This is a genomic window from Parafrankia sp. Ea1.12, from assembly GCF_900465275.1.
GTDB lineage: Bacteria > Actinomycetota > Actinomycetes > Frankiales > Frankiaceae > Parafrankia > Parafrankia soli.
The window spans coordinates 1-45431 of sequence record NZ_UBIZ01000236.1; the positions used below are offsets into that span (position 1 = coordinate 1).

The following is a 45431-nucleotide window of genomic DNA, read 5'->3' on the forward strand; positions in this document are numbered from 1 at the left end:
GGGTGGCGGTGTTCCGTGGCCGCCGCGGGAGATCAGGGTGTCGTCCGCCGAGTCGCCATGGTGGCCGATCGCCGTGGCGTCGGGGTCGGCGGCGGGCGGCTGTCCCGTCCGGTCGGGCCATGAGGTGTAGCCCAGGCTGGAGGCGCTGACGCCGGCGGCCGCTCCCCCGAACACCGCCCCGCCGGGGGGAACCGGCCCGCTGGACGTGTCGCCGTCACCGGCGGCCGGCCCGCCGGTCGACGCCACGGCGCCGGGCGGCACTGACCCGACCGGCGGCACTGACCCGACCGGCGGGACCGGGCGCAGGGGCGGGACAGAGCTCAGCGGCGGCGTGGAGAGGATCGGCGGGCTGCTGTCCGGCGGCCGGATGACCGAGGTGACCTCCTCGCGGGAGGACTGGGCAGCCAGCCGCGCGGCGATCAGCGCCGCGCCCGTCGCGATGTCGTCGTCCGAGCCGTACTCCCACCGGCCGACGCTCGGGAACGCCGCCCGCATCTGGGCGGCGACGATCGGCATCCGCGCCGCACCGCCGTAGAGGAGCACGGAGGAGAGATCCTCGGGGGTCGCCTCACCCGTTCGGAGGGTCCGCCGGAACGCCCGGACCGTGTCGTCGACGACCGGCGCGACGAGGGTCTCAAGATCCGCGCGGCGCAGCACCACCGATGTCGAGGGCAGGCCGGGAAGCGCGAGGGCGACCTCGATCTCGTCCTCCTCCGCGAGGTACTCCTTCGCCTGGGCGCACTCCTCACGCAGCCGGGCGAGTGCCGCGGTGACCACGGGATCGGAGCGGTCGAGCCGCTCCCGGCCGGCGCCGGCCTCGGCCAGCACCCGCTCGACCAGCAGCTCGTCGAAGTCGGCCCCGCCGGCGTGGTTCACCCCGACCGATGTGCCCAGCTGCTGGAACCCGAACGGGCTGAACGACAGCACCGCCGCGTCGAAGTGCCCGGCGCCGAAGTCGTAGACGCCGACGAGGTCGACCGTGCGGGTCCCCGAGCGGCGGGCGAGCAGGGTGCCGATCGCGTCGGCGGCCGCGCAGGTCGCGACGGGTGCAGAGACGTCCGAGAGCTGGCTGACGGCGGAGGCGAACACCTCGCGGCGGTGCGCGGGCCAGAAGGCGGGATGCGCGACGACGATCTGCTCGGGCTCCTCCCCCCGGGCCGCGACGATCTGCCCGACCAGGTGGCCGACCAGCCGGGCGAGCAGCCCGTCCGGGCTGTACGCAGCGCCGCCGACCAGCAGGTGGCCGGGCTCGCCGAGCCGGCGCAGGAACCCCCGGGCAGCCCGGTCGGGATCGGTGCGGGCCCGCCTCTCAGCCGAGCGCCCGAACAGCACACCGCCCGTCTGGGGCATGTACAGGACGGACGGCACGGCTCGGGCGCCGCCCAGGGTCAGCACGGCGGGCCAGCCCCCGTCCGTGGCGGCGACGACTGTGGTAGCCGATCCGACGTCGATGCCAAGCTGGTAACCCACTGGTCCTCCGGGTGTGCTCGTTCGCCGCCCGCCACGGCAGGCGATGCACGCCGTGCGGTCCCCCGACCCGCCCCGATGCCACCCGACACCGTCAGAGCTCAAAACGGGTCGTTTAACTGTCAACGAAACAGGCCGACCGGCACATCGTAGGCGTACAGACCGACTTTTCCCTATCCGGTACCGGACATCGGCGCGGAGCCCCGCGCCGATGCCGGAAACGCCTTCCACCGCAGCTCAGAACCGCTCGTGTCGACCGGTCGGGCGCTGCCTCGGCGGCCGCTCGGGCTAACCGGACTCGAATGCCCTGAGGATCGCGTCGGCGGCGAGCGTCGGCGTCAGCTCGCCGTCCTCGACCTGGCGTTCCAGGCCGCCGGTCAGGTTCGCGACCCGCGGGTCGTCGTGCAGGCGGGACAGCAGGCGATCGTGCACCATCGCCCACATCCAGTCGACCTGCTGGCGGCGGCGGCGGGCGGCGAGCTCGCCGGAGGCGTCGAGGGTGTCCTGGTGTTTGAGGACCTGCCCCCAGACCGTGTCCAGGCCGGTGCGTTCCGCGGCGCTGCAGGTCAGCACCGGGGTCTGCCACTCCCGCGCGCCGCCCTGTAACAGCCGGATCGCCCCGGCCAGCTCACGCGCGGCGCGGCGCGCGTCGAGCTCGTGCGGCCCGTCCGCCTTGTTGACCGCGATGACGTCCGCCAGCTCCAGGACGCCCTTCTTGATGCCCTGAAGCTGGTCGCCCGTCCGGGCCAGGGTCAGGAACAGGAAGGTGTCGACCATGTCGGCGACCGTGGTCTCGGACTGGCCGACCCCGACCGTCTCGACAAGCACCACGTCGTACCCGGCGGCCTCCATGATGACCATGGCCTCGCGGGTGGCCTTGGCGACGCCGCCGAGGGTCCCCGCGGTCGGTGAGGGCCGGATGAACGCGGCCGGGTCGGCGGACAGGGCCTCCATCCGGGTCTTGTCGCCGAGGATGCTCCCGCCCGTGCGGGTGGACGACGGGTCGACCGCGAGCACCGCCACCTGGTGCCCGGCCGCGGTGAGCGTCGTGCCGAGCGCGTCGATGAACGTCGACTTGCCGACCCCGGGGACGCCGGTGATCCCGACCCTGCGGGCCTTCCCCGCGTGCGGGAGCAGGGTCACCAGCAGCTGCTGGGCCGCCTCCCGGTGGTCGGCCCGGGTCGACTCGACCAGTGTGATGGCGCGCGCGACCCACATCCGCGACGACGCGAGGACACCGTCGACGTACGCGGCGACGTCGACGGGCCGGCGGGCCAGTGCGGTCAAGGCGCCGTGGTGTGGCCGAGCTGGTCGGACAGCGTGGCCAGCAGCTCGATCGCCGCGTCCGCGATGACCGTGCCAGGCGGGAAGATCGCGGCGGCACCGGCGGCGCGCAGGGCGTCGAAGTCCTGCGGCGGGATGACCCCACCGACGACGACGAGGATGTCGTCGCGCTCGAGCGCCGCCAGCTCCTCCTTCAGCGCCGGGACCAGCGTGAGGTGCCCGGCGGCGAGCGAGGACACGCCGATGATCTGGACGTCCGCCTCGACGGCCTGGCGGGCCACCTCGGTGGGCGTCTGGAACAGCGGGCCGACGTCCACGTCGAAGCCGATGTCGGCGAAGGCCGTGGCGATCACCTTCTGGCCACGGTCGTGCCCGTCCTGGCCCATCTTCGCGACGAGGATCCGTGGGCGCCGGCCCTCGGCCCGCTCGAAGGCCGCCGCGGCCTCGCGGGCGGCGACGATGTTGCCGGCCGGCCCGGCCTCATCCCGGTACACACCCGAGATCGTACGGATCTGACCGGAGTGCCTCCCGTACACCTTCTCCAGGGCGTCGGAGATCTCACCCACGGTCGCCTTGGCGCGGGCGGCGTCGACTGCCAGTGCGAGCAGGTTGTGCCCCAGGTCGGACGGCCGGCTGCCGTCGCGGGCCGCGTCGGCCGCGGCGGTCAGCGCGTGCAGCGCCGACTCGACGGCGGCGGTGTCACGCTCCTCGCGCAGCCGGCGCAGCTTCTCGATCTGACCGACCCGGACCGCCGAGTTGTCGACCTTCAGGACGTCGATGGCCTCGTCCGCGTCCACCCGGTACTTGTTGACCCCGACGAGCGGCTGGCGTCCGGCGTCGATGCGGGCCTGGGTGCGTGCCGCCGCCTCCTCGATGCGCATCTTTGGGATGCCGGCGTCGATCGCCTGCGCCATCCCGCCGGTCGACTCGACCTCGGTGATGTGCGCCCAGGCCTTGCGGGCCAGGTCGTAGGTGAGCCGCTCGACATAGTGGCTGCCGCCCCACGGGTCGACGACCCGGGTGGTACCGGACTCCTGCTGGAGCAGCAGCTGGGTGTTGCGCGCGATGCGGGCGGAGAAGTCGGTGGGCAGCGCCAGCGCCTCGTCGAGGGCGTTGGTGTGCAGCGACTGGGTGTGCCCCTGGGTGGCGGCCATCGCCTCGACGCAGGTGCGCACGACGTTGTTGAAGACGTCCTGGGCGGTCAGCGACCATCCGGAGGTCTGCGAGTGCGTCCGCAGCGACGTCGAACGGGCGCTGGTCGGGCCGAACTGGTTCACCAGCCGCGCCCACAGCAGGCGCGCCGCGCGCATCTTGGCGACTTCCATGAAGAAGTTCATGCCGATCGCCCAGAAGAACGACAGCCGGGGGGCGAATGCGTCGATCTCCAGGCCGGCGCCCAGACCCGCCCGGATGTACTCGACGCCGTCCGCCAGCGTGTAGGCGAGCTCCAGGTCGGCGGTCGCGCCCGCCTCCTGCATGTGGTAGCCGGAGATGGAGATCGAGTTGAATCGCGGCATCCGCTTCGAGGTGTACGCGAAGATGTCCGAGATGATCTGCATCGACGGCTGCGGCGGGTAGATGTAGGTGTTGCGGACCATGAACTCTTTGAGGATGTCGTTCTGGATGGTGCCGGCGAGCTGCTCCGGTGCCACCCCCTGTTCCTCGGCGGCGACGATGTACAGCGCCAGGACCGGCAGCACCGCGCCGTTCATGGTCATCGACACGCTCATCCGGTCCAGCGGGATGCCGTCGAAGAGCTGGCGCATGTCGTAGATCGAGTCGATGGCCACACCGGCCATACCCACGTCGCCGGTGACCCGCGGGTGGTCGCTGTCGTACCCGCGGTGGGTCGGCAGGTCGAAGGCCACCGAGAGGCCCTTCTGGCCGGCGGCCAGGTTGCGCCGGTAGAAGGCGTTCGACTCGGCCGCGGTGGAGAACCCCGCGTACTGGCGGATCGTCCACGGCTGGGTCACGTACATCGCCGGGTACGGGCCGCGCAGGTAGGGGGCGATGCCCGGGTAGGTGCCGAGGAAGTCCAGGCCGGCCGTGTCGGCCGCGGTGTACAGCGGCTTCACCGCGATGCCCTCGGGGGTGTCCCAGGTCAGCGCGTCGGCGTCCTTGCCGGTGGCCTGCTCGAGCGCGACCCGCCACTGGGCCTCGTCGGCGTCCGCGCCGCTGGGTGCTCCGAGCGCGATCTCGGCGAAGTCGGGGATCGATGACATCAGGCCACTCCCGCCTCTGCGAGGGTCGTCCGCAGCACCTCGACGGCGTTGCAGCCGGTGAAGACGTACCCGCTCACGCCCGCCGCGGCGTCGGTCTCCGCGCGCGAGCCGGCCTTGCCGGCCAGCCAGATCCGCGTGGCCCCCGCCGCGTGCAGCGCCTCGGCCACCGGGGCCGCCCACTCGGCGTACACCTTGTCCCCCGAGCACAGGCAGGCGACCTTCGCGCCGGACGCGGTGAACGCGGCCGCGATCGCGGCCGGATCCGTGCCCGGGCCCGAGTCGGGCGTGGCCAGGCCGCCGGCCTGGAACAGGTTCGCGGCGAAGGTCGCGCGGGCGGTGAACGCCGAGGCCCCGCCGATCGTGGCCAGGAAGACCGCGGGCCGGGCGCCGGTGGCGGCGGCGTGCGCGTCCGACCGGGCGCGCAGCGCCTCGTAATCCTGGTCGTAGGTGACGGTCGGCAGCCCGTGGCCGCCACCGGCCTCGGTCGTGCCGGTCGCGGCCGTGGCGCCGGACGGGCCGGCCTCCGCCGGGGCGGGCGGCCGATCGGGGAGCTTCTCACCCAGGTTGGGGAACTCGCTGACACCGGTCAGCGGATCACGCCGGTGCGCGATCGCGTCCGCACGGGCCGCCCAGGTCACGGCGAGGCGGGCCCGCAGCGAGCCGTCCGCCAGCGTGGCCGAGATCCCTCCGGCACGCTCGATCTCAGTGAAGACCGCCCACGCCGCCTCGGCAAGGGAGTCGGTGAGCGACTCGACGTACCAGGAGCCCCCGGCCGGGTCGATCACCCGGATCAGGCTCGCCTCCTCCTGCAGCAGCGTCTGCGTGTTCCGCGCGATCCGACGGGCGAAGTCGTCGGCGAGCCCGAGCCTGATGTCGAAGGGCAGCACGGTGACCGCGTCCGCGCCGCCGATCCCCGCCGCGAAGCAGGCCACGGTGGTGCGGAGCATGTTCACCCAGGGGTCACGGCGGGACATCATCGCGGACGAGGTGACCGCGTGCTGGCGCTGCACCCGCTCCGCGGGCGCGGCACCGCACACCTCCGCCACCCGGGCCCACAGCCGCCGCGCCGCCCGCAGCTTGGCGATCGACAGGAACTGGTCGGCGCTCACCGCGTAGCGGAACTCGAGCTGGCCGAGGGCCTCGGCCACGCCCAGCCCGGCGTCGGTCAGCTCGCGCAGGTAGGCCACACCTGTCGCCAACGAGGCGCCGAGCTCCTCGGCGTCGCTCCCGCCGGCGTCGTGGTACGGCCGGGCGTCGACGACCAGCGTCCGCAGGCGTGGGTACTCGGCGGCGACGCGCGGGGCGAGCACGCGGGCCACGCTGAAGTCCGGCGCTGCCCCGGTGCGCGCCGCGAGCCCCAGCGGGTCCGCGCCGAGCACCCCGGTGAGCTGGGACGCCGGAACACCCCGCTCGTCGGCCAGCGCCAGGAACGCGGCGGCCGCCTCCCCGGTGAGCGCGCCCGCGTCCAGGACGACCGGAGCGAGGTCGAGGTAGACATCCCGCAGGACCTCGGCGAGCCCGTCGAGAGGCAGGCCCGCCGGACCGAGCCGCAGCCACAGCGAGGTGACGCCGTTCTCCAGGTCGGCGAGCACCACCTGACCGCCGGCCTTCGGGTCGGGGTGTACGTGCAGCGCACGGACGTCCCAGCCGTCGGTGTTGGCGCCCTGTGGCCGGCCGCCGCGGACGAACGGCGCCAGCCCCGGCAGGCCCGCACCGGCCGCGCCGGCGGCGTCCGCCGCGTCGTAGAGCGGACGGATGCGGATGCCCTCGTAGGTCGAGGTCGCGATCAGCTCCTCGGCCTCACCCGGAGCGGTGTCCTCGCCCGCAACCCCCGACTTTCGCAGCACCCCGAGGACCAGCCGCCGCCAGTCGTCCCTCGTCGAGTCCGGAAAATCGGCGGCGAGCGCCAGCTCCACCGGTGGAACGGTCATGGGACGGATCGTAGGGGCCCACGGCCCCACGAGCCCGGATTGTTCCTCCCGTCACAGCTTCCCGGGCCGGTCACGGGCCTGCCGCCAGCCATCCGGTGACCGTGGCGACGACCTTCGTCGGTGTACGAAGCACGTCGGCCCAGGTGACCCGCCGGACCCGCCATCCCAGGTCCAGCAGCTGGTTCTGCCGCTCGCGGTCCCGGTGAAGAGCCGATGGAAGCTCGTGGACGGCACCGCCGTCCGCCTCGACATCGAGCATCGCGCCGGGCCAGGCGAGGTCGAGCCGGGCCAGGACCCGCCCGGTACCGTCCGTGACGGGCCACTGGATGCACGGCGGAGGCACACCGGCGTCGTGGAGCAGGAGCCGCAGGTGTGTCTCGAGCACGGACTCCGCCCGCCCGTCCGCGAGCGCCCAGTAGGAGGCCACCCGGCGGGCACCGGGGCGCTTCACGCAGGCCGCGATCACCCTGTCCAGCCCTGTCACCAGCCGGCGGCGCAACGCGGCGTCGATCATCGCGACCGCGTCCTCTCGTGAACCGGCCAGGACGAGGTCCGCGAGGGTCCGGTCCGGACCGGTGACGGGGATTCCGTCGAGCTCGACCAGATCGCCGACCGCGACCGACCCGAAGTGGCTGACCGTCCCCTCCATCTGCCTCCGGGAACCGTACACCGGCAGCCGGAGGTGCACCGGCTCGTCGTCGGCGAGCCGCGGAAGCCCTTCGAAGCCCAGCAGCCGCCCAGCCGTCACGCCGCACGCCACCGCGCCGGGACGCGCCAGCAGCACGGCGCGAACACGCAGCCGAAACGGCAACCGGGCCTTCGCGGTCGGGTCGGTGAAATCGGCGGCCGGCCAGGATGTCGCTCCGGCGGTAGCCGCCCCGGGGGTAGCCGCCCCGGGGGTAGCCGCCCCGGGGGTAGCCGCTCCGGCTCGGTACGGAGTCAGGCGGCGGCCCGTGATCAGACAGGCGACCGCCGACCTCGCCATCCGCGCTCAGCGTGGCGCCGGGGAGGACGTAGATGCCCTGCCGGGCGCGCAGCCAGATCCCCGAGCGCACCAGGTGTCTCAGGAGATCTGGCGTGAGGCCCACGCCGAGGGCCTGTCGGGTGGTGATCAACCCGTGCTGGCGGCGAGCGAGGCGCACAGCGCTTCCCAGGCCCTCATGGCTCCATGCACCTGACGCACCTTTCGACACACGGGCACTTTCGCCCGAAGTACCGATGCCGTCCAGCGGGTAGAAAATTCTAATTCGTGAGCCTTCCGAGTTTTCCGGAGGGGAACTTCCTCGCCCTTCGGTAACCGCCTCACCCCTTCGGGGCTGAATCCTGGCTGATTTCGCCCCGAAAGGGCAAGAAAGCCGATAAATGGCGAGCAGTCGTGGCGACTACCACACGCCTCCGAGCGATACTCAGAACACGCCTGGTTCACGGGGCTACCGGCTACCCGGCGCGACCTCGATCGGCGATTACCCGCCACCGGACGCGATTTCGATCAGCGTCACCAGCCACCGGGCACGACCCCGTCAGCCGCGGATCAACAGGACCACAGCCACCACCAGACCGAGCACGATCACAGCAGCGCGCAGGGCTGACGCGGGAAGCCGTCGGGCGACCCGCGCGCCGAGGACCCCACCGGCCGCCGACGTCACGACAAGGATTCCGGCGTAGGCCCAGGACACCTGAGCGGTGACGAGGAAGACCACGACGCCGATCGCGTTCACACCGAACGAGAGCAGGGTCTTGAGGGCGTTCGTCCGCTGGAGCTCGTCGACCAGCAGAATTCCGAGAACACCGAGCAGAACCACACCGAGCCCGGCCCCGAAGTAGGAGCCGTACGCCCCCGCGATGAACACCCCGATCCGGGTCGGCCAGGTGACGGCTCCGACGGAGGGTTCGACACCGACCAGCCCACCGAGCGCCCGCTGGTCCTCCGGCACGCCGAGTGGCGGGCCGAGTGGCGGGCCGGAGGTGGCCAGCTCGCGCCGGGCTCTCGGCCGCGCAGGTTCCGCGCCACCCGCCAGGGAGCTGCCCGCCACGCCCACCGGCGAGGTTTCGCCCGCCGCGGGCCGGGTGGTCCCCAGCGCGGCTGCCCGGCGGCGGGCGACGAGCGCGGCCAGCCTCGACTGCGCGGCCAGGAGGAGGCAGGCCACGATCACCAGGAACGGCACGGCGGACCGGAAGCCGTCCGACGGGGTCAGCAGCAGGACGACCGCGCCGACCAGGCCGCCGAGCATCGCCGGTGGGCCGAGCGCCTTCAACCTGGACGTCTGTCCGGCCAGTTCTCGCCGGTAGCCCAGGGCCCCGCCCGCGTACCCGGTGACGAGCCCGACCGAGGAGGTGATGTTGGCGGTGAGGGCGGGCAGGCCGGTGGCGAGCAGCGCCGGGAACGCGATCAGGGTGCCGCCGCCCGCCACGGCGTTCACGGCCCCCGCGAGCAGGCCGGCCCCGGCGACGAGAACAGCGTCGGCTGGTCCCACCTGTCCTCCGTCTGGTCGTGACGAGCCGCTGGTCCGCCGGAACGCCACCGGGCGCGCCGGGCTGGAAACGACAAAATCACGTTCGTCCGGACGGGTGGCCGCTGCCAGGAATTGCGGCCCAGGTCACGGTGGCCGAACATGGCCGAGGAAGCCGGCCCGGGCAGTCACCGATCACCGCGTTCCCGGCGACCGGCTATCGACTCCTGGCTCCCCCGACCAGCGACCGCGGGCCCGCGACGGTCAGAGGTCGAACTCCTCCGGGTTGATCCCCACCGCGAAGCACGCCTCGCGGACGATCGCCTGCTCGGTCTTGTCGAAGTTGCCGTCGGCGCCGCCGATGACGATGCCGATCTGGATCACGGCGCGGGCCTCGGTCGGCTTCTTCTTGACCTTCCCGATCTCCTGGAGGATCGAGACCTTGCCGAAGTCGAAGTCGGCCTGCAGCTTGCCCAGGTAGTCGTTGAACCGCCGTTGGAGGTCGTCGGCCGCGAAGTTCGACAGCACGTCGTTGCCGACGATCAGCGACGCGACCCGCTGCCGCTCGGCGGGGTCGACGCTGCCGTCCGACGCGGCCACGAGCGCGCACATCGCCATGCTCGCGTCGCGGAACGCGCCGCTCTTGAGATCGTTCTTCTTCGCGTTGAGCTGTCCCTGCATGCTCTGCGCGGACTGTCGTAGCTGGTTCCAGATCGGCACCTGTGCTCCTTTGCCGGTGGCGTGTCCGGTGTCACAAGGATCCCGGCGTCTTTCGCTCACGAAGGTCGCGGGGCCGTACGCACCCGACCGGAGTCGGGCGTGCCGGGTCGGTCCAGGCCCGGGACCGGGCCTGAACCAGACAAGACTCCCACGAGTGAACGCGCGGACCGCGGACGACGCTCCCCACCCGACCCGTCCGCACGATTCGGCCGCGTTCGGCCCCGGCGGGGGCACCCGGCCGGGGCCGTCAGCGGACCAGCACCGTCGTCCCGATCGCACCGATACCCGCCGCCCACAGCCAGTCCATCGCCTCGTTGGTGACCCGAACGCAGCCGTGGGACGCCGCGCGGCCCGGCACGGACACGTAGCCGTGCACCGCGATCCCGTCGGTGTGGAAGTACTTCGGCCGGTACAGGCCGCCGAGCGGGCCCGGGTCCACGCCGTCGACCTGCCGGTACACATGCCAGGTACCCCGCGGGGTGTCGGCGAGGAGGCGCTGGCCGCGCACCTCGTACCAGCGCTCCGTCCCGGTCGAGGTGTTGAGGATCTGGCGGACCGATCCGTCCTGGACGACGAGCAGCAGCTGGCGCGTGACATCGACCTCCAGCGCCAGGCCCGAACCGGTGACGGCCAGCGGTCGGGGGCCCTGCCGGAGCGACGCCCAGGTGGCCGGGCCCACCAGGCCGTCCCGCTCCAGTCCGGCGACCTTCTGGGCGGCGAGGACGGCCTGCACCGTCAGGACTCCGTAGATCCCGTTGGGCTCGCCGAGCCAGTAGCCCAGCTCGACCAGCCGCCGCTGGAGAGCGAGCACGGGCGCCCCCTGGTCACCCGGGCCGAGCAGGCCCGGAAGGTCCGTCCCGGCCGCGAGAACCGGCTCCGGCGGAGCCGGCGGTGCGGGCAGGACAGGTGAACCGGGCAGGACAGGTGAACCGGGCAGGGCGGGTGGGCCGGTTGACGGGGGTGCCGGTGCGGCCGCGCCGGTCGTCGCCCAGGCCGCCGCCAGGCCGTGGCCACCGAGGCCGGGACCGGCGGGTACTCCCACCAGCACGGCGGACATCACCAGTGTGCCGGTCGCTGATCTGGCGTGTTCGAAACGGCGAGATCTGCACCGAGGATCCATACCACCCATAGCCGTATATTGCCTTGCGCGCAGTAAACATCCCCCGGCGGGGACGTCTCATCTCCGCACCGACAATGCGCAACCTGTCATTCAGAATTATGAATCAGCCAGATAGCCTCCGACATTAGCCGCAAAGCGGTCAGTTGACGGCGTTCAACCGGTCGACCGCGACGGCGGCGTCACCGATGTTGACGAAATCGACCGCGACGAAGGTGGGGCGCCGGCCCTGTTCGGTCTCGCACTGCCTGGACCGCGCGAGGATCCGGTCGGCACGGTTCGCGACCACGGCGGCCTGCCGGCTGGGTGCCGCGTCCGTCACCCAGTTGTTGAGCAGGAGCAGCGGCGATCCCGCGGCTCCCCGCAGGCGGGCGCAGCCGGTCAGTTTCTCCGGGGAGTCCACCGAGAACGGGGTGTCCGACGCGTAGCGGTAGAAACTACGCAGGAATGTCCCGGGCATGTCCTGGCTCTCGGCGAAGACGACGAGGCGCCGGCCGGACTCGACCATCTCCCGCAACGTGGGCCACTCGCCGTCCTCATCGGCCGGCGGGGTGGCGACGATGCGGGACAGGCCGGCCTGCGCGACGGCGCCGGCGATCTCCGGCGCGGGCACCTGATCCTGAATGATCAACGTCACCACCTCGGTGGGGTTTCGGTCCATCCAGTCCCGGACCTGGCCGAGTTCCGCGGTCAGGTCGAGCGCCCCGAGCTGGCACAGGTTGTGGCACAGCCACAGCCCCGGCCGGGCCGACCGGGCGTTGCGGGTCAGCGGCTCGATGGCCGTGCGGGTCGAGGGCGGCAACGTCTCGAGGACGGCGTCCACCTGCTCGGGCGTCGTCCAGTGGTGGACGTCGAGCAGCAGGGCGCGCACCCCGAGGTCGAGCTGGTGCACCAGCGACGGGTCCTGGGTCGGGCCGAGGAAGCGGTCCTCGCTGGTCGCCATCGCGTTGTGGGTGGCCAGGTAGGTCACCTCGTCGTACCGGCTGTCACACAGGCGGATCTGGCTGTTACACAGCTCCCGCGCGTTCGCCGCGGCACCGGGGAAGGCGACCCAGGTCAGCGCGATCATCATCGGGGCGGCCACGGTGAAGCCGGCGGCGAGGCGGCGGCGCCGGCCGGCCCGGCCCCAGCGCGCGGAGAGTGCCACGAGCAGCGCGCCGCCGAGGATCGTCAGCCCCACCGCGAGCGTCCAGGCGACGATGCGCAGGTAGTCGGACTCGATGTCGCCGTACGCGTGCCGGGAGAAGTCGGCGAGCACCGCGCCGGCGCCGGGCGGCAGCGGCCCACCGGGCTTCTCCAGGGCGAGCAGCGGGTTCGGCAGCAGCATCCGCAGCACCACGCCCAGGACGCCCGCCGCGACCCCGGCGACGACGACCGCCCCCGCCAGCGCCCGCATCCGGGACCGGCCGCGGGCGACTGCCAGTGCGACGATCGCCACGCAGATCAGCCCGGCGAGGCCCAGCAGCGCCAGGCTGAGCCCGTCGAGCGCCGCCGAGACGTCGTGCAGCTTGGACACGGCGCTGATCGCGGGCTCGTCGCGCAGGTCGGAGAGGCGGACGCCCAGGTTGAGTACGGCGCCGTCGGTGAGGTGGGCGCGCATCTCGCCGACCGCCCGCTCGTCGCCCTCGAACAGCAGCGGACCGACCCGGGCCAGCGCTCCGGCCACGTCACCGGAGCGCAGGTCCGCGCGCAGGGGGGCGGCCACCGCGTCGCGGTCCGCCGGCTTCAGCCGGCCGAGCACCGCCTCCACCACCCGGTCGGTGTCCTGCGCCGAGAGCTCCATGGTGGGCAGCGCGGTGGGCGGTCGACCGGCGACGATGTCGTCGAGCGCGTCGAGGACGGAGCGGGTGAACTGGGTGACCGACTCGACCTGGTAGCTCGTGCCGGTGCCGATCTCGCCCGCGATGTAGCGGTTGGCCAGGCCGGAGATGTTGCCGAAGATCGGGGTCAGGTCGACGCTGAACTCGATGTCGTCCTGGCGCGCGCGCAGGTAGTCGACGATGCGCCCGATCTGCTCGTCGGTCATCGCCTCCACCGTCGACGGAGGCAGCACCGTGCGCAGGTTCGCGGTGACCAGGGTGGGGTCGACGGGCAGGCCGGAGAGCAGGGATTCGACGGCGGGGTCGGGCAGCACCTCGGTGTAGAGGCGGTCGTAGGCGTTCGCCTCGGTGAGCGCCTGGGAGTAGAAGTCCGCACTCAGAACGGTCGTGCGCGAGGTGGCGAGCACGACGAAGGGCAGCCAGAGGAGCGCCAGCAACACGGCCAGCCCCCACTGGCCCGCCCGACGCCGGGGGCTGTCCCGCACGACCCGCCCGCCCGAGGCCCGGGACCGCCCGGCATCCGGGAGGCGGCCGGAACGCCACCCGCGCCTGGAGCGACCGGAGCCACCAGCACCAGCGAAGCCGGCGGGGCTCGCCGAATCCGGCGCGGCCGCGGACTCCGCTCCGGTCGCGCCGGCCGGGCCAGCCGTGGAGGAGGGACCGCCGTCCCTGGGGGCGGGCAGGCCGTGCCTTACATCCGGGGCGGAACCCGCAGGACCCGCAGCTCCCGAGCCGGACATGGCCACCCACCGGCGAGCGCGCGCCCGGATCCCAGAACGCGCCGGCATCCCAGAACCCATCCGGCCATCCCCGACCTGTCACCGCATGCCGTCACTGACAGGTCCAATTTATCCCGCCACGGGATCTCTCGACCCGCCCGGACACCCGAAGGTCACGTCAGGGACGGGCCGCCCGCAACTCGGGATGGGCCGCCGCCGCGAGGATCTCCTCGATACGGGCGGCGACCTCGTCCGGCGTGCCGGTGCCGTCCACGGTGCGCAGGAGACCCTGCTCGGCATAGTGGCTGCGCAGCGGGGCCGTCTCCTCGGCGAACACCTTCAGCCGCCGCCGCGCCGTCTCCTGGTTGTCGTCGAGGCGGCCCTCGGACAGCGAGCGCCGGCCGATCCGGGCGAGTACCTCGGTCTCGTCGACGTCGAGGTCGAGGACCAGGTGGAGTGGCCCGCAGGTGGCGGTCAGCATGCGGTCGAGCGCCTCGGCCTGCGGCAGCGTCCGGGGGAAGCCGTCGAGCAGGAACCCCACCCCGCAGTCGATGCCGGTGGCGAGGCGCTCGGCGACCATGTCCAGGACGATCTCGTCCGGGACGAGCTCACCGGCCCGGACATAGTGCTCGGCCCGCCGGCCCAGCGGCGACCCGGCGGAGATCTGCTGGTCGAAGAGCTGACCGGTCGAGATCGCCGGCACGCCGTGGCGCGCGCTGATCCGCGCGGCCTGGGTCCCCTTGCCGGCGCCGGGCGGGCCGAGCAGCACGAGCCTCATGGCCTGCACGGTACCGGCTGGTTGGCTTCCAGTAGAGCCGCCGCGACGGTGAACCGGGGCAGACCGGACGCGACGCGAGCGATTTCACCCAACGGTCGACCTCCCCAACAGGTGAAATCCGTCCCGATCCGCAACCAGGGACCCACGGACGGGTGGAGCCGGGTGGACGGGTCCAATGACCCCACCCGGACCGGGCCGACGACGATCGAGCCCCGGCCGGGCGTTCGCCCGGCCGGGGCTCGGGGTCAGGGCCGGCGGGTCGGCAGGATCGGAGCCGGCAGGTCGGTCGTCCCCATCAGGTGCCGGTCGACGGCGGCGGCCGCCGAGCGCCCCTCCGCGATGGCCCAGACGATCAGGGACTGGCCACGGCCCATGTCACCGGCCACGAACACGCCGGGCACCGACGTCGACCAACCAAGATCGCGGGCGACGTTGCCGCGGGCGTCCAGCTCGACGCCGAGCTGCTCGAGCAGGCCGGGGCGCTCCGGGCCGACGAAGCCCATCGCCAGCAGCACCAGGTCGCACGGCAGCTCGGTCTCGCTGCCCTCGATCTTCTGGAAGCGCCCGTCGACCATCTGGACCTCGTGCATGAGCAGGGCCCGCACGTTGCCCTCGTCATCGCCGACGAAGCGCTCGGTGGAGACGGCGAAGACCCGCTCGCCGCCCTCCTCGTGCGCACTGGACACCCGGTAGACGATCGGGAAGGACGGCCACGGGTTCGCCGGCGGCCGGGAGGCGGGCGGCCGCGGCATGATCTCGAGCTGGTGGACGGACAGGGCGCCCTGCCGGTGCGAGGTGCCCAGGCAGTCCGCCCCGGTGTCGCCACCGCCGATGATCACGACCCGCTTGCCGGCAGCGGAGATCGTCGTCTCGGCCAGGTCCCCCTGCTGCACCCGGTTCGCCGGGACCAGGAACTCCATGGCCAGGTGGATGCCCCGCAGCTCCCGCCCGGGGACGGGAAGGTCACGCCCCACCGTCGACCCGCCGGCCAGGACGACCGCGTCGTAGGACGAGCGCAGCTCGTCGGCGGTGATGTCGACGCCCACGTTGCACGAGGTGACGAACGACGTCCCCTCGGCCTCCATCTGGGCCAGACGGTTGTCGAGGACCCGCTTCTCCATCTTGAACTCGGGGATGCCGTAGCGGAGCAGGCCGCCGGCGCGGTCGGCCCGCTCGTAGACGACCACCTCGTGGCCGGCCCGGGTGAGCTGCTGGGCGGCGGCGAGGCCGGCCGGGCCCGAGCCGACGACCGCGACGCGGCGGCCCGTGCGCACCGACGGCGGCACCGGCACGACCGACCCGTCCGAGATGGCACGGTCGATGATGGTGACCTCGATCTGCTTGATGGTCACCGGGTCGTCCCCGATGCCCAGCACGCAGGCCGCCTCGCACGGCGCGGGGCACAGCCGCCCGGTGAACTCCGGGAAGTTGTTCGTCGCGTGCAGCCGTTCGATCGCCTCGGACCAGTCCGAGCGGCGGGCGAGGTCGTTCCACTCGGGAATGATGTTCCCGAGCGGGCAGCCCTCGTGGCAGAACGGGATGCCGCAGTCCATGCACCGGCCCGCCTGGTCACGCAGCGCCGGCTCCGGGAACGACTCGTACACCTCGCGCCAGTCGGTGATGCGCACGTCCACCGGTCGGCGCGTGGGCAGCTCCCGGCGGTGCTTGAGAAAGCCGGTCGGGTCAGCCATGCCGCTCCTGTCGGTTCCATGAGGCCGCTGTGACGTGTCCGCCCCGCGTGCCCCGCTGATGGTTCGGGGACGCCGGCATCGCGTTCCCGGCCGTGATGTCGGTCGACGTTCGTTCGGTCGGTCGTTGGGTCAGTCGACGCCCGCTCGGTCGACGTCCGGTCGGGCTGGCGCGTCATTCGGTCTGGCGTGTCATTCGGTCTGGCGCGTCGTACGGTCTGGCGGTCGATCTGCAGCGGTGCGGAGAATCGTCCTCCGAAAACCGCGCTCGCGCGAAGGATCGCCGCGAGGTGGGCTGCCGCGCCGGTCAGACGCGCGCGGCGGCCATGATCGCATCCTCCACCGACAGGCCCTGCTCCTCGGCGCTCCGCATCGCCGCCAGTACCCGCTTGTAGTCCTTCGGCATGACCTTGACGAAGTCCTCCTGGGCGCCGGCCCAGTTGGCGATCAACCGGGACGCGATGGCCGAACCGGTTTCCCGGTAGTGCTTCTCGACGATGCCACGCAGCGCGGACCGGTCGTCGTCGTCGAGCGGATCGACGTCCACCATCTCGGTGTTGATGCGCTGGATGACCGGCTTGTACAGGTAGGCCACGCCGCCGCTCATGCCGGCCGCGAAGTTGCGCCCGATCGGCCCGAGAACCACCACCGTACCGCCGGTCATGTACTCGCAGCCGTGGTCGCCGACCCCCTCGACGACCGCGGTGGCTCCGGAGTTGCGCACGCAGAACCGCTCGCCGACGATGCCGCGGAAGAACGCCTCGCCGGCGGTCGCGCCGTAGAGCAGCACGTTGCCCGCGACGGTGTTCTCCTCGGCGCGCAGCGGCGACTCCTTCGGCGGGAAGACGATGATCCGCCCGCCGGACAGCCCCTTGCCGGTGTAGTCGTTGACGTCGCCCTCGAGGGTGAGGGTCATCCCGCGCGGCACGAACGCCCCGAAGCTCTGCCCCGCGGAGCCGGTGAACCGCAGCGAGATCGTGTCGTCGGGCAGGCCGGCGGCCCCGTACCGCTTCGTCACCTCGTAGCCGAGCATGGTCCCGACCGTCCGGTTGACGTTGCGGATCGGCATCTCCAGCCAGACCGGACGGCCATCCTCGATCGCGCCCTCGCAGAGCTGGATCAGGGAGTTGTCCAGGGCCTTGTCGAGCCCGTGGTCCTGGCTGGCGGTGCAGTGCAGCGAGCCGCCGAACGGCCGCTCCGGGGTGTGCAGCAGCGGGGTGATGTCGAGCCCGGAGGCCTTCCAGTGGTCGATGGCGGCGCGGGCGTCGAGCAGGTCGACCCGCCCCACCGCCTCGGCGATGCTGCGCAGCCCGAGGGCGGCCAGGTGCTCCCGGACCTCCTCTGCGATGAAGGTGAAGAACGCCTCGACGAACTCCGGCCGGCCGGTGAAACGCGCGCGCAGCTCCGGGTTCTGGGTCGCCACGCCGACGGGGCAGGTGTCGAGGTGGCAGACGCGCATCATCACGCAACCCGCGACGACGAGCGGCGCCGTGGCGAAACCGAACTCCTCGGCGCCGAGGAGCGCGCCGACGACGACGTCCCGCCCGGTCTTCATCTGGCCGTCGACCTGGACGACGATCCGGTCCCGCAGGCCGTTGAGCAGCAGCGTCTGCTGGGTCTCTGCGAGCCCGAGCTCCCAGGGGGCGCCGGCATGCTTGAGCGAGGTCAGCGGGGAGGCGCCGGTGCCGCCGTCGTGGCCGGAGATGAGCACGACGTCGGCGTGCGCCTTGGAGACTCCCGCGGCCACCGTCCCGACGCCGACCTCGGCGACGAGCTTGACGTGCACCCGGGCCTTCGGATTGGCGTTCTTCAGGTCGTGGATGAGCTGGGCGAGATCCTCGATCGAGTAGATGTCGTGGTGCGGCGGCGGCGAGATCAGACCCACGCCCGGCGTGGAGTGCCGGGTCTTCGCGATCCACGGGTACACCTTGTGCCCGGGCAGCTGGCCGCCCTCCCCCGGCTTCGCGCCCTGCGCCATCTTGATCTGGATGTCGTCCGCGTTCGCCAGGTACTCGCTGGTCACGCCGAACCGGCCGCTCGCGACCTGCTTGACCGCCGAGCGACGCAGGTCGCCGTTCTCGTCGGGAAGGAACCGGCGCGCGTCCTCGCCGCCCTCACCGGTGTTCGACTTCCCACCCAGGCGGTTCATCGCGATCGCCAGCGTCTCGTGCGCCTCGGCGCTGATCGAGCCGTACGACATGGCGCCGGTCGCGAACCGCTTCACGATCTCCGACACCGGCTCGACCTGGTCGATCGGGATCGGCGCCCGCCCGCGGGTACGCAGCTCGAACAGCCCGCGCAGCGTCGCGTTCTCCCGGGAGAGGCCGTCGACCTTCGCGGTGTACTGACGGAACAGGTCGTACTGACGGCTGCGGGTGGAGTGCTGGAGCAGGAAGACCGTCTCCGGGTTGAACAGGTGCAGCTCGCCCTCGCGCCGCCACTGGTACTCGCCGCCGACCTCGAGGGTGCGGTGCGCCAGCTCGGACGGGACGGTCGGGTAGGCGCGCCGGTGGCGGGCCGCGACCTCCTCTGCGATGACGTCGATGCCGACGCCGTCCAGCCGGCTCGGGGTGCCGACGAAGTACTGGTCGACGAGCTCCTGGGCGAGCCCGATCGCCTCGAAGACCTGGGCGCCGGTGTAGCTCGCCACCGTCGAGATGCCCATCTTGGACATCACCTTGAGCAGACCCTTGCCGAGGCCCTTGATCAGGTTCTTCTCGGCCTGCTCGCGCTCGATGCCGGTGAGCTCGCCGCGGGCGAGGAGGTCGTCGATCGACTCGAACGCCAGGTACGGGTTGACCGCCGCCGCGCCGTACCCGGTGAGCAGGGCGATGTGGTGGACCTCCCGGGCGTCGCCGCACTCGACGATCAGGCCGACCTTCGTCCGGGTCTTCTCCCGGATCAGGTGGTGGTGGACGGCGGCCGTCAGCAGCAGCGACGGGATCGGCGCCTTGCGCTCATCGGAGTCGCGGTCCGAGAGGACCACAATGCGGGCACCGTCGGCGATCGCCTCGCTGACGCCGGAACAGATCTCCGCCAGCCGCGCGGCCAGCGCCACCCCGCCGCCGGCGACGTCGTAGAGACCACGCACGGTCACCGAGGCGAACCCGGGCATGTCACCGTCGTCGTTGATGCCGATGATCCGCGCCAGCTGGGTGTTGCTGATCACCGGGAACGGCAGATGCACCATGCGCGCCGACGCAGGGGACGGCGCGAGCAGGTTCCCCTCCGGGCCCAGCGTGCGCCCGAGGCTGGTGACCAGCTCCTCCCGGATGGCGTCCAGCGGCGGGTTCGTGACCTGCGCGAACAGCTGGGTGAAGTAGTCGAACAGCAGCCGCGGCCGGCTGGAGAGCACCGCGACCGGGGTGTCGGTGCCCATCGACCCGATCGGCTCGGCCCCGGTACGGGCCATCGGGCCGATGATGATCCGCAGCTCCTCCTGGGAGTAGCCGAACACCTGCTGGCGGCGCATGACGGACGAGTGCCCGTACAGGACGTGCTCGCGCTCGGGCAGGTCGTCGAGGGAGATCAGCCCGGCGTGCAGCCACTCCTCGTACGGGGCGGCGGAGGCCAGCTCGGACTTGATCTCGTCGTCGCTGACGATCCGGCCCTGCGCGGTGTCGACGAGGAACATCCGGCCCGGCTGCAGGCGCCCCTTGCGCACCACCCGGTGCGGCGGGATGTCGAGCACGCCGACCTCGGAGGCCATCACGACCAGGCCGTCGTCGGTCACCCAGTACCGGGACGGACGCAGGCCGTTGCGGTCGAGCACCGCGCCGATGACCGTGCCGTCGGTGAACGCGATGGACGCCGGCCCGTCCCAGGGCTCCATGAGCGCGGAGTGGAAGCGGTAGAAGGCCCGGCGGGCCGCGTCCATCTCCTCGTGGTTCTCCCACGCCTCGGGGATCATCATCAGCACCGCGTGCGGCAGCGACCGGCCGCCCAGGTGCAGCAGCTCCAGCACCTCGTCGAAGCTGGCCGAGTCGCTGGCGCCGTCCGCGCAGATCGGGAACAGCCGGGACAGGTCGCCGGGGATGAGGTCGCTGGCGAGCAGCGCCTCCCGCGCCCGCATCCAGTTGCGGTTGCCGCGCACCGTGTTGATCTCGCCGTTGTGGGCGATCAGCCGGTACGGGTGGGCCAGCGGCCAGCTCGGGAACGTGTTCGTCGAGAACCGGCTGTGGACCAGCGCGATGGCGCTGGCGAACCGCGGGTCGTCGAGGTCCGGGAAGTAGGCGGAAAGCTGATGGGTGGTCAGCATGCCCTTGTAGACGATGGTCCGCGACGACAGCGAGGGCATGTACACGCCGGTCTCCCGGCGCACCCGCTTGCGCACGCAGAACGCGCGGCGCTCAAGCTCCATGGCGTCGAAGCCGTCGGGCCCGGTCGCGGTCGAGGGCGCGGACGGATCGGTGGTGAGGACCGCCGTGCCTACGCCGTCAGCGGCCCCGGCAGCGCCGGCGATCTCGGCGCCGTCGGCCGTGACGGGCGCGACGCGCGGCCGCGTCGGCGTGCCGGGCAGCGCGAGGAAGACCTGCCGCATCCACGGCTCGACCTCACGGGCGGCGTGGCCGACGATGTGGCTGACGGTCGGCACCTCCCGCCACCCCAGGACACGCAGGCCCTCCTGGCGGACGATCCGGCTGATGGTCCGGACGGCGTCGTCGCGCTCGCCGGCGACCTGCGGCAGGAACACGGTGCCCACCGCGTACCGACCGGGCGCGGGCAGCGCGAACTCGACGACGTCACGGAAGAAGACGTCCGGGACCTGGACGAGGATGCCCGCGCCGTCACCGGTGTCAGGATCGCTGCCCGACGCACCCCGGTGATCGAGATTGCGCAGCACGGTCAGACCCTGATCGACCAGCTCATGACTGCGCCGGCCGTGCACATCGACGACGAAGCCGACGCCGCAGGCGTCGTGTTCGAAGGTGGGGTCGTAGAGACCTTGCGCAGTCGGCATCCGGCGGTGTCCTGTCCATCTTCAAGGGCCGATGGGAGCGGACGACGCTGTCCGGAGGGCGGCGCGACGAGATGACGGGCTGGTCGCCAGCTCCACGCCTCTACCGAGTGTGCCATGAGCGCGCCGGATCCGCCGTGATCGCTAATGTCCGCCAGGTCACAGCAAGATGACGGCAGATTTCCTGGACGATCAACGAAGTTCAGGTAAAAGGCGTCGATGACAGAAAATGTCACAGCGAGGCAACATCGTTGTCACCGAACGCGTCGCCCGGCGACCCGGCCCGGACGGACAGCCGGCCCGGGTGACGACACACTCCCGGTCCGCAGTGTACGGATCTCGTCCAGCCGCCGGTCCGCCCGGCCGAGGAACGGACCGATTCCAGGGTCCGGCGACCGCGAACGTCCCCGGGGACGCCGACGTCCCGGGGACACGGGGTCTCCTGGTCGGGCGGGGGTTCGCCCGAAACGTCAACCCGGTCGCGGGCCCGGCGACCGCGCCGGTGATCCCCGCCGCTGGGCGAGGCGGCCTACCCCGACCGCTGGTCGTGGCCGGACGGCGCCGGCAGGCCGGGCGCGGCTGGCTCGGTGACCGGGTCACCGGCGGTCCCGGTACCGCCGACCGCACTGCTGGCACCGCTGGCACCACCACTCGGCCCGGCGGGTCCGCCGGGCGCGGCCTGGCCGTCGGCTGGCCCCGTGCCGGGAGCCGCCGCGGTGTTACCGCCGGCGGCCACACCGCCGGAATCCGCGGCGGAGCCGACGGAGGCACCGACCGGGGCGACGGCACCCGTGGCTGCCGTCTCGCCGTCACCGTCACCGTCACCGGTGGCGGTGGCGGTGGCGGCGGTGGCGGCGGCGACGGCGGTGGCGGTGGCGGTGGCGGGGCTGGTCCAGCCGACATCCGGGTCGATCGGGCGACGGACCAACGCCAGCGCCAGCAGGGCCAGCAGGAAGACCGCGATCGAGACCCAGATGTTGATCCGCAGCCCGAGGACCTTCTCCGCGGTGTCGATCCGCAGGGCCTCGATCCACAGCCTTCCGATGGTGTAAAGCGCCACGTAGAGGAAGAACAGCCGGCCGCGGCCCAGCCGCCAACGCCTGTCGACCAGCAGAAGCACCCCGGCGACCGCGAGGTTCCACAGCGACTCGTAGAGGAACGTCGGGTGATACGTCGCCACGCCCGGGATCATCTGGTGGGCCGGGTCGATGCGGACCGCCCAGGGCACGTCCGTCGCGCGGCCGTACAACTCCTGGTTGAACCAGTTACCCCAGCGCCCGATCGCCTGCGCGAGGGCGAGGCCCGGCGCGAGCGCGTCGGCGAACAGGCCGAACGAGACGCGCATCCGACGGCAGGCGATCCAGGCGCCGAGCGCGCCGCCGGAGACGGCGCCCCAGATCGCCAGGCCGCCGTTCCACACCTCGAACACGGCCAGCAGATCGCCGTTCGTACCGAAGTAGGCCTCGGGGCTGCTGACGACGTGGTAGATCCTCGCACCGACGATCCCGAACGGGACCGCCCAGTACGCCACCTCGCTGGCGATCACCGGATCCGCGCCCCGGGCCCGCAACCGCCGGGCTGTGACGGCGACAGCGACGATGATCCCCAGGACGATCATCAACGCATAGGCGCGCAACGGGACTGGTCCCAGATGCACGACCCCTCGGGAAGGACTGGGTATCGCAGCGAGCACCACGAGCGTCAGGCTATCTCCCCGTACTCAGCCGGCAGCGAGGCCAGCCCGCCGACCGCCGACGGACCCACGCCCGTCCACACCGCCGGATGGCGGCGGACAGCGGCGAACGCCTGCGGATGGCGGCGCCCGCGGACCACGGCGAGCGCGGACCGCGGCGAGCGCGGGACGGCCGGAGGCCGCCTGGTCAGGCGGTGGCCGAACGCACGCCGGCGGCGAGCTCGACCGCCAGCCGCTCGATCGCACCGACGCCGTAGGCACCGTCCCGCGCGTCGGCCGCCAGGGCCCGGACCAGCGCCGAGCCCACGATGACGCCGTCGGCGAAGCCGGCCACCTCGGACGCCTGGGCACCGGTGCTGACGCCGAGGCCAACCGCCACAGGCAGGTCGGTCACCTCCCGGACCCGGGCGACCAGGCCGGCCGCCTTCACACCGACGGCGGCGCGCGCACCGGTGACGCCCATGGTCGACGCCGCGTAGACGAAGCCGCCGCTGTGCGCCGTCACCAGGCGCAGCCGTTCGGTGGTCGAGCTCGGCGCGACCAGGAAGACCGGGTCGAGGCCGTGGGTGGCGCTGGCCGCGAGCCACGGGCCGGCCTCCTCCGGCGGCAGGTCGGGGGTGATCGCCCCGGCCCCGCCGGCGGCGGCCAGGTCGGCGGCGAACGCCTCCATGCCGTACCGCTCCACCGGGTTCCAGTAGGTCATCACCAGGGTGGGGGCCCCGGTCTCGGCGACCGCCTCGACCGTGCGCAGCACGTCCCTGGTGGTCACGCCGCCGCGCAGCGCGGTGTCCGCGGCGTCCTGGATGACCGGGCCGTCCATCGTCGGATCCGAGTAGGGCAGGCCGACCTCGACGACGTCCACGCCCGCCGCGACCATCGCCCGCATCGCCGCGATGCCGCGGTCCACCGTCGGGAACCCGGCGGGGAGATAGCCGACGAGCACCGCCCGCCCGTCCTTGCGCGCGGCCGCGAAGGCCTCGTCGAGCGGGCTCGGCCCGCCGGGTCGGGCGGGCCGCTGCCCGGACGGCTCGAGCCGGCTCGGCGCCGGCTGGTCGTTTGCCGGCTGCTCCTGGGCCCGTGCCTGCTGGGCCGACTGGTCGTGCGCCACTTGACTCCGCACCGTGCGTCCGTTCCTCGTCGTTGTCGTCAGGCGGACGGTTCGGTGGCCGGGGTTGCGCCCTCGCCCCGGGACTCGGCGTCCGTGTCGTCCGTGTCCAGCAGATCGAACCAGCGGGCGGCCGTGTCGACGTCCTTGTCTCCTCGGCCGGAGCAGTTGACCAGGACGACGGCGTCCGGGCCGAGCTCACGGGCCACCTCGAACGCGCCGGCGAAGGCGTGTGCGCTCTCGATCGCGACGAGGATGCCCTCCGTCCGCGCGACCAGCGCCAGTGCCTCCATCGCGGCGCTGTCGTCGACCACCCGGTAGCTGGCCCGGCCGGTCTCGTGCAGGAGGGCGTGCTCAGGGCCGATGCCCGGGTAGTCGAGCCCGGCCGAGATGGAATGGGAGACCTGGGTCTGACCGTCCGCGTCCTGGAGGAGGAAGGTCCGCATGCCGTGCAGGACCCCGGGCGCGCCCCCGGCGATCGCCGCGGCGTGGCGGCCCGTCACCACTCCGTCGCCGCCGGCCTCGCAGCCGATCAGGGCGACCTCGGTGTCCGGGATGAAGCGGTGGAAGACGCCCATCGCGTTCGACCCGCCCCCGACACAGGCGACGACGGCGTCGGGCAGGCGGCCGAGCAGGTCGAGCGTCTGCTGACGTGCCTCCACGCCGATGATCCGCTGGAAGTCACGGACCATCATCGGGAACGGGTGCGGGCCCATCACGGACCCGATGCAGTAGTGGGTCGAGTCGACGGTGGCCACCCAGTCGCGCATGGCCTCGTTGATGGCGTCCTTCAGGGTGCGGCTGCCCGACGCGACGGGGACCACCTCGGCACCGAGCAGGCGCATCCGGGCGACGTTGAGCGCCTGCCGGCGAGTGTCCTCCTCGCCCATGTAGACGACGCACTCCAGCCCCAGCAGGGCGCAGGCGGTGGCGGTGGCCACGCCGTGCTGACCGGCTCCGGTCTCGGCGATCACCCGGGTCTTGCCCATCCGCCGGGTGAGAAGGCACTGCCCGAGAACATTGTTGATCTTGTGTGAGCCGGTGTGCGCGAGATCCTCGCGCTTGAGCAGGATGCGCGCGCCACCGATCCGCTCCGTGAGCCGGTCGGCCGAGGTCAGCGGCGTCGGGCGCCCGGCGTAGCTCGCCAACAGGCGGTCGAGCTCATCGACGAAGGCGGGGTCGACCCGGGCGGCCTCGTAGGCCGCGGTGAGCTCGTCGAGCGCCGCGAACAGCGCCTCCGGGACAAACCGCCCGCCGAAACGGCCGTAGTGGCCGGCGGCGTCCGGTACGGCCTGCCAGTTCCCCGCCGCCTGGGCGGCCGACCACGTGCCGACCTCGACCGGGCCGGTCGCGCGGCTCGGGTCGGTGGCACGGCTCGGATCGATGGCGGAGGTCGGGTCGGCGGTGGTGTCGACGGATCGAGCTGTCACGGCCCCGACTGTACCGGCGCCCACCCCCACCGAGGTGACGTGCGGGGCCGGGCCCCGCCCGGAGACGCTCCGAACACAGAGCACCCGTGCGGGCCTGGCCGGCGACCGCTCGGCCGACCGCCTTACACGGCGCCCGAGCGGTCGGCGGGTCAGTGCGCGATACGGGTGGCGGGATGCGTTCCGGCGGTCACGAGATCGGCGACGAACTGGCGCGGGTCGCCGCCGGTCACAGCGGCCTCCCCGACCAGCACCGCGTCGGCCCCGGCACCCGCGTACTGGAGCAGGTCGCGCGGGCCGCGCACGCCGGACTCGGCGACCTTCAGGACCCCCTGCGGGACCATCGGCGCGAGCCGGGCGAAGGTCTCCCTGTCCACCTCGAGGGTGCGCAGGTTGCGGGCGTTGACCCCGACCAGCCGGGCGCCCGCGTCGAGAGCCCGCAGCATCTCGGTCTCGTCGTGCACCTCGACCAGCGCGGTCATGCCCAGCGACTCGACCCGCTCGAGCAGCCCGATCAGCCTCGGCTGATCGAGCGCGGCCACGATCAGCAGGACCATGTCGGCGCCATGCGCCCGCGCCTCGAGGACCTGGTACGGCGAGATCACGAAGTCCTTGCGCAGGACGGGGATGTCGACGGCCACCCGGACGGCGTCCAGATCGGCCAGCGAGCCGCCGAACCGCCGCTGCTCGGTGAGGACGCTGACCGCCGCGGCGCCCGCCTGCTCGTAGAGCGAGGCGAGCGCCGCCGGATCGGCGATCGTCGCGAGCGCACCCCTGGACGGCGAGCGGCGCTTGATCTCCGCGATCACCGAAACCCGCGGTGCGCGCAGCACCGCCAGCGCGTCCCGGGGATCGGGTACACGCTCAACACGTTGTTTCAGAGCTGCCAGGGACGTTTCCCGCTCACGGACGGCCAGATCTGCTCTGACCCCGTCGAGGATCTCCTCGAGAGCGTTCATCGCCCCGCGCTCGCGCCAGTCGCGGCTGCCATGCCGCCGATGGTAGGGCAGTCTCGAGCCCGAGGCCCGTCGCCCCCACCCGCGGCGCCGAGCCGTCACGATTCGTGGTTGTCCACGCATTGGCCATCCGAGTGGCCGCGCCCCTGACGTCGACGTCGAGGCCAGACCAACCCGAGGGATCGCGGGACGAGCGACGGAGCCCCGACCGACGGTAGTGGTGCTCCTGTTGGCCCTGACACCGGACGCACTCGCGCGACCACGGCACGACACCTGGGCAGACGCCTCGCGACACGCCCGCGCACCCGGCACTTTGACGGTCCGCCACCGACCCGTATCATCGAACGCACGTTCGAACACGAGTGGATTCGGGAGGCGCGATGTGGAGTGACGAGCCGAGGCCTCGAGACGCCGCGGACGCGGCACGGAGGTCAGATACGGCCTACCCGCGGGCCCGCCGGGGCGGCTCGGAACGGCTCGTCGCGGCCTGGTCCGCCGCCGCCGTGTGGTCCGCTCGCCGGGTCTCCGGCGGCATTCCCACCCCCGCCGGGCCGCCCGTTCCGAGTGCGCCGGAAGGTGGCGCCGACGAGAGGATCGGCCAGAATTCGCGATCATCGTCCCGAGTACGCGGCGCGGCGCCGGAGCGCCCAGCGCCCGGCCGCCCCGCCACGAGCCCGGGTGGCTCCGCGGCTCCCCGGCCCAAGGGCCCGGCGGCCACCGGCACAGCGGGTGCCGCGGACCCCTCCCCGGCGAGTCCCGTGGCCTGCGGATCAGTGGGCGCGGCGCCGCCGCGGCTCACCGCCCCGCCAGGTGCCCAGACCGAGACCGGCGGAGGCGGTACCGAGGGCCGCAGAGCGCCTGAGGAGCGTGCCGGCGGCACGGGTCGGGCGGGGCTCAGCGGCGCGCCAGACACGCCCGGCCGCCCTCCGCGGCCAGGCCCGGGCACGGCGTCCCGCGTTCCCGTGAGCGGTCCGGTGACGGAGCATGACCTGCTGATCGCGCAGGTTCAGGATCTCGACCGTCGCATCGCGCGGATGGACGAGCTCATCTCCCTGCTCGAGGCGGACATCGAGCGCAATGACCTGGCCTTCGCCGCCCTGGCCGGCCAGCGGCTCCGGCTCACGACGGCAGATCCCGAGCAGAAGGTCGACGGCGCTCCCGCCCCCGCGCGGGACGCGGTCCCTGAACGAGAGGAGCAGTCCTGATGGTCAGGTGGGGTCCTGGCCCCGCTCGATGGCGTCCCAGGCGTCAGCGGGTGCGGCTGCGCGGGCCTGGTAGCGGCCGGACATGGCCGGCCAGGTCCCGGCGCGTGCGACGACGACGGCACCCGTGATCGCGAGCACGAGACCACCGAAGGAGGCGAGCCATGGAGCCACGGTGCGGGAAAGATCGAGGATGGTCGGATCCCCGATGGGGACGAGCGCCCTGACCTCGTCGGTCCCCCGCACCGCGGCCATCGGGTCGAGGGCGATCCCGCCGGCGATCAGGAAGATCGCGACCCCTGCACCCGCCAGGAGCACACCCACCAGGGTCCGCCCCACGCGCCTGGTCGCGATGATCGCCACGGTGGCGGCGAGCCCGAGCAGCGCCAGCGCGGTGGCGGCCGGGGCGAGCGATTCTCCCGACCACTTCACCGGCAGGGGCGCCGCCACGGCCGAGGCCTGCCCGCCCGTGCCGGCCTGAACTTGGGCCGAGACCCAGGTCGCGCTGGCGCTGAACAGGACGACGGCGGATCCGACCAGGCACGCGACCATGGCGAGCGCCCGCTCCCGGCGGGCGCCGGGAGCGGGGCTTCCTGCGGGCGCGGGCAGGTCGGCGGGCGCTGTCATACCGGCGGGCGGAGCGACTCCGCCACCTCGATCGCGCGGAGAACCGCCGCGGCCTTCGTCCGGCTCTCGAGATCCTCGGTGTCGGGAACGGAGTCCGCCACGATCCCGGCGCCGGCCTGCACGTAGGCCATTCCTGAACGGAGGACCGCTGTGCGGATGGCGATCGCGGTGTCGAGGTCACCGCCGAAATCGAGATATCCCACGACCCCGCCGTACAGGCCGCGCCTCGTCGGCTCGAGCTCGTCGATGATCTCCATGGCCCGCACCTTGGGCGCTCCCGACAACGTCCCGGCGGGAAAGGTCGCGGCGAGGACGTCGACCGCGCTGCGCTCGGGCGCCACCTCACCGATCACGGTGGAGACGATGTGCATGATGTGCGAGAACCGCTCGACGGACGCGAACTCGACCACCCGCACCGATCCGGGCACGCAGACCCGCCCGAGATCATTGCGGACCAGGTCGACCAGCATCACGTGCTCGGACCGTTCCTTCGGATCGGCCAGGAGCTGGGCGGCCAGTTCGGCATCGCGCTCGGGGGTCTCGCCCCGCGGCCGGCTGCCCGCGATCGGGTGCAGCAACGCCCGGCGGCCGGTGACCTTGACGTGCGCCTCCGGCGACGAGCCGACCACATCATGATCGGCGAACCGCAGCAGGTACATGTAGGGGCTGGGGTTCGACGCCCGCAGGACCCGGTAGACGTCGAGGGCGTCGGCGGTGGTGGGGCGCTCGAACCGCTGGGAGACCACGATCTGGAAGCACTCCCCCGCCCGGATCTCCTCGATCGACCGCTCGACGGCGGCGTGGAAGCCGCCGGGCGGGGTTGCGGAGGCGAAGTCGCGCACGCCCGTGGACGCCCCGGTCGTGGTCGCCACGGTCGGCTCGCTCCACTTGCCGAGATCTGCCGTCATCACCTCGATGCGGTGCACCGCATCGTCGTAGGCGGCGTCCAGCTCCGCCCGCCGCGCGGACGGTCCGCCCGCCGCTCCTGGGCCAGCCAGGTCCGCTGCTTCGGCCGGGTCCCCGGAGCCGGTGAAGATGTTCGCGACGAGCTGGCACGATCCGTCGGTGTGGTCGAGGACGGCGAGGTCGGTCGTCAGGAGCATCCGCAGCTCGGGCATCCCGAGATCGTCGGTTGCCCGGGCGGGCAGCCGCTCGATGCGCCGGACGATGTCGTACGAGAGGTACCCGACCAGGCCTCCCAGCAGCGGCGGAGTGCCACTCGGCCGGGCCGAGCAGAGCTGGCGTTCCACGGCACGCAGGACGTCGAGCGGGTCGCCGTCGAGCGGGACACCGGGCGGCGGGGTTCCGTCCGTCCAGGCGGCCTGCCCGTCCCGTTCGGTGAGTGTGGCCGCGGCACGGACGCCGACGAAGGAGTAGCGCGACCACACGCCCCCGTGCTCGGCGGACTCGAGCAGGAACGTCCCCGGCCCGCCGGCCAGCTTGCGGTAGACCCCGACCGGTGTCTCGCCGTCGGCGAGCAGGCGGCGGGACACCGCGACGACCGGCTGGCGCGCGGCGAGCTCGTGGAACTCCGCCCGGCTCGGTGTGATCTCGCCGGTGGTCATCGTGGTGCTCCCGTCGTCGGCGCCGGCGCCGCTGCCGGCATGGACATGGGCGTGGAGGTCGGCGTCGGCGTGGGGTTCACGGCCGGGGGCTGCAGGGGCCGGGCGCCGCCGACCTGCAGCTCGCGGCCGGTGAAGCAGGTACGCGTGCCGGTGTGGCAGGCCGGGCCCACCTGGTCCACCTGGACCAGCACGGTGTCGCCGTCGCAGTCGAGGGCGACCGACCGCACCCACTGCACGTGCCCGCTGGTGTCGCCCTTGACCCAGTACTCGGCCCGGCTGCGGCTCCAGTAGGTGGCCCGGCCGGTGGTGAGGGTCCGGTGCAACGCCTCGTCGTCCATCCATCCGACCATGAGCACCTCACCCGAGTCGTACTGCTGGGCGACGGCCGGGAACAGTCCGGAGCCGTCCCGCTTGAGCTGCCGGGCGATGGCGGGGTCGAGATCGGAGGCACGTGCGGTCACCCGCCCATTCTGCCCGCCGCGGCCAGCAGGCCTCCAGGCCACCACGGCAGGCGGGCCGGGACCCGCCGACCGGGGTCACCCCTCCGGGCGGCGGTCAGTGCGACGAGACCCCGGCCGCCCAGGATTCGTGCAGCCGCCGGTAGACCCCGGGCACGGCGACCAGCTCCGTGTGCGTCCCGCGCTGGACGACCCGCCCGGCGTCGACCACGACGACCTCGTCGGCGGCCTCCGCGGTGGAGAGCCGGTGCGCGATGGTGACGGAGGTGCGTCCCCTGGTGAGCTCGAGCAGGGCCGTGGCGATCTTCACTTCGGTCGCCGGGTCGACGGCGGAGGTCGCCTCGTCGAGGACGAGCAGGTCGGGGTCGGCGAGCTGGGCACGGGCAAGCGCCAGGAGCTGGCGTTCGCCGGCGGAGAGCAGCTCACCGCGTTCCCCCACCGGGGTGGCGATGCCGGCGGGCAGGCCGGCGAGCCAGTCGCCCAGGCCGAGCTGCGCGAAGGCGTTCACGATCTCGGCGTCGGAGGCGTCCGGCCGCCCGTACCGGACGTTGCCGGCGACGGTGAGGTCGAACAGGAACCCGTCCTGCGGCACCATGACCACCCGGCCCCGCAGCGAGTCGAACCGCACCTGGTTCAGCGGGACGCCGCCGATCAGCACGGTGCCGTCGGTGGGGTCCATGAGCCGGGTGAGCAGCTTCGCCATCGTCGTCTTGCCGGAGCCGGTCTCCCCGACGACGGCCACCCGCCGGTGCGACGCGAGGTCGAGCGTCACGTCGTGGAGCACCGGCGGGCCGCCCGGGTAGGCGAATCCGACATGGTCGAACCGCACGCCGAGCGGCCCGTCGGGCAGCGCCACGCCACCGGTGTCCTCGGCCGGGTCGCGGACGTCCGACGGGGTGTCGAGGACGTCGAGGACCCGCCGCAGCCCGGCGAAGGCGTTCGCGCCGTCGTTCAGTACCTCGGTCAGTGACTGGATGGGCATCACGAACAGCGTGAGGAGGAACAGGAAGGCCACCAGCTGCCCGGTGGTCAGCGATCCGTCGACGCCGATCGCGACCCCGACGATCACCACCCCCGCGGTGGTGAGCGCGGCGACCGTCTCGACTCCGGCGAACACCCCCGCCACCAGGGTCTGGGCGTGGGTCTGTGCGGCGCGGTAGTCCTCCACCGTGCCGTCGATGCGCCGGGAGGTGCGGTCCTGCGCGCCGTAGGCCCGCACGACCTGGGCGCCGACCACCGACTCCGAGATCGCGCCGAGCATGTCCCCGACCCGCTCCCGCACCTTCCCGTACCGCACCGCCAGCCGCTTCTGGAAACGCCGGGTGGCGATGACCAGCGGGACGAAGAACGCGTACACCAGCAGGGCCAGCTGCCAGGAGTAGACGAACATGAGGATCGTGGCGATCAGCATCTGCCCGGTGGCGACGATCAGCATGACGCCGCCGAACTGGAGGAACTGCGACATCGTGTCGATGTCACTGGTGACCCGGGAGGTCAGCGAGCCGCGCCGCTGCGCGGACTGGCTCAGCATCGACAGGTCGTGGACGTGACGGAAGGCCCGGACGCGCAGGGTGGCCAGCGCGCTCTCGGAGACGCGGTAGAGCCGCACGTTCATCCGGAACGCCGCGAGCGCGGTGATCAGGATGGCGACCGCGGCGAGGGCCACCGAGACTCCGACGAGGCCGAGGTCCGCTCCGCCCTCCCAGACACCGCGGTCGAGCGTCTGCTGGACCACGACGGGGATCACCACCTTGCCCACGGTGGCGGTCACGGCGAGGGCCAGGGTTCCGGCGATGCCGGCGGTCAGCTCCGGCACGAGCCGGCGCAGCCGGCCCCCGGTCGCCCACAGGCCGTCGGAGCTCATCGTGCGCCCTCCTGGTCCGGAACCGTCAGCATTCCGACCGAGGCCGCGTCGACAGGCGCGGCGGTACCCGATGCGGCGGCGTTCAGCCCGGAGGAGCCCGGCGCCGGCACCCGGTGAGGCCCGGGCTCCCCCCGCGTTCCCGGGGTCGGCCCGTCGCCGGTCCCGGCGTCCGTGTCCTCGTCGTAGGCCGTCAGCAGCTCCGCGTAGCCGGGCGAGCTGGCCAGAAGCTCCCGGTGGGTGCCCTGCGCGGTGACACGGCCGTCCTCCAGGTGCACGACCTCGTCGGCGAGCTCGACGGTGGACCGCCGGTGCGCGACGATCACCACCGTCGACGCCCCCGCCCGCTCCCGCAGCCCGGCGAGGATGGACGACTCGATCCGCGGGTCGACGCTGGACGTCGCGTCGTCGAGGATCAGCAGCCGCGGGTCGCGCACGAGCGCGCGGGCGAGGCCGATCCGCTGGCGCTGACCGCCGGAGAGCGTGGTCCCCCGCTCCCCCACCCTGGTGTCGAGGCCGGCTGGCAGGGCACGGACGAAGCGCTCCGCCTGGGCCCGGCGCAGGGCCTCCCACACGGTCTCGTCGTCGACGTCCAGGCCGAGGGCGACGTTCACCCGCACGGTGTCGTCGAACAGGAACGTCTGCTGGGGGACGAGCGCGACCGCGCGGGTCACCTCGCCCATCGCCAGGTCACGCAGGTCCACGCCGTCGATCCGGACGGTGCCCGAGTTGGGGTCGACCAGGCGGGCGAGGAGGTTCACCAGGGTCGACTTGCCGGCACCGGTGCGCCCCGTCAGCGCGACCACCCGGCCGGGGGCCACGTCGAAGGTCACCCCGTGCAGCGCGGGCCACACCGCCTCGGTGGATGGCGGCCTGGCGGCGGGGATGTTCGCGGAGGTGTCCGTGACGTCGTCGTGGTCGCCGGCGGTCTGCACCGGGTAGCCGTATCCGACGCCGGTGACGCGCAGCGCCGCCGGGCCGGAGCCGACGAGGGCGGCGGAGCCGAAGCCGAGACCGCCGCGGGCCGTGAGCACCGCGTCCACCCGCTCGTGCCCGACGACGGACCTGGGCAGCTCACCGAAGACCCATCCGATCGCTCTGATCGGGAAGGCCAGCAGGGTGAACAGGTAGGCGACCCGAACCAGCTCACCGACGGTGAGCGAGCCGCCGTCGATGCGGACCGCTCCGACGACGATCACGGCCAGCACGCCGAGGTTGGGCAGCGCCTCCATGACCGGGTCGAACATGCCCCGGACCTGGCCCGCACGGACCATCGCGTCGCGCAGCTCGCCGGCCTTGACGGCGAAGCGGGCCGTCTCGTCGGCCTCCCGACCCAGGGTCTTCACGACGAGCGCACCGTCGAAGGACTCGTGGGCGACCCCGCTGACCTCGGCTCGCAGGCGCTGGGCGCGGCCGTAGAGCGGCGACACCCACCGGCCGTAGACCACGTTGACGACACCGAACGCGGGGAACACGACACAGCCCACCAGGGCCAGCAGCGGGTCGGTCGCGATCAGCAGGGCCAGCGCCGCGGCGAGCATGACCAGCACGCCGGCGGCGAACGGCAGCGGCGCGATCGGCGCCCACGTGGCCTCCACGTCCGCGTTCGCGTTGGACAGCAGCGAACCGGTCGAGTGCCGCTGGTGCCAGGCCAGCGGCAGCCGCAGGTACTGGCGGGTGACCCGACGCCGGTAGGTGGCCTGCAGCCGGTACTGCATCATTCCGGAGACCAGGCGGCGGAAGAACATCCCGGCCGCCCGGGCGAACCCGATGCCGACCATGATCAGCGCCGCGCCGATGACGGCGCTCCAGTCGGCGGCGCCGTCGTCGATGCTCGGGACGAGGACGCGCTCGGTGATCTCGCCAAGGGCGAGCGAGCTCGCGACCGTCGCCAGCGCGTAGAGGGAGCTGCCGGCCAGCGCGATCAGGAAGACCCTGGGCTCCTCCCGGACGGCGATCGCGAGCACGCCCAGCCCGCGCCTGATCACCGTGGGCGAGCCCGCCGCGACGGGCCGGGGCTCCGCGGCAGGCCGGGATGCCGCGGCAGGCCGGGATGCCGCGGCGGGGGGCCCAGGCGAACCGGCACCGCCGGGGGCTGCTTTCCTGCGGGTCACCTCGCCGGACGCGGGGTCACCGGGCACTGGCACTCCTCCGTTTCACGGGCGGCCGCGGAACACCCCCCGCGGCATCGGCGGCCGCCGCACGCCGTCCCCCGGGTGACGCGGCCGTTCGTCACTCAACGCGCAACCCGGCGGTAACAGTCCCGGTCAGACGCCTGCTCACCAGCGCGACCCGGACACGGTGCCCGCCGGCTCACCACCCGGACGACCAAGGCGCGCCCGACATCCTGGCCCGCGCGAAGGCCGCCGGCCCGGCAATGACCCAACCGACCGCTGATGGACAACCGACGTTCGACCCGCGTTCGAGGAAATGCCCACGACCGACGCCACCAGCCGATCCGTACCCCGGCCGCAGCCGTCAGCCCGGCCCCGCAGCCGTCAGCGCCGCAAGCCGGCCGCTCGTTGCCCGCAGCCGTCAGCGCACCGCGATGGCGGCGTCGCGCAGCACCTTCTTCACCTCGGAGATCCGCATCCGCCCGAAGTGGAAGACGCTGGCGGCCAGCACGGCGTCGGCGCCGGCGCCGACCGCGGGGGCGAAGTGGTCGAGGCTGCCGGCGCCACCGCTGGCGATCACCGGGACGTTCACCGCCGCGCGGACCGATGTGATCATTTCCAGGTCGTAGCCGTCCTGGGTGCCGTCGGCGTCCATCGAGTTCAGCAGGATCTCGCCGGCGCCCAGCTCGACGGCCCGCGCGGCCCAGGCGACCGCGTCGATGCCGGTGCCCTGGCGCCCGCCGTGGGTGGTCACCTCGAAGGCGGGGCCGCCCGGCTCGCGGGAGCGACGGGCGTCCACCGAGAGCACGATGCACTGGCTGCCGAACCGCAGCGCGCACTCGCGGACCAGCTCCGGGCGGGCGACGGCCGCGGTGTTGATCCCCACCTTGTCGGCGCCGGCGCGCAGCAGCCGGTCGACGTCGTCGACCGAGCGCACCCCGCCGCCGACGGTGAGCGGGATGAAGACCTGCTCCGCCGTGCGCCGGACGATGTCGTACGTGGTCTCCCGGTTTCCGCTGGACGCGGTGATGTCGAGGAAGGTCAGCTCGTCGGCGCCCTCGGCGTCGTAGAGCCGGGCCATCTCGACCGGGTCGCCCGCATCCCGCAGGTCGGTGAAGTTCACACCCTTGACGACCCGCCCGCCGTCGACGTCGAGGCAGGGGATCACCCGGACGGCGACGGTCACGGTGCGCCCGCCGCGGGCACCTCCGCCGCGACCGCGAGCGCCTCGGGCAGGGTGAACGCGCCGGCGTAGAGCGCCTTGCCCACAATGGCGCCCTCGACACCGGGCACCGTCGCGATCGCGCGCAGGTCCTCCAGGGAGGAGACGCCGCCGCTGGCGACCACCGGCCGGGTCGTCGCGGCCGTCACGGCCCGCAGCAGCTCGACGTTCGGGCCGGTGAGGGTCCCGTCCCGGCGGACGTCGGTGAGCACGTAGCGGGCGCAGCCGTCGGCGTCCAGCCGTGCGAGCACCTCGTAGAGCTCGCCGCCCTCGCGCGTCCAGCCCCGCGCGGCGAGGGTGGTGCCACGGACGTCCAGGCCCACGGCGATCCGGTCGCCGACCCGGTCGATCGCCTTGCGCACCCACTCCGGGTCCTCGAGCGCCGCCGTGCCGATGTTGACCCGGGCCGCGCCGGTGGCCAGCGCGGCGTCGAGGGAGTCGTCGTCCCGAATGCCGCCGGAGAGCTCCACGGCCACGTCGACGGAGCGGACGACCTCGGCGATCAGGTCACGGTTGGACCCGCGGCCGAAGGCCGCGTCGAGGTCGACCAGATGGATCCACTCGGCGCCGTCGCGCTGCCAGGCCAGCGCCGCCTCGCGCGGGTCGCCGTAGGAGGTCTCGGTTCCGGCCTCGCCCTGGACCAGGCGGACGGCAAGGCCGTCGGCCACATCCACCGCGGGTAGCAGCGTCAACGTCACATCCCCACCCTACGGGTCACCCCGGCCATCGAGGATGCGCACCACAGGGACCACACGAGTTGACGGAACCGGGGATCCTCCGATCACGGATCGTTTTAGCGTGGTCGGCGATGACCTTCGACGCGGCGGACCAGGCGTCGATGCCGGGAGCAGCCGATCGGGCCGTGGCCAGCGCGCGGATGTGGGCCGCGATCGCGTCCGCCGCCGCGCGCCGGTACGTCACCGACCGGGCGACGGTCGCGGCCTCGGTCATCTCCAACATCGTGCTGACCGTCCTGCGCGGCCACCTGGCACTGGCCGTGTGGGAACAGCGGCCCGGGCTCGCCGGCTACGACGCCACCGCGGCGGTCACCTTCACCGTGGTCGGGCAGGCCCTCGTCAGCACCTTCGCCGTCTTCGGCGGCATGGTCGACCTGGCCTGGCGGGTGCGCGACGGCGGCGTCGAGACCGACGTCGTCCGGCCCGTCGGGTTCCAGCGGTGGTGGCTCGGCCTGGAGGTCGGGCGGGCCGGGGTGTACCTGACCACCCGCGCGATACCCGCGGGTGTGGTCGGAGCGTTCCTGTTCGACCTGCGGCTCCCCCGGTCCTCGGGCACCGGAGCGCTGTTCGCCGCGAGTCTCGTGCTGGCCCTCCTGGTCAGCTTCGGCCTGCGCTACCTGGTCGCGCTCAGCGCGTTCTGGCTGACCGACGACCGGGGGGTGCAGGCCGTCGCCGCGCTCGTGATGATGTTCTTCTCCGGCGCCGTGCTGCCCCTCGGGCTGTTCCCCGGCGTGCTCGGGACGATCGCCGGGTTCCTGCCGTTCGGGGCCGTCGTCCAGGCGCCGATGGACCTCTACCTCGGGTCGCCGGCCGGCGGCACGGCATACCTCGGGAGCGCGGCCGCCGGCCCGGAACGGATCCTCGCCTACCAGGCGGTCTGGGCGCTGCTGCTGTGCCTGGCCGGCCGCGTCCTGACGACCGCCGCGCTGCGCCGCCTCGTCGTACAGGGAGGCTGACGGGTGACCACGGACGAGGCCGCGGCCACCGCCGGCGCAGGCGCAGGCATCAGCACTGCCGGCACCACGGCGACCGGCACCCACGTGAATGGCACCCACGTGACGGTTGCCGACAGCGGCGTGGGCGGGCGGCTCGGGCTGGTGCGGGCGGAGGCGGGCCACTACCTACTGCTGGTCGGCGCCGCCTTCCGCTCGACGGCCCAGTACCGGCTCTCACTCGTCCTGTACACCCTCGTCGAGATGGCGGCGACGGTGCTGGACCTCGCCGCGATCGGCATCGTGTTCGCCCACCTGCCCGACCTCGACGGCTTCTCGCTCGCCGAGGTCGCCTTCCTCTACGGGACGTCGGCCCTCGCCTTCGCCGCCGCCGAGGCCGCGGTCGGCCCGCTGGACCGCCTCGGCTGGCCGATCAAGGACGGCAAGCTGGACCCGATGCTCACCCGCCCCGTCAGCGTGCTCGTGCAGGCCGCGACCGCGGACTTCTCCCCGCAGCGGCTGGGCCGGGTGGTGCAGCCCGCCGCCGTCCTCGTGATCAGCCTCACCGCGCTGGACGTCCCCTGGACCCCCGCCCGGATCGCCGTCCTCCCACTAATGATCATCAGTGGGATCGTGATCAGTGTGAGCCTCTCGGTGGGCACCGCGGCGGTGCTGTTCGTCGCTCCGGACGCGTCCGTCGCCGTGGGCGCCGTCCGGCAGGGCGCGGCGCTCGCGACGCAGTACCCGCTGACGGTCTACGGCCGCCGGACGGCGCTGCTGATGACCGTGGTGCTGCCGATCGCCTTCGTGAACTGGCAGCCGGCCCTGTTCGTGCTCGACCGGCCCGACCCGTTCGGCCTGCCGGGGCTCACCCGGTTCCTGTCCCCCGCCGTTGCCCTGGTCACCGCCATGCTCGCCGGGACGGCCTGGCGCCTCGGCCTCCGCCACTACCGCAGCACCGGGAGCTGAGTGTCATGACCGGCGTCATCGACGTCGAGGGGGTCAGCAAGACGTTCGTCCTGCGGCGGCGGGCCGGCTGGATGCGCCGGGAACGGGTGGACGTCCACGCCGTCGCGGACCTGTCGTTCACGGTCCGGGCCGGGGAGATCGTCGGGTACCTCGGCCCGAACGGCGCGGGCAAGAGCACCACCATCAAGATGCTGGTCGGCATCCTGACGCCGTCCGGTGGGCGGCTGCGGGTGGCCGGGCTGGACCCGTCCCGGCAGCGCCTGCGGCTCAGCCGGCGCATCGGGGTGGTCTTCGGCCAGCGCTCGCAGCTGTGGTGGGACCTGCCACTACGCGACAGCTTCGAACTGATCCGCCGCATCTACCGGATCCCGGCGCCGCGATACCGGAACAATCTCGAGCATTTCGTCGAGATGCTGGCGCTGGCGCCAATCCTCGACACCCCGGTGCGGCAGCTCTCGCTCGGCCAGCGGATGCGCGGCAACATCACGGCCGCCTTCCTGCCCGACCCGGAGATCGTCTACCTGGACGAGCCGACGATCGGCCTGGACGTCGTCTCGAAGACGGCGGTCCGCGCGTTCCTCGCACGCACCAACCGCGAGGCGGGGACGACGATCGTGCTCACCACCCACGACATGACCGACGTCGAGCAGCTGTGCCGGCGGGTGATGGTCATCGACCATGGCCGGCTGGCCTTCGACGGCGAGCTCGAGACGCTGCGCGAGCGCCTCGGCGGCACGCGGACGCTGCGGGTCGACCTCGCCGAGCCGCTGCCGGCGATGACCGTCGAGGGGGCGCGCGTCGTGCGGGTGCACGGCGCCCGGCAGTGGCTCGAGCTCCCGGCGGGTGGCAGCGCGGCACCGCTGGTCAGCGAGATCGCGGCCCGCTACCCGCTGGTCGACCTCTCGGTCGGCGAGCCGGCGATCGAGGACGTCATCGCCCGCCTCTACACCACCGACCGACTCGCCCCCGACGCCCCCTGATCAACAGGGCCGGAGCCGACGCCTGCGCCTGTGGCGGCGGCGGCTGGCCGCTGCAGGTGGTCAGCTCAGGGTGCGCAGCCAGTTCCGCAGGACGTGGGCACCGGCGTCGCCGGACTTCTCCGGATGGAACTGGGTGGCCGCGAGCGGTCCGCGCTCGACCGCGGCGGCGAACGCCTCGCCGTGCTCGGCGACGGTGTCACCCGCCCGCGCCGCCGCCGCGTAAGAGTGCACGAAGTAGAAACGCGTCTCCGCGTCGATGCCCTCGAACAGGACCGACTCCGGTGGGGGCGTGACGACGTTCCAGCCCATGTGCGGCAGGACCGGCGCCGTCAGCCGGCGCACGCTCCCCTCGAGCACGCCGAGGCCCTCCGTCCGCACACCGTGCTCGTCGCCGAGCTGGTAGAGGATCTGCATGCCCACGCAGATCCCGAGGACCGGTCGGCCGGCAGCCAGCCGCTCACGCACGACCTCGCCGCCGCCGACCGCATCCACACCCGCCATGCACGCCGCGAAGGCGCCGACCCCGGGGACGACGAGCCCGTCGGCGGCCCGGGCGGCGTCGAGATCCGCCGTCACCGTCACCTCGGCACCGACCCGGGCGAGCGCCCGCTCGGCCGAGCGCAGGTTCCCCGAGCCGTAGTCGAGGACGACGACGTCCGGCCGCGGGCCGCTCAAAGCACGCCCTTGGTGGACGGCACGCCGGCGACCCGCGCGTCGAGCGCCACCGCGTCGCGCATGGCCCGGGCCACCGACTTGAACTGCGCCTCGACGACGTGGTGGGCGTTGCGCCCGGACAGCACCCGCACGTGCAGCGCGATCCGCGCCGAGGCGGTGATCGACTCGAAGATGTGCCGGGTGAGCGTGGTGTCGTAGGTGCCGATCAGGCCGACCAGCTCCGGCTCGACGTGCACACAGTAGGGCCGGCCGGAGAGGTCAACGGCCGACTGCACCAGCGCCTCGTCGAGCGGCACGGTCGCGTCGCCGAAACGGCGGATGCCCGCCTTGTCGCCGAGCGCCTCGCGCAGCGCGGTGCCGAACGCGATGGCCGTGTCCTCGACGGTGTGGTGCGCGTCGATGTGCAGGTCGCCCTCGGTGCGCACGGTGAGGTCGAAGCCTCCGTGCTTGCCGAGCTGCTCCATCATGTGGTCGAAGAACGGGACGCCGGTCTCCGCCGACGCCAGGCCCGTCCCGTCGAGGTCGAGCTCGATCAGGACGTGCGACTCCTTGGTCTTGCGCTCGACGCGAGCGGTGCGTGCCATCGTTTCCCTCGGGTTCTCCACTGGTGCGGCGCTGGACCGGCCGGCCGGCCGGCTGTTTGGTCGGTCCGGGCGGTCGTACCGGTCCGGATGTTCGGGTCGGTCCGGATGGTCGGGTCGGGTCGGTCCGGCCCGGTCGGTCAGGAGCTGATCTCCACGGCGGCGCGCAGGAGGGCCGGGCGGGCGGTCAGCACCCGGCGCAGCGCGTCGAGGAAGGACTCCGTCTCGTTCGGCAGGCCGGCCGTCACCCGCAGCCAGCCGTCGAGGCCGACGTCGCGGACGAGCACGCCGGCGTCGAGCAGGCCCTGCCACACGGCGCGCTGGTCGGTGAAGTGGCCGAACAGCACGAAGTTGGCGTCGCTCGGAGCGGTCACGCAGCCGAACTCCGGCAGGGACCGGACGAGCAGGTCGCGCTGTGCCTTCACCGCGTCCACCGTGCCGAGCAGCTCGTCGGCGTGGGCGAGCGCGGTGCGCGCGACCGCCTGGGTGAACGACGACAGGTGGTAGGGCAGGCGGACGAGCTGCAGCGCGTCGACAACCGCCGGATGCGCCGCGAGGTAGCCGACCCTGGCGCCGGCCAGCGCGAACGCCTTGCTCATCGTCCGGGTGACGACCAGCCGGGGGTGGTCGGGCAGCAGGGTGAGCGCGCTGGGGACGCCGGCCCGGCGGAACTCGCCGTAGGCCTCGTCGACCACGACGACACCCGAGCCGACCTCGGCCATGGCGTCGCAGGCGGCCGCGATGACCTCCGCGCCGAGCGCGGTGGCGGTGGGGTTGTTCGGCGAGCACAGGAACAGCAGCGCCGGGCGGTACCGGCGGATCGCGGCGGTGACCCGGTCGGCGTCGAGGGTGAAGTCCGCCGCGCGGGACTCGGCGACCCAGCCGGTGGCGGTCGCCAGCGCGATCAGCCGGTGCATCGAGTAGGACGGCTCGAAGCCCACCGCCACCCGCCCCGGACCGCCGAACGCCTGGCAGAGCTGCTGGAGGATCTCGTTCGACCCGTTGGCCGCCCACACCTGGGCCGCGTGCACGCCGAAACCGGCGTCCGGGGTCAGGTAGTACGCCAGGTCGGCGCGCAGAGCCTCGGCCTCCCGGTCGGGATAGCGGTTGGCCTCGGTCGCGGCGAGGGTCGCGGCCTTGCCGAGCGCATCCACGAGCCCGGCGGACGGCGGGTGCGGGTTCTCGTTGGTGTTCAGCCGCACCGGGACGTCGATCTGGGGCGCGCCGTAGGGCGACATCCCCCGCAGGTCGTCACGCAGGGGCAGGTCGTCCAGGGTGACGGGCCGCCACGGGGCACGGTCGGCCGGGGTGGCCGCAGCGGAGCGCAGCCGCCCGCGGCCACCGACGGGCGCGCCCTGGCCGGCCGGCGCCCCCGGGAGCACCCCGCTGGGACCTGCGGCGTCAGGTGGCCCGGCGCCGTCACCCAGGCCGGCGCCGTCACCCGGGCCGGCGCTGTCGCCCGAGGGGGCGGCGTCGCCCGCTCCGCTGATGTTCCCGGTCATCGGGCCCGTACCTCCACCGCGTCGACGTGGGCGATCAGGTCCTCGGCTCCGCCGAGCGCGGCGATGCGGGGCGCGATGTCGGCGAGCGCCTCGGGGCCGCACTCGACGACATGGACCTGGCGCTGGAAGGCGGACACGGCGAGGCCACTGGAGTGCCGCGCGGTGCCGCCGGTGGGCAGGACGTGGTTCGAGCCGGCGAGGTAGTCCCCGAGCGGGACGGGTGCGTAGGCACCGACGAAGATCGCGCCCGCGTTGCGCACCCGGGCGGCGACACCCGCCGCGTCCGCGGTGTGGATCTCCAGGTGCTCGGCGGCCCAGGCGTCGACGACCGCGAGACCCGCGTCGACGTCGGCGACGATCGCCACGGCGCCCTGGCCGGCCAGCGCCTCGGTGACCCGCTCCCGGTGCCGGGTGGCGGGGACCTGCTTGTCGAGCTCGACGTCGACGGCGTCGGCCAGCTCGGGCGACGTCGTGACCAGCAGGCAGGCGGCCATCGGGTCGTGCTCGGCCTGCGCGATCAGGTCGGCGGCGACGAAGTCGGGGCGGGCCGAGCCGTCGGCGAGGATGGCGACCTCGGTCGGGCCCGCCTCGGCGTCGACACCGACCAGCCCGCGCAGCAGCCGCTTCGCCGCGGTGACGTAGACATTGCCGGGGCCGGTGACGACATCGACGGCCGGGCAGCTCTCGGTGCCGTGCGCGAACATCGCGACGGCCTGGGCGCCGCCGGCCGCGTAGACCTCGTCGACCCCGAGCAGGGCGCAGGCGGCCAGCACGACCGGATGCGGCAGGCCGCCGTTGTCGACCTGGGGCGGCGAGGCCACCGCCAGCGAGGCGACGCCGGCCTCCTGCGCGGGGACGACGTTCATGACCACGCTGCTGGGGTAGGCGACCCGCCCGCCCGGCACGTAGAGGCCGACCCGGCCGACCGGGATCCAGCGCTCGGTGACCTTCGTGCCGGGGGCCACCTCGACGACCACCGGCTCCCGGAGCTGGGCCCGGTGTACCAGCCGCGCGCGGCGGATCGCCTCGGTCAGCGCGTCACGGACCGCCGGGTCGAGGGCCGCGAGCGCGCTCGCGAGCGCGTCGGCCGGTACCCGCAGCTCGGCCGGGCGGACCCGGTCGAAGCGCTCCGCGGCGTCGAGGACGGCCGCGTCACCACGGTCGCGCACGTCGTCGCAGACGGGGCGGACCGCGTCCATCGCGACGTCGACGTCCACGGCCGCCCGCGGGAAGAGCCGACGGACGTCCGACGTGGTGGGCTGCGCGGAGCGCAGATCGAGCCTTCTGAGCACGCCCACGAGCGTATCGGCCCGACCGCCGGTCCGAGCAGTGGAACTGTTTGGGAATACCACACCGTGATACGGCGCGGGGCGCGGTGGCACCGGGACCCGGCCCGAGCGGGGTAACCTGCGGCGGTGAGCTCCAGTTCGGACGCCGCCCCCAGTTCGGACGCCGCCCCCGATCCGGGCGCCTCCCCCAATGGCACAGGCAGGTACGACGGCAAGTCGGGCTTCCTGGCGCGGCCGCTGTACGCCTACCTGATGGAGCACGGCTCCCCGCCTGACGGCGTCCTGAGTGACCTCGCGGCCGAGACCGCGGCGCTCGGGAGCGTCGCCCGGATGCAGATTCCCGCCGAGCAGGGCTCGCTGCTGACGATCCTGACCGCGGCCCTCGCGCCGTCCCGGGCGATCGAGATCGGCACGTTCACCGGCTACTCCGCGCTGAGCATCGCCCGCGGCCTGCCCGCGGGCGGCCGACTGCTGTGCCTCGACGTCAGCGAGCAGTGGACGTCCGTCGCCCGCCGGTACTGGGAGCGCGCCGGGGTGAGCGACCGCATCGAGCTGCGGCTGGGGCCCGCCGCCGACTCGCTGGCCGCGCTGCCGGCGGAGCCGGTTTTCGAGCTGGCCTTCATCGACGCCGACAAGACCTCCTACCCCACCTACTACGAGCTGCTGCTGCCCCGGATGAAGCCCAACGGCCTGATCATCGTCGACAACGTCCTGCAGTCCGGCCGGGTCCTCGACGCGGACGTGACGGAGCCGAGCGCCGTCGCCGTGCGCGCGTTCAACCGGATGGTGGCCGACGACCCCCGCGTCCAGGTGGTCATGCTCCCCGTCGCGGACGGCCTGACTATCGCCCGCAAGCTGCCGTAGCCCTACCGTTCCGGACGGCCGATCCGGACGTCGACCCCGGGTGAGTAGTGCGCCAGTGGCTCGCCGGGCAGCGGCAGCAGGCCGGTGGCGCGGACGAGACCGTCGTCGATCTCCTCCGGGTGGGCCCGCCACAGCGGCCAGGGCTCGTGGTGGGCCCGCACCGCGCGGTGACTCGATCCGGTCGAGCTGAACACGATCCAGCGCGCCGTGAGGAAGTGGTCGAGCGGGCCGAGCTCGCCGGGCTGGTAGCGCGGGCCGAGCCGGATGCGCACCCGGCTCGAGGTACCCCGTGGGCCGGGCCAGCGGCGCCGGCACTCGTACCGGATCTCGCTCGGCCCGCCGGACGGCCCGCCGGTCTCGGTGAGCGTCATCGAGGCCCAGAGGTACGGCAGGCGGAAGCCGTTGCGCGCCACCAGCACCGCGCCGAGCCGGGCGGCCTCCAGGGAGAAGAACCAGATCCCGCGCCGGCCCCGCCGGTCCACGACGTAGGTCCGGACATTCGTCTCGCAGAAGTGGGACGCCCAGGGCACGGCGCGCCCGCCGGGCGTCGCGACGCGCATGTAGAAGGGCACCAGACTCACCCAGGCCCGGTCGTCGTAGGTGTCGGCGGCGAGTTCGGGGGGCAGCAGCCGGCCGACGGCCTCGGGATCGACGGGCCAGTGCACGAACGTGAGCCGCTCCCAGCGCTGCGTCATCGTGGGCCGGTCGACGGTGAACGGGCAGCTGGGCTCGACGACAGGCCGGTCCGACCAGTCGCGCCCATCCGGCAGGCCGGGATGATCCGGACACATACCGACATCGTCGCACCAGGTGGCTCAGGTCGCACCGGATGTCTCATCGGGCCCGAACGGGGACCGGCCCCAGACCCGCGCCCCGACCCCGTGTCAGCGGGACGCTCCGTCTCACCAGGACGCCCCGGTTCCACCGGGACGCTCCGGCCCACTGCGGTCCGGCCCACCGCGCTCCGGCCCATCGGGGTCCGGCCCATCGAGAAGCCCGGCCTCACCGAGAGTCTCGGGCTCTTCGAGGAACTCCGACTCCTCCGAGTCGGAGTCCGGCGAGCCGGGGCCGGACGCGCGCGGCCAGGAGCCGTCCGGCCGGGAGGTGCCCGGCCCGGATGCGCCCCTGGGAGCGCCCGGCGAGGCGAATCCACCGGCCGCGCCGGGCCACCAGCCGCCGGGCCACCAGCCCCCGGGCCAGCCGGGGCCGGGCGCCCCACCGTCACCGGGCCGGCGACCGCTCGGCCAGCCACCGCTCGGCCAGCCACCACCGGGCCAACCGCCGTCCGGCCAGCCGCCGTCAGACCAGGCGCGGGCGGCAGGCCACGGTGGGTCCGGCCAACCGCGGAGCGCCCAGGGCGGGCCGACGAAGCCGGGCGGAGGCTGACGCCAGTACTGCTCGCGGCGGCGGCGCATCCACCAGAACCCGCCGATGAGGAGCGCGCCGGCCAGGGCGGTCAGCGAGATACCCGACAGCCCGGTGAACGGCAGTTCACCCCCGGCCTGACCCTTCCCGGTCC

The 45431-nt window shown here is 73.3% G+C and carries 34 protein-coding genes and 1 pseudogene; 5 read left to right on the forward strand and 30 right to left on the reverse strand.

The annotated features are described in order from the left end of the window. The 17 genes and pseudogenes from FMEAI12_RS09530 to trpC form a co-directional block, all read right to left on the reverse strand. Positions 1-1470: Hsp70 family protein (locus FMEAI12_RS09530; RefSeq protein WP_146776661.1), on the reverse strand; the 1470-nt coding region annotated here is incomplete at its 3' end. Positions 1471-1755: 285 nt separating this feature from the next. Beyond that, on the reverse strand, positions 1756-2745 hold the full coding sequence (meaB, locus tag FMEAI12_RS09535; protein WP_071065654.1) for a methylmalonyl Co-A mutase-associated GTPase MeaB: 990 nt from the start codon (positions 2743-2745) through the stop codon (positions 1756-1758). Between the two features lie 5 nt (positions 2746-2750). After that, on the reverse strand, positions 2751-4973 hold the full coding sequence (gene scpA / locus FMEAI12_RS09540; protein ID WP_112105738.1) for a methylmalonyl-CoA mutase: 2223 nt from the start codon (positions 4971-4973) through the stop codon (positions 2751-2753). Next, positions 4973-6904, reverse strand: coding sequence for a methylmalonyl-CoA mutase subunit beta (locus tag FMEAI12_RS09545; RefSeq protein WP_112105739.1), 1932 nt, complete (start codon positions 6902-6904; stop codon positions 4973-4975). The genes scpA and FMEAI12_RS09545 overlap by 1 nt, the downstream gene beginning before the upstream one ends. 70 nt (positions 6905-6974) lie before the next feature. Then, entirely contained in the window at positions 6975-7715 is a 741-nt protein-coding gene (locus tag FMEAI12_RS09550) for a hypothetical protein (RefSeq protein WP_235013855.1), read from the reverse strand. 253 nt (positions 7716-7968) lie between these two features. Continuing rightward, positions 7969-8097, reverse strand: a pseudogene (locus tag FMEAI12_RS39815) (hypothetical protein); the annotation flags it as partial. Positions 8098-8424: 327 nt separating this feature from the next. Then, positions 8425-9378: a sulfite exporter TauE/SafE family protein gene (locus tag FMEAI12_RS09555; RefSeq protein WP_112105740.1), complete on the reverse strand. Its 954-nt coding sequence runs from the start codon at positions 9376-9378 to the stop codon at positions 8425-8427. Between the two features lie 240 nt (positions 9379-9618). Further along, complete coding sequence (locus FMEAI12_RS09560) at positions 9619-10074, reverse strand: tellurite resistance TerB family protein (RefSeq protein ID WP_112105741.1); 456 nt, start codon at positions 10072-10074, stop codon at positions 9619-9621. A gap of 247 nt (positions 10075-10321) precedes the next feature. After that, the gene (locus FMEAI12_RS09565; protein WP_368672063.1) at positions 10322-11131 is read right to left on the reverse strand and encodes a peptidoglycan-binding protein; all 810 of its coding nucleotides are present in this window, start codon (positions 11129-11131) and stop codon (positions 10322-10324) included. Positions 11132-11333: 202 nt separating this feature from the next. Beyond that, complete coding sequence (locus tag FMEAI12_RS09570) at positions 11334-13496, reverse strand: hypothetical protein (RefSeq protein ID WP_112105742.1); 2163 nt, start codon at positions 13494-13496, stop codon at positions 11334-11336. A 412-nt stretch (positions 13497-13908) separates the two neighbouring features. After that, positions 13909-14508, reverse strand: coding sequence for an adenylate kinase (locus tag FMEAI12_RS09575; RefSeq protein WP_071065616.1), 600 nt, complete (start codon positions 14506-14508; stop codon positions 13909-13911). A gap of 245 nt (positions 14509-14753) precedes the next feature. Next, complete coding sequence (locus FMEAI12_RS09580) at positions 14754-16199, reverse strand: glutamate synthase subunit beta (protein WP_112105743.1); 1446 nt, start codon at positions 16197-16199, stop codon at positions 14754-14756. A 304-nt stretch (positions 16200-16503) separates the two neighbouring features. Then, a complete protein-coding gene (gene gltB / locus FMEAI12_RS09585; protein WP_112105744.1) occupies positions 16504-21156 on the reverse strand; it encodes a glutamate synthase large subunit in 4653 nt (1550 codons plus the stop codon). A gap of 526 nt (positions 21157-21682) precedes the next feature. After that, on the reverse strand, positions 21683-22810 hold the full coding sequence (lgt, locus tag FMEAI12_RS09590; protein ID WP_255565675.1) for a prolipoprotein diacylglyceryl transferase: 1128 nt from the start codon (positions 22808-22810) through the stop codon (positions 21683-21685). Positions 22811-23033: 223 nt separating this feature from the next. Further along, the gene (trpA, locus tag FMEAI12_RS09595; protein ID WP_083391218.1) at positions 23034-23954 is read right to left on the reverse strand and encodes a tryptophan synthase subunit alpha; all 921 of its coding nucleotides are present in this window, start codon (positions 23952-23954) and stop codon (positions 23034-23036) included. A 38-nt stretch (positions 23955-23992) separates the two neighbouring features. Next, complete coding sequence (gene trpB, locus FMEAI12_RS09600) at positions 23993-25465, reverse strand: tryptophan synthase subunit beta (RefSeq protein ID WP_112105746.1); 1473 nt, start codon at positions 25463-25465, stop codon at positions 23993-23995. Between the two features lie 65 nt (positions 25466-25530). Continuing rightward, positions 25531-26337 carry an indole-3-glycerol phosphate synthase TrpC gene (gene trpC / locus FMEAI12_RS09605; RefSeq protein WP_020459536.1) on the reverse strand — a complete coding sequence of 269 codons (807 nt, stop codon included), beginning with the start codon at positions 26335-26337 and terminating at the stop codon, positions 25531-25533. Between the two features lie 971 nt (positions 26338-27308). On the opposite strand from trpC, the gene FMEAI12_RS09610 reads away from it, so the two are divergent. After that, positions 27309-27539: a hypothetical protein gene (locus FMEAI12_RS09610; RefSeq protein WP_146776662.1), complete on the forward strand. Its 231-nt coding sequence runs from the start codon at positions 27309-27311 to the stop codon at positions 27537-27539. A 3-nt stretch (positions 27540-27542) separates the two neighbouring features. Here the strand turns inward: FMEAI12_RS09610 and FMEAI12_RS09615 are convergent, their stop codons facing one another. The 7 genes from FMEAI12_RS09615 to priA all read right to left on the reverse strand — a co-directional run bounded on the left by FMEAI12_RS09615 (position 27543) and on the right by priA (position 36081). Continuing rightward, the gene (locus tag FMEAI12_RS09615) at positions 27543-28163 is read right to left on the reverse strand and encodes a Trp biosynthesis-associated membrane protein (RefSeq protein WP_112105748.1); all 621 of its coding nucleotides are present in this window, start codon (positions 28161-28163) and stop codon (positions 27543-27545) included. Beyond that, entirely contained in the window at positions 28160-29728 is a 1569-nt protein-coding gene (locus FMEAI12_RS09620; protein WP_071065623.1) for an anthranilate synthase component I, read from the reverse strand. The genes FMEAI12_RS09615 and FMEAI12_RS09620 overlap by 4 nt, the downstream gene beginning before the upstream one ends. After that, positions 29725-30189: a phosphoribosyl-AMP cyclohydrolase gene (gene hisI, locus FMEAI12_RS09625; protein ID WP_112105749.1), complete on the reverse strand. Its 465-nt coding sequence runs from the start codon at positions 30187-30189 to the stop codon at positions 29725-29727. Before hisI ends, FMEAI12_RS09620 begins: the two co-directional genes overlap by 4 nt. Positions 30190-30283: 94 nt before the next feature. Next, complete coding sequence (locus tag FMEAI12_RS09630) at positions 30284-32050, reverse strand: ABC transporter ATP-binding protein (RefSeq protein ID WP_112105750.1); 1767 nt, start codon at positions 32048-32050, stop codon at positions 30284-30286. After that, positions 32047-34188: an ABC transporter ATP-binding protein gene (locus FMEAI12_RS09635; RefSeq protein WP_112105751.1), complete on the reverse strand. Its 2142-nt coding sequence runs from the start codon at positions 34186-34188 to the stop codon at positions 32047-32049. Before FMEAI12_RS09635 ends, FMEAI12_RS09630 begins: the two co-directional genes overlap by 4 nt. A gap of 394 nt (positions 34189-34582) precedes the next feature. After that, the gene (gene hisF, locus FMEAI12_RS09640) at positions 34583-35347 is read right to left on the reverse strand and encodes an imidazole glycerol phosphate synthase subunit HisF (RefSeq protein ID WP_071065627.1); all 765 of its coding nucleotides are present in this window, start codon (positions 35345-35347) and stop codon (positions 34583-34585) included. Next, the gene (gene priA, locus FMEAI12_RS09645; protein ID WP_112105752.1) at positions 35344-36081 is read right to left on the reverse strand and encodes a bifunctional 1-(5-phosphoribosyl)-5-((5-phosphoribosylamino)methylideneamino)imidazole-4-carboxamide isomerase/phosphoribosylanthranilate isomerase PriA; all 738 of its coding nucleotides are present in this window, start codon (positions 36079-36081) and stop codon (positions 35344-35346) included. The genes hisF and priA overlap by 4 nt, the downstream gene beginning before the upstream one ends. Positions 36082-36191: 110 nt before the next feature. Between priA and FMEAI12_RS09650 the strand changes: the two genes are divergently transcribed. From FMEAI12_RS09650 to FMEAI12_RS09660, 3 genes are read left to right on the forward strand one after another with little or no spacing between them, the layout of a single operon-like run. Continuing rightward, the gene (locus FMEAI12_RS09650) at positions 36192-37076 is read left to right on the forward strand and encodes an ABC-2 family transporter protein (RefSeq protein ID WP_112105753.1); all 885 of its coding nucleotides are present in this window, start codon (positions 36192-36194) and stop codon (positions 37074-37076) included. 3 nt (positions 37077-37079) lie between these two features. Then, complete coding sequence (locus FMEAI12_RS09655; RefSeq protein ID WP_112105754.1) at positions 37080-38021, forward strand: ABC transporter permease; 942 nt, start codon at positions 37080-37082, stop codon at positions 38019-38021. A 5-nt stretch (positions 38022-38026) separates the two neighbouring features. Beyond that, a complete protein-coding gene (locus FMEAI12_RS09660; protein WP_112105755.1) occupies positions 38027-39001 on the forward strand; it encodes an ATP-binding cassette domain-containing protein in 975 nt (324 codons plus the stop codon). Between the two features lie 60 nt (positions 39002-39061). On the opposite strand, the gene hisH is transcribed toward FMEAI12_RS09660, so the two are convergent. The 4 genes from hisH to hisD form a co-directional block, all read right to left on the reverse strand. Beyond that, a complete protein-coding gene (gene hisH, locus FMEAI12_RS09665; protein WP_071065631.1) occupies positions 39062-39676 on the reverse strand; it encodes an imidazole glycerol phosphate synthase subunit HisH in 615 nt (204 codons plus the stop codon). Continuing rightward, positions 39673-40260, reverse strand: coding sequence for an imidazoleglycerol-phosphate dehydratase HisB (gene hisB, locus FMEAI12_RS09670; protein ID WP_020459523.1), 588 nt, complete (start codon positions 40258-40260; stop codon positions 39673-39675). The genes hisH and hisB overlap by 4 nt, the downstream gene beginning before the upstream one ends. A gap of 137 nt (positions 40261-40397) precedes the next feature. Next, positions 40398-41759 carry a histidinol-phosphate transaminase gene (locus FMEAI12_RS09675; protein WP_112105756.1) on the reverse strand — a complete coding sequence of 454 codons (1362 nt, stop codon included), beginning with the start codon at positions 41757-41759 and terminating at the stop codon, positions 40398-40400. Continuing rightward, positions 41756-43051 carry a histidinol dehydrogenase gene (gene hisD / locus FMEAI12_RS09680; RefSeq protein ID WP_200835238.1) on the reverse strand — a complete coding sequence of 432 codons (1296 nt, stop codon included), beginning with the start codon at positions 43049-43051 and terminating at the stop codon, positions 41756-41758. Before hisD ends, FMEAI12_RS09675 begins: the two co-directional genes overlap by 4 nt. 123 nt (positions 43052-43174) lie before the next feature. Between hisD and FMEAI12_RS09685 the strand changes: the two genes are divergently transcribed. Further along, on the forward strand, positions 43175-43912 hold the full coding sequence (locus tag FMEAI12_RS09685; RefSeq protein ID WP_112105758.1) for an O-methyltransferase: 738 nt from the start codon (positions 43175-43177) through the stop codon (positions 43910-43912). Positions 43913-43914: 2 nt separating this feature from the next. Here the strand turns inward: FMEAI12_RS09685 and FMEAI12_RS09690 are convergent, their stop codons facing one another. Both FMEAI12_RS09690 and FMEAI12_RS09695 read right to left on the reverse strand, forming a co-directional pair. Continuing rightward, entirely contained in the window at positions 43915-44703 is a 789-nt protein-coding gene (locus tag FMEAI12_RS09690) for a YqjF family protein (protein WP_112105759.1), read from the reverse strand. Positions 44704-44814: 111 nt separating this feature from the next. Beyond that, a partial coding sequence (locus FMEAI12_RS09695; protein ID WP_146776663.1) for an LPXTG cell wall anchor domain-containing protein occupies positions 44815-45431 on the reverse strand: 617 nt, incomplete at its 5' end.

Coding starts and splice junctions, on each gene's coding strand:
- hisB (WP_020459523.1), bottom strand. CDS start 40,260: ATGGCACGCACCGCTCGCGTCGAGCGCAAGACCAAGGAGTCGCACGTC.
- FMEAI12_RS09675 (WP_112105756.1), bottom strand. CDS start 41,759: ATGACCGGGAACATCAGCGGAGCGGGCGACGCCGCCCCCTCGGGCGAC.
- FMEAI12_RS09660 (WP_112105755.1), top strand. CDS start 38,027: ATGACCGGCGTCATCGACGTCGAGGGGGTCAGCAAGACGTTCGTCCTG.
- scpA (WP_112105738.1), bottom strand. CDS start 4,973: ATGTCATCGATCCCCGACTTCGCCGAGATCGCGCTCGGAGCACCCAGC.
- FMEAI12_RS09615 (WP_112105748.1), bottom strand. CDS start 28,163: ATGACAGCGCCCGCCGACCTGCCCGCGCCCGCAGGAAGCCCCGCTCCC.
- gltB (WP_112105744.1), bottom strand. CDS start 21,156: ATGCCGACTGCGCAAGGTCTCTACGACCCCACCTTCGAACACGACGCC.
- FMEAI12_RS09650 (WP_112105753.1), top strand. CDS start 36,192: ATGACCTTCGACGCGGCGGACCAGGCGTCGATGCCGGGAGCAGCCGAT.
- FMEAI12_RS09565 (WP_368672063.1), bottom strand. CDS start 11,131: ATGTCCGCCGTGCTGGTGGGAGTACCCGCCGGTCCCGGCCTCGGTGGC.
- FMEAI12_RS09575 (WP_071065616.1), bottom strand. CDS start 14,508: ATGAGGCTCGTGCTGCTCGGCCCGCCCGGCGCCGGCAAGGGGACCCAG.
- FMEAI12_RS09545 (WP_112105739.1), bottom strand. CDS start 6,904: ATGACCGTTCCACCGGTGGAGCTGGCGCTCGCCGCCGATTTTCCGGAC.
- FMEAI12_RS09630 (WP_112105750.1), bottom strand. CDS start 32,050: ATGAGCTCCGACGGCCTGTGGGCGACCGGGGGCCGGCTGCGCCGGCTC.
- FMEAI12_RS09690 (WP_112105759.1), bottom strand. CDS start 44,703: ATGTGTCCGGATCATCCCGGCCTGCCGGATGGGCGCGACTGGTCGGAC.
- trpC (WP_020459536.1), bottom strand. CDS start 26,337: ATGAACGCTCTCGAGGAGATCCTCGACGGGGTCAGAGCAGATCTGGCC.
- FMEAI12_RS09620 (WP_071065623.1), bottom strand. CDS start 29,728: ATGACCACCGGCGAGATCACACCGAGCCGGGCGGAGTTCCACGAGCTC.
- FMEAI12_RS09580 (WP_112105743.1), bottom strand. CDS start 16,199: ATGGCTGACCCGACCGGCTTTCTCAAGCACCGCCGGGAGCTGCCCACG.